Source organism: Marinobacter salexigens, assembly GCF_002806945.1.
Lineage (GTDB): Bacteria > Pseudomonadota > Gammaproteobacteria > Pseudomonadales > Oleiphilaceae > Marinobacter > Marinobacter salexigens.
The window spans coordinates 288,358-346,028 of the sequence record NZ_NIHC01000004.1; the positions used below are offsets into that span (position 1 = coordinate 288,358).

Sequence of the window (57,671 nt, forward strand, 5' to 3'; positions counted from 1 at the left end):
TTTTTTAAAAAGCTCTTAGGTGGCACCTTAGAGCTTTTTTTGTATTCGATTCGCCAGAGATTATCCTGGGTGTTGTGCCAAAAATTCCGAATCTTCATTTGCCCCCCCCTTTGTTTTTCAGATTTCGCCCCAAACTCCCGGTTACAAGCGCTGAAGACATCACGTTCTATGAAACTACCCGTTGCAGATGATTCTCTCGCCGGGGCAAACCGTGATAAACTATCTGCTTTTAATTTTGGGTCCTTTCCGGGGAGTTTCCCGGGAATCGACTTTTAGTCATAATTTCATTCACATACTGAACCTGAATTTTGAGGATCTTCCATGCAAGTGTCTGTAGAAACGACCTCCAACATCGAGCGTCGCATGACGATTGGTGTGCCCGCCCAGGAAATTGAACAGGCGGTTCAGAAACGCCTGCAAGAAACAGCACGTACAGTGCGTTTGAACGGTTTCCGCCCAGGTAAGGTGCCCATGAGCGTGGTCAAGCGTCGTTTCGGTGACAGCGTTCGCCAGGAAATTGTTGGCGAAATCATGCGCGATAACTACATCAAGGCACTGCAGGAGCAGGATATCAACCCCGCAGGCTGGCCAAAGCTTGAGCCGAAGACAATGAAAGAGGGCGAAGATCTCGAATTTGTCGCCATTTTTGAAGTTCTGCCAGAAATTGAGCTGGGCGACCTGAGCAAGGTTTCCATCGAAAAACTGACGTCTGAGGTCACCGACAAGGATATCGATACCATGATCGATAACCTGCGTCGTCAGCAGGCAACCATGAAGTCAGTCAAGCGTAAGTCCAAGAATAAGGACGTGCTGACCATCGATTTCAAGGGATTTGTTGACGGTGAAGAGTTTGAAGGCGGAGCTGCAGAAGGCCACAAGTTGACCTTGGGTTCCGATCAGATGATTCCGGGCTTCGAAAAAGCTATCGTTGGCGGTAAGGCTGGTGAAGAGCTGGAAATCGAAGTGACCTTCCCTGAGGATTACCACAACGAAGACCTCAAAGGTAAGCCAGCGAAGTTTGAAATCAAGATTCATGAGGTTGAAGAGCCTCAGTTGCCCGAGCTGAATGCCGAGTTCTTTACCAAATTCGGTATTGAGGCGGAAGATGAAGCCGCATTCCGTGAAGAAGTGAAAAAGAACATGGAGCGCGAGCTGAAGCAGGCGGTGTCTAACAAGGTCAAGAATGATGTTGTAGATGGCCTTCTTGAATCAACCGAGTTTGAAATCCCGGCCGCACTGGCAGATCAGGAAATTGATCGCCTGCGTCAGGATGCAGTCCAGCGTTTTGGTGGACAAGTTGATTTTCAGCAGCTACCCAAGGAGATTTTCCAGGAGCAGGCTGAGCGTCGCGTGAAGACCGGCTTGCTGTTCCAGGAAGTTGTAAAGGCGAACGACCTGAAAGTCGATGCGGCTATGGTTGACGAAAAGATCCAGGAGATCGCGTCAACGTATGAACAACCAGATGAGGTTATTGCGCACTTCAACGGTAACCCGGAGCAGAAGAGTCAGATTGAATCTTCGGTTCTGGAAGACCAGGTTGTTGATTATGTTCTCACTCAGGCCAAGGTCAAAGAGAAGAAGGTCAAGTACGAAGAAGCCATTCAGGCAGGGCAGCCTCAGCGCTGATATTGGCGGCGTGGCAGCACCAGAGACAGGTGTTTTTGCTCCCCGCCCGCCGAATAGAGTGAGCAGCCGGCATGTCCGGCTGTTTTCATCTAGGCTTGAGGCTGGCAAAGTAACAGATGCATCAAAACAGTAGATGCTGTGGTTTGAAACCACGCCCCATTTTTCCATAAGGAGTTCAGGCGCATCATGACGCAGAAACCAATCGATAGTCTCGCAATGGATGCCAGGTCAGCCTTGGTACCGATGGTTATCGAGCAGACCGCCCGTGGGGAGCGCTCGTTCGACATTTATTCCCGTTTGCTCAAGGAGCGGGTGATCTTCATGGTCGGGCAAGTGGAAGATCACATGGCAAACCTGATCGTGGCGCAACTTCTGTTCCTGGAGTCTGAAAACCCGGACAAAGATATTCACCTGTATATCAACAGCCCCGGTGGATCGGTAACCGCAGGTATGTCTATTTACGACACCATGCAGTTTATCAAGCCCGACGTGTCAACCCTGTGCGTAGGCCAGGCGGCCAGTATGGGCGCCTTCCTGCTGGCAGGCGGAGCCGAAGGCAAGCGAGCTTGCCTGCCTAACTCGCGAGTCATGATTCATCAGCCCCTGGGTGGATATCAGGGTCAGGCAACGGATATCGAGATACACACCCGGGAAATTCTAAAAATCCGGAACACGCTGAATTCCATACTGGCTCACCACACTGGCCAGGATCTGGAAACCATCGCCCGTGATACAGATCGCGATTATTTTATGGACCCGACCCAGGCCAAAGAGTATGGGTTGATTGACTCCATACTTGATAAGCGTGTGTCGAATAAATAATACTGGCAGTAATTGCATCACCCCTGGCCGGCCTCAACTTGACTGAGGCGCCGGCAAAACGAGATCAGAGGTATTTCAATGGCAGATGAAAGGAACGGCAGAGGCGACGATAACGGCAAGTTGCTCTACTGCTCGTTTTGTGGAAAGAGCCAGCATGAAGTCCGTAAGCTCATTGCAGGGCCTTCGGTGTTCATCTGCGACGAGTGTGTCGACCTGTGCAACGATATTATCCGTGAAGAGATTCAGGAAAATGCACAGGAGGAGACGAGTGATCGTCTTCCGACACCCGCCGAAATCCGCAATACGCTTGATGAATATGTCATTGGTCAGGATCGCGCCAAGGTTGTGCTCGCAGTAGCCGTTTATAACCACTACAAACGCCTTCGTTATGGTGAAGGTAAGGGCGATGTTGAGCTTGGCAAAAGTAACATTTTGCTGATTGGTCCAACGGGTAGCGGTAAAACGCTGCTTGCTGAAACTCTGGCACGCATGCTCAATGTTCCGTTTACCATTGCTGATGCCACAACGCTTACGGAAGCGGGCTATGTGGGTGAGGACGTTGAGAATATCATCCAGAAGTTGCTGCAGAAGTGCGACTACGATGTCGACAAAGCCCAGCGCGGCATTGTTTACATTGATGAAATCGACAAGATTTCACGCAAGTCTGACAACCCCTCGATCACCCGGGACGTTTCAGGTGAGGGTGTTCAGCAAGCTCTGTTGAAGCTGATAGAGGGCACTGTAGCCTCTGTGCCGCCCCAAGGCGGACGCAAGCATCCGCAGCAGGAATTTCTGCAGGTGGATACCGGCAATATGCTGTTTATCTGTGGTGGTGCGTTTGCCGGGCTGGATAAAGTTATCCGTGACCGCACAGAAAAGAGCAGTATCGGTTTCTCGGCAGCAGTCGCAAGTCGGGAAGAGGACAAAAATACTGGTGACGTGATCAAGAATGTTGAGACAGAAGATTTGGTTAAATACGGCCTGATTCCCGAGTTTGTCGGGCGTCTGCCGGTTATAGCCACATTGACTGAGCTTGATGAAGATGCTCTTGTCCAGATTCTCACCGAGCCCAAAAACTCCCTGACCAAGCAGTATCAGAAGCTGTTTGACATGGAAGGCGTGGAGCTGGACTTCAGGGACGACGCATTGCGTGCTGTTGCCGGAAAGGCTCTTGAGCGCAAAACCGGTGCTCGTGGACTTCGCTCCATTATGGAGGCTACGTTGCTGGATACCATGTACCAGATTCCTTCAGAGCACGAGATCTCCAAGGTGGTGATTGATGAAAGCGTAATCAAAGGCGATTCAGAACCGTTCAAGATTTACGCAAATAATGATCACGCGAAAGCCGTGCCTGATGACTGACCGGGCTCTCAAGGCAGAGTGATCAGGTATCCTGAAGAAATGAAAAAAGGGGCGGAAACGCCCCTTTTTTAATGGTTTGTATCAACAGGCTGTTGTGCCGTGTTGTTTGGTAAAAAGATTGCAATTTCAGAGGTCGCCCCAATGAAGGGTGGTATGCTGAATGAAAAACCGTCAGAGGATTCCTTATGACCCGGATACCCCAAGATATCGTGCAAGAGTACCCGCTACTTCCCTTGAGGGATGTTGTGGTGTTTCCGCACATGGTGGTCCCCCTGTTTGTGGGCCGCGAGAAATCCATACAGGCGTTAGAAGCCGCAATGGAAGGAAGCAAGGAGATCCTTCTGGTGGCCCAACGGGACGCTTCCACAGATGAGCCAGGTCCCGATGATGTATTTGAAATGGGTACGCTGGCCACAGTTTTACAAATGCTTCGGCTGCCGGATGGCACCGTAAAAGTGCTGGTTGAGGGCAATGCCCGGGCCAAGATCAGTAATATCACAGAGGCCGAATACCTGTCGGGTGGCGCTACCCTGATGGATGAAGAGAGCCTTCCGGAGCGCGAACAAGACGTGCTTATGAAGACTCTTACGGATGAGTTCGAAAAATACGTGAAGCTGTCCAGAAAAGTGCCCTCGGAAGTCTCCAATGCCTTGACGGGTATTGAAGAGCTTGAGCGCCTCGCGGACACCATGGCCGCTCATCTTGAGATGCGTATCCCTGAGAAGCAGGAACTGCTTGAAGCTCTCGATATCAATCAGCGCGTGGAGCTTTTGCTGGGCAAGCTGGATGGCGAAATTGACCTGATTGAGGTTGAAAAACGCATCCGTGGCCGCGTCAAAAAGCAAATGGAGCGTAGCCAGCGCGAGTATTACCTGAATGAGCAAATGAAGGCTATCCAGAAAGAAATGGGTAATCTGGGCGAGGGTAATAACGATTTTGAAGAGCTGGAGCAGAAGCTTGAGGAAGCGGGCCTGCCGGAAGAGGCTCGTAAAAAGACAGAGTCCGAGTTGAACAAACTCAAGATGATGTCGCCCATGTCCGCTGAAGCTACGGTTGTTCGTGGCTATATCGACTGGATGTTGGCTGTGCCCTGGAAAAAACGCAGCCGGGTGCGCCACGATATCGAAAAGGCACGTGAGATCCTGGATCAAGACCACTACGGCCTTGATGAGGTCAAAAAGCGCATTCTGGAGTACCTGGCAGTGCAGAGCCGGGTGAAGAAGGTGAAAGGCCCAGTGCTGTGTCTGGTGGGGCCTCCTGGCGTTGGTAAGACGTCTCTTGGGCAGTCTATTGCCAGGGCCACAAACCGTAAATATACGCGAATGGCACTGGGTGGTGTTCGCGATGAGGCGGAGATTCGTGGCCACCGCAAAACCTATATTGGGGCGCTGCCGGGGAAGTTGCTGCAGAAGCTGGCAAAGGCTGGTGTAAAAAACCCGCTGTTCCTGTTCGACGAGATCGACAAAATGGGTATGGATCACCGGGGCGACCCGGCATCTGCCTTGCTTGAGGTTCTTGATCCTGAGCAGAACCATACGTTTAACGATCATTATCTGGAGGTGGACTACGACCTCTCTGATGTGATGTTTGTATGTACCTCCAACTCCATGAATATCCCTTCTGCGTTGCTGGATCGAATGGAAGTTATCCGGATCCCGGGTTACACCGAAGATGAGAAGGTAAATATTGCCCTGCGCTATCTGCTGCCGAAGCAGATCAAGGCGAACGGTCTGCGCAAAGATGAACTGGCGCTTAGCGAAGACACGTTGCGCGATATCATTCGCTATTACACCCGGGAAGCGGGCGTTCGTGGTCTGGAGCGTGAAATTGCCAAGATATGCCGCAAGGTTGTGCGCGAGCATGTCGAGGCCAATAAAAAAGCATCCATCACCATAGAGCCGGATATGCTTGAGCACTATTCCGGTGTGCGCAAGTTCAATTACGGTTTGGCGGAGGAAACCAACCAGATTGGCCAGGTCACGGGGCTTGCCTGGACTCAGGTGGGTGGTGAGTTGCTCACCATCGAGTGTGCGCTCACTCCAGGTAAGGGCAGGGTTGTTAAAACCGGCTCGCTTGGCGATGTAATGCAGGAGTCAATCCAGACCGCACTCACGGTTGTCAGAAGTCGTGCTGCGGGTCTTGGTGTGGCCGACGATTTTCATGAAAAGCACGATTTACACGTGCATGTTCCTGAAGGTGCCACGCCAAAAGATGGCCCAAGTGCCGGTATTGGCATGTGTACGGCACTGGTTTCTGCACTAACCAAAATTCCGGTGCGGGCAGACGTTGCAATGACTGGCGAAATCACTCTTCGGGGCCGGGTTTTGCCCATCGGTGGGTTGAAGGAAAAGCTTCTCGCTGCTCATCGTGGAGGCATAAAGACTATTGTTATTCCTGATGAGAATGTGAGGGATCTCAAAGAGATACCTGACAACATCAAGGAGTCGCTGGAAATCATCCCGGTTAAGTGGATTGATGATGTTCTGGACATTGCGTTGGCTTATGCGCCTGAGCCCGGCAAAGCCAAGTCATCACCTGAAGCGGCTTCAGCTAAACCCCGGGATGACGACGGAGATAGTGCAGAGCGCATAAATACACATTAAACACCATATGAGTTGTTGACACGCCGGAGAACCCATTGGTATAACTGTTTCGCCGTGAAGCAGCCAATACCAAGGGCTCCCGCGCAGTATGTGCCTATTCCGAACACCGGTTGAATGCCGAAAGGAATAAGAAAACCGAAGAATGGAATTCTCCGACCGCTTATGCGATAGTCGAGAACGTCCTAGAAAAAACAATCCAACCGAGAACATCTTCAACCTGAAAGCGAAGGGGTTTAGTGTGAACAAGTCCGAACTAATTGATGCAATTGCAGAATCAGCAGATATTTCCAAAGCCGCCGCTGGCCGTGCTCTGGATGCAATGACAAATACTATCACCGGTGCCCTGAAAGAAGGCGATCAGGTTACCCTGATCGGTTTTGGTACTTTCTCTGTTAAAGATCGTGCAGCTCGCACTGGTCGTAACCCGCAGACAGGCGCTGAGATCAAGATTGCGGCCTCCAAAGTGCCTGGGTTCAAAGCAGGTAAAGCCCTGAAAGACGCCGTCAAGTAACGGTTCTTTCTCCGGCGATGTCCCTCGAAAGGCATCGCCAAGAAGAATTCAAGGCGCATTCCTACAGGGTGCGCCTTTTTACGTTCAGTTAACCGGCAAAGGGTTTGGGAGAAGCATGCTTCAAGATATACGGGAAAATTCCCAGGGAACGATAGCCAAGATCATAATCGGTCTGTTGGTTGTGTCCCTCTCCATCTGGGGAATGGATGCCATCGTTGGCGGTTTCTCTGGTGAGCCAGAAGTAGCAACAGTTAACGGTGAGGACATTACGGAGCGGGAGTTCCTGCGAGTTGTCCAGATGGAAAGCCAGCGTCGCCTGGCCGGGATGGAGCGTCCCGATCCTGCCTTGCTGAATGAAGACCAGATCCGCAAAGATGTACTTGATTCGCTGATCCAGGAGCAAGTGCTGATTCAGGATGCCAGCGCCCAAGGGCTCGCGCTGAGCGATGCGGATATTGATGCACTTATTACACAGATGCCGCAATTCCAGGTAGATGGACAATTCAATCGGGATCGTTTTGTAGCCTCAGTGCGCAATCTGGGTATGGGTGTTGGCGAGTTCCGGGAAGCCATGCGGAAGCAGTACGTGGTTAACCAGATTCGTGCGGGCATTATGCAGAGTGGGTTGGTCGCGGATGAGAATGCTGAACAGCTTCTGCGTATTCAGAATCAGACTCGCAGCTTCCGGATTCTTGAAGTTCCCGCAAGTGCGGTGAACGATGATGTTGAAGTCACAGATGCAGATATCGAAGCGTTTTATGAGGGCAATAGCGCGGCCTTCCGCCTGCCAGAGCAGGTAGATGCTGCATATATAACCTTGTCGCTGGGTGCCATGGCTGAGAAGATTGAGCTAAGCCAGGAAGAGTTGGAAGTCTACTACGAGCAAACGGCGGGTGATCTGGCCCGCGAAGAGCGGCGCGCCTCTCACATTCTGGTTGAGGGTGGTGCAGACTCCGAACAGCTTTTGGCGACTATCAGTGAGCGTCTGGATGCGGGCGAGAGTTTCGAGGATTTGGCAAAAGAGTTTTCAATAGACACTGTTTCCGCCAAAGAAGGTGGAGACCTTGGCTTTGCTGGCAAGGGCGTTTACGACGAGGCCTTTGAGGAGGCCCTGTTTGCGCTGAACGAAGGTCAGGTCTCAGATCCGGTAACAACCAGCTTTGGCGTGCACCTCATTCGCCTGGACGATATTCGTCGCTCCGACGTGCCGCCACTGGCTGAGATTGAAGGGCAGTTGCGTTCAGAGCTCGCACTTGAGCGTGCCCAAGAGAAATATTCAGAAGTTCGTGCAGAGTTGGCCGATTCAGCGTATGCAGCGGACGATCTGGCGGGCCCTGCAGAAGAGTTGGGGTTAGAAATTCGTGAGGCAAAGGCAGTTACCAGAAATGGAGGGCGGGCACCCTTTGATCACGCAGGCCTCGTTCGCCAATTGTTCTCAGAGGACGTTCTTGAGGATGGCTACAATACCGAACTGATTGATGTGGGCGACAATGTATCTGTTGTGGCTCGTGTCCGGGAGTACCGTGAAGCCCAGCAGCTAGCGCTGAGTGAGGTTCGGGACGACATTCGCAATACCCTTGAGGCGCGAAGGACTCGTGAGCTGCTTGAAGAACGTGCAATTGCTGTTATTGAGGCGCTGGAGAGCGGTGAAGCGTTGGACGCGTTTAATGTTGGCGATTGGGAGCAGTTCGATGAGCAAGAGCGCAATGCCGCGGGTGTCTCACCACAGGTAATGCAGGCAGCTTTCTCTTTGACTCGCCCTTCCGATAACGCGCCAACATATGGCAGTGCTATGGTGCAGGGTGGTGTTGCTGTTATTGCCCTCGATGCTGTAAATGAGGGCGCTGTAGAAGACGATAGTGGAGACCTGGATCAGCTGCGTAGTTTTCTGGCTTCACTGGAAGGCCAGCGTGAGTATGCTGCGTATCAGCAGTTCCTGAGAAATACGGCTGAGGTGTCGCGCCCCTAGGCGAAACTGAGGCACTAAAAAACCCGGGCAAATTGAAACGTGCCCGGGTTTTTTATTGCCTGTAACTAATTCATGCCCGAAGCCTTCAATCCGGGTCTGATGGAAGGCGAGTGGGCATCAGGCTGTCTTTTATCTTCTTGAGGTGTCCGAGAAAATCCTGGCCTCGCTTCAGAGTTACACCAGTGGCCAGGATGTCGATGACCGTCAGATGAATGATCCTGGATGACATGGGCATATATACTTCGATGTCTTCCGGGGCGGTAATTTCAAGCGTGGTGGTACACACCTCTGAGAGCGGAGAGTTGGGGGTTGTGATGCCAATAACGGTTGCGCCGTTATTCCGTCCGATGCGGGCAATATCAACCGTTTCCTTGGTGCGCCCCGTGTAGGAAATCATCACAATAACATCGCCCACGCTTGCGCCGGCCGCCACCATTCTTTGCATCAGTGCGTCGTCATAAGACATTACGGGAATGTTAAAGCGAAAAAACTTGTGTTGGGCATCCAGTGCAACAGAGGCAGAGCCTCCCATGCCAAAGAAATTGATTTGCTTGGCCTGGATCAGATAATCAATTGCGATAGCCAGAGCTTTAGGGTCCAAAGCCAGGCGAGCCTTGTCCAGGTTAGCCATGGTGCTAAGCATGATTTTATCGGCAAATTCTGACACTGTGTCGTCAGGTTCAATGTTTTGGCCGATGTAGGGCGTGCCTGTGGCAATGCTCTGCGCAAGACGGATTTTGAAATCCGGAAAGCCTGTAGCGGAGAAACCCCTGCAAAACCGGTTGACGGTTGGCTCGCTCACATTTGAGGCCCGGGCTAAAGCTGCAATACTGTAGCGGGTGGCTGCGCTGGGGTCGCGAAGAATAGCTTCGGCTACCTTGCGCTCTGATTTGTTCAGAGTCTCCAGTCGGGACTGGATGTCTTCCAGCAGATTGTCGTCGCGAGGCGCTTGGTGTGCGGCCATCAAAGCTGCTCCCTGAATTTCTGATGGTTTCGATTGTTGAGCTATGAGCTGATTATACCGGGTTTATATCGTTTTTTGTGTAGTAAACGTATCATGGTTCTGGTTGCCCCTTGGATTCGTTCTGGCCAGGTGCCATTATTTAGATAAAGTTACTACATATAGGCTAATAGTAGGCCGTGCTCAGTGTCTGATTCACCGGAGGAATGCATTTAGTGGCAAATAGAATGACGACCCGTTGCGATATTATGTTGTTTGGCGCCCTAGGTGATCTGGCACAGCGAAAGCTGTTTCCTGCTTTTTACCAACTTGAGAAAGCTGGTCTGTTGGCAGACGGTAGCAGGATTTTGGCACTTGCTCGCAGAGAGCTTGATACTGAAGGTGTTCGCCAACAGATACGGAAGAGATTGGAGCAGCACGTTAAGCCCGAAGAGTTCGACCCTTCGGTAGCAGACAAATTTCTTCAGCGGGTCGAGTATCAACTTCTGGATTTCAACAACCAGGACGGATTTGAAGCACTTAACACCTGGCGTGCCGGGCAGAGCAATCAGCTTATTGTTTACCTGGCCAGTCCTCCATCCATGTACGGCGTTGTCGCACGTAATCTTAGTGCGGTCAGCTGCTGCACTGAAAAAACCCGCGTTGTAGTCGAGAAGCCTATTGGCCATGACCTTGAGTCGTCTCGCGTAATAAATGATGAGCTTGGAGAAGTTTACAAAGAGAATCAGCTGTTCCGGATCGATCACTATCTGGGTAAGGAAACCGTACAGAATCTGATCGCACTGCGCTTCGCCAACAACCTGTTTGCTTCACAGTGGGACCAGAATCATATCTCCCACGTGGAAATAACAGTCGCTGAGAGTGTCGGCATCGAAGGCCGCTGGGGGTACTTTGATAAAGCGGGTCAGATTCGCGATATGGTTCAGAATCATATGTTGCAGCTGTTATGCCTGATTGCTATGGACCCCCCTTCAGATTTGTCTGCCGACAGTATCCGAGATGAAAAAGTGAAGGTGCTCAAAGCTTTGCGAACCATGACACCGGATATGATGGATACTTATGTGGTGCGCGGCCAATACACGGCGGGAGCCAGTAATGGGAAGCCGGTTCCGGGATACCTGGGGGAGGACGATGCCAATAAACGAAGTGACACGGAAACCTTTGTTGCGTTGAAAGTGGAAATCGATAACTGGCGTTGGTCGGGCGTGCCGTTTTATATCCGCACCGGCAAACGCCTTCCGGAAAAGTTGTCCCAGATAATTATCCACTTCAAGCCGGCTCCTCACTATATTTTCGATCCGGATCAGAGGCATTTGGCAAATAACAAGTTGATTATCCGATTGCAGCCTGACGAGGGTATGTCGCTCAAAATACTCACCAAGGACCAAGGCCTTCACAAAGGCATGCGGCTGCGGCAAGGGCCGCTCGAACTGACGTTTTCAGAAGCCTTCGAAACCGAGAGAATTCCCGATGCCTATGAGCGGCTGCTATGGGAAATCATGAAAGGCAATCAGTACCTGTTTGTTCGGCGTGATGAAGTGGAGCACGCTTGGCGCTGGGTTGATCGGATTGTTCAAAACTGGAATGACGGCGGTGATCCGCCAAAACGCTATGCTGCAGGATCCTGGGGGCCGGTAGCCTCCATAGCAATGATCACACGGGATGGAAGGAGCTGGTATGAAGATGCCTGAACTGGATTTACCCCAAGGTATAGAGGCACGCTTTGAAACGACGCCTCAGCTGGTTGCTCAGCAATTAGCCGATGCAGTCAGTGATTTCCTGAAGGATCGACTTGATAGTGCTCCGCGTGCAAGCCTGGCAGTTTCCGGGGGCTCCACGCCCTTGCCATTTTTGCAGGCCTTGTCCCGCAAGGAGATAGATTGGGGCAGGGTGGATGTTTTACTGGTGGATGAGCGCTGGGTTGCAGAAACGGATGAGGCCAGTAATACCCGGATGGTGAAAGAAAGCCTGTTGCAGCATAACGCAGCGGCTGCCCGATTCTTTTCTCTGAAGCAGGCGGGTGCTACACCGGAAGATGGTTTGGCAGCGGCTAATGCCGAACTTGCTGCGTTGACGCGCCCGCTGGATGTTCTGATTTTAGGAATGGGTAATGATGGCCATACGGCTTCTCTGTTCCCGGATGCCCCTGAGCTTGCCCATGCCATGAGCCCGGAAAACCGGGAAACGCTGGCAGCAATGAGACCGCCGTCTCAGGCGCATTCACGTATTACGCTTACCTATGCCTTTATGCGCAGGGCCCGTTTTGTCGCACTGCACCTGAAGGGTGAGGATAAGCTGGAGACGTTGAAGAAAGCCTTAAGCGAGCCAGGTGGTGTGTTTACCATGCCGGTCCGTGGATTCCTGAAATCGGGCCTTCAGATTTTCTGGAGCCCCTGAGCCTTCTTTGGTCTTCCTAAAGCCCGTATGGAGAGAACATGAACTACGTGTCGGACTTTCACCGCGAACGCATCAAATCTGTTCTGGAAGCGTCTCAGCTTATGCCCGTTATAACCATCACCCATCCTGATGATGCAGTGCCGCTTTGCCAGGCACTCTTTGACGGGGGGGTTCAGGTAATGGAAATAACCTTACGGACCGAGCATGGGATTGAGGCGATCAAACGGGTGCGTGAAGCCCTGCCGCAGGCTTGGATTGGCGCTGGCACCATTACCTGTGTAGCGCAGTACCGTCAGGCGGAAACAGCAGGTGCACATTTTATCGTCACGCCGGGTGTCACTGAAACGCTTCTGGATTTTGCTTTAACGTCTGAGGCGCCGCTTTTGCCCGGTGTTTCAACTGCGTCGGAGTTGCTGCTCGGGTACGGCCTGGGGTACAGGGAGTTCAAGTTTTTTCCCGCCGAAGTAGCAGGTGGGCCGCCGGCCTTGAAAGCGTTTAGCGGCCCCTTCCCGGATGCCGTTTTCTGCCCTACCGGCGGTATTCGTCGGGAAACGGCCAGGCAGTACCTGGCCTTGAGCAATGTGCAAACAGTAGGGGGCAGCTGGCTAACCCCTGACGATGTGGTGGCGGCGAAAGACTGGGCCCGCATAACAGAAATTGCTGCGGGCAGCCGCTCGGATATCAGCTGATATCCGAGCCAACCCGCACTATCTTCATGGTATTGGTACCACCTTGCGCGTTCACATAGTCGCCCTTGGTAATGACTACCAGGTCTCCCTCGTCAACCACACCCAGCGTGACCAACTCAGACACAGCTTGGGCGTTGGTGTGCTCGTTGGGAATCTTTGCAGAATCAAACGGGACGGTTTGCACGCCGCGATACATGGCTACCCGGTGCTGCGTTGAATGGTGCCGTGAATAGGCGAAGATGGGCAGGCTGGATTTGATGCGAGACATCAGGCGCGGTGTGGCCCCCGTTTCGGTCATGCAGATAATGGCGGTGACCCCGTTCAGGTGATTTGCAGCATACATGGCCGACAGAGCAATGGCTTCGTCCACCTGTTCCATGCTTTCGTGAATACGGTGATTCGATTGGTGCATTGTCGGGTGCTTTTCTGCACCAATGCAGATACGCACCATCGCCTCGACAGCTTCAATCGGGTAGTCGCCCACGGCCGTTTCCGCAGACAGCATAACCGCATCTGTGTAATCCATAACGGCGTTGGCCACATCAGACACTTCCGCGCGCGTGGGCATGGGATTGGTAATCATGGATTCCATCATCTGGGTGGCTGTAATAACCGCCCGGTCCAGCACCCGGGCGCGGGCGATAATGAGTTTCTGAACCCCCACAAGCTCGGCATCGCCTATCTCAACGGCCAGATCGCCTCTGGCCACCATCACCACATCGGACGCTTCGATGACTGCATCCAGTGCCTCCACATCGTGAGCCAGTTCTGCCCGCTCGATCTTTGCAACCAGGCCTGCATTTGAGCCGGCTTCTTTAAGTAGCCGGCGAGCTGTGTGCATGTCTTCCGCCGTGCGCACGAACGACACGGCCACGTAGTCTGCCCCAAGGCGAGCAGCTGTCACTATGTCTTGTTTGTCTTTTTCAGTCAGGGCGTCAGCAGACAGCCCGCCGCCCCTTTTATTGAGACCTTTGTTGTTGGAGAGTGGGCCGCCAATCAGCACCTTGGACGTTATGCAGTGGTCTTCAACAGACTGTACTTCCATTTCGATGCGGCCATCATCCAGAACAAGGATGTCGCCCGGCTCTACATCGTTAATCAGTTGTTCATAGTCAATGCCGACACGTTCTTCAGTGCCGGCCTCTTTATCCATGGCGGCGTCCAGAACAAAGGTTTGCCCGGCTTGCAACGTGACTTTGTTGTCGGTGAAGCGGGCAATCCGAAGTTTCGGGCCCTGAAGGTCTGCCAGTACGGCAACAAACCGGCCCTGTGCTACCGCTGCTTCCCGCACCCGGCGGGCACGTTCGATGTGTTCATCCGGGCTACCATGGGAAAAGTTGAGTCGGGTAACGTCGACTCCCGCATTGATGGTGGCAGTCAGGGACTCCGCAGAGTCTGTAGCAGGGCCTAAGGTGGCGACAATCTTGGTGCGCCTGAGCATAAATAGTGATCCTTGGTTGTTGGGGTATGATCCCATGTAAATTTCGGAATTGATGCGGGTAACAATGCTTATTGGCTGGCTTCCATCAGTGCAACTGCGTTATCCAGCATCCGGTTTGAGAATCCCCATTCATTATCGTACCAAGCCATGACTTTTACATGACAGCCAAGCACGCGGGTATGATTTGCATCGAAAATACTGGAAAGCGCATTGTGATTGAAGTCGATGCTCACCAGCTTCTCAAGGTTGTAGCCCAGTACCGGGTTTGATTCAGCAGCAGTTTTTACCGCAGCATTTACTTCCTCAACAGAGGTTTCCCGTTTTGCAATGAATCCGAAATCCACCAACGATACGTTGATGGTTGGTACGCGCACGGCCAGGCCGTCCAGCTTTCCATCCAGCTCAGGGATAATCTGCCCTATGGCTGCTGCGGCGCCTGTATTGGTGGGGATCATTGACTGGGTTGCAGAGCGTGAGCGGTATAGGTCCGAGTGGTAAACATCGCTCAGGTTCTGATCGTTTGTATAGGAGTGTATGGTTGTCATTAAACCACTTTCGATACCTATGGTCTTGTGCAGCACATCGGCAATCGGTGCCAGGCAGTTGGTGGTGCAGGAGGCGCTGGAAATAATAGTGTGCTGCGCCGAGAGTGTGTTGTGGTTTACGCCGTAAACAATCATGGCATCGGCATCCGGGCTTGGTGCCGAGATAATCACTTTGCGGGCACCGGCTTTGATATGTGCTTCAGCTTCGCTACGCTTGGTGAATAATCCGGAGCACTCAAGTACAAGGTCAACCTTCAGATCGCCCCAGGGTAAGTCTTCAGGGTTGCGAGTAGCAGTGATAGCTATCCGATCGCCATTTACGCTGAGAGATTCGGCATCGTGACTGATGTCTGCATCAAAGCGCCCGTGAACACTGTCATACTTGAGTAGGTGGGCGTTGGTTTCCGCGTCGCTCAGGTCGTTAATGGCGACCACGTGAAGCCGCTCGCGGTAGTTGTTTTCATAAAGTGCGCGGAGGATATTGCGACCAATCCGCCCAAAACCATTGATTGCGATACGAATTGTCATAGTTTGCTTCCTGTTCTGCATTGTTTTGTTCGAGTTTACTCGAATCTTGTTTGTGATGTAGTAAATATATCAAGATTTCGGTTGGTTATGAACTGCTATGCTGTAGTTCGCGCCAAAAGAACGTAAAATTACTAACATTTGCTTTTGATGAGTAACAGACAAATAGATGGAGCCCATCATGAATCCGACGATTCACTCAGTTACCCAGCGAATTATCGACCGCAGCCGCGCTTCCCGGCAGGATTATCTTGGTCGGATGAATGAGCTTGCAGCTCAGTCGCCGCAGCGGGGGGCGCTTTCCTGCAGCAATCTTGCCCATGGCTTTGCCGCTTGCGGCCAGGATGACAAAGACACGTTGAAACTGATGAACAAGGCCAATGTGGCCATGGTGTCGGCCTACAACGATATGCTTTCTGCCCACCAGCCTTATGCAGGCTTCCCGGATATCATTCGCGAGGCAGCCCATGGCATGGGTTCTGCGGCCCAGTTTGCCGGTGGTACCCCGGCCATGTGTGATGGCGTTACGCAGGGCCAGCCCGGCATGGAGCTCAGTCTGTTCTCACGGGACACCATCGCCATGAGCACGGCAGTGGCTCTGAGTCACAATATGTTTGATGCCACGCTGCTACTGGGAATATGCGATAAAATTGTGCCGGGCCTGTTGATTGGTGCCCTCAGCTTCGGGTATCTGCCCACTGTTCTGGTGCCAGCGGGGCCTATGCCATCCGGCCTGCCAAACAAGGAAAAACAGCGCATCCGGCAGCTGTATGCCGAAGGCAAGGTTGGCAAAGAGGAGTTGCTGGAAGCCGAGAGCAAGTCTTACCACAGTCCGGGTACCTGCACCTTCTATGGCACGGCTAATAGCAACCAGTTGCTGGTGGAAGTTATGGGGTTGCATCTGCCCGGTGCCGCATTTTTTCACCCGAACACACCTATGCGGGACCAGTTGACCCGAGCGGCAACTGAGCAGGTAATCCGGTTATCCAGGCCACAGGGAGGGGCGCTTGGGCTGGGCGATATGGTGGATGAGAAAAGTATCGTGAATGCGCTGGTGGCCCTGTTGGTAACTGGAGGGTCCACCAACCATACCTTGCATTGGGTAGCGATCGCCCGCGCCGCCGGGATTATCATTGATTGGAACGATTACGCCGAGTTGTCGTCCGTTGTACCCTCCATGACCCGCATTTATCCCAATGGCGAGGAGGATGTAAATGCATTTCACGAAGCGGGCGGTACCCCATTCATGATTGGCGAGTTGTTGAATAAAGGCCTCTTGCATAACGATGTGGAAACGGTTGTCGGGCATGGTCTGGAACGCTACACACAAATGCCGGCGCTTGAATCCGGCAAGCTGGTGTGGCGGCCTGCAACCACCAAAAGCCTGCGTCCGGATGTGCTCAGCAGTGCCGCCGAGCCGTTTGCTCCTGATGGCGGCCTGAAAGTGCTGGAGGGTAACCTGGGGCGCGGTGTCATCAAAGTGTCTGCCGTTGCGCAGGAGCACCACAGGGTTGAAGCACCTGCCGTGATTTTTAATGACCAGAATGAATTGAAGGCCGCGTTTGATGCGGGTGAGCTGAATAAAGACTGTGTTGTCATTGTGCGTTTTCAGGGGCCGCAATCCAATGGCATGCCGGAATTGCACAAACTCACCCCATATTTGGGTGTTTTGCAGGATAAGGGCTACAAGGTTGCACTGGTAACGGACGGTCGTATGTCGGGCGCATCCGGCAAGGTGCCAGCGGCTATTCATGTGTACCCGGAAGCCAGTGCGGGTGGTCCTCTTGCCAGGGTCCAGGATGGCGACAGGGTTTGTCTGGATGCAGACAAAGGCTCGTTATCAGTCGATATTGACGAAGCCGAGTTTGCAAGCCGGGAGCTGGCGCGGCCAGACTTGTCCGGCTATCAGCGTGGCTTTGGCAGAGAGCTGTTTGGCTGGATGCGGCATGCCGTCAGCACGCCGGAAGAGGGAGCCAGTATTTTCGGGAATCAGCCGCTGTGATCCCGGAGGCGGGAACCAGGCAGATAGTTTACAGGTAGTGAATCAGGTTCTGCGGGTCGAAGCGGTACTGGCGGTTGTAGACACCATTGTCGGCTCGCTCACCAGCGGCAAGAACCATGGTGACCAGCCCTTTGCGGGGCAGTTTCAGTAGCTTCTGCACGCGGCACTCATCAAAGCCCTCCATGGGGCAGGAGTCATACCCATGTGCTCGTAATGCCAACATCAGGTTCTGTGCCGCCAAAGCAGTGGATTTGGTGGCCCAAACTTTCATTTCATTTACGGAATAGGGCCCACGGGGAACCGGGCGAGCCAGGCCTACGGCCAGCCCCAGAGTCTTTTTCGCCACCCCCAGAACTCCGAACGGCCCTTGATTGTAGTGAATAGGGGCAATCTTTTTGTAGTACTTTTCCACAATGGAGGGAAGCTTTTCGTCCTTTGGCCAGTCTTCCAGAGCAAGTTGCGCATGCTTTCGCCAAGTGTCTGGCCGGGCAACAATCGCGATCAGAACCGGGGCCGTGGTTGCTGCATTCTGGCCCAGGCAGGCTTCAGCAAGTTTGCTCCGTAGCTCCGGTGTTTTGACCACATAGAATTCCCAGGGCTGCAGGTTGCTGGAGTTGGGCGCCAGGGTGGCCAGTTCCAGGCAATCCTCCAGAACCGCGTCCGGGACGGGTTTGTCTGTGAACCGCCTTACTGAGCGGCGGCTGCGAACAACCTTGCGGAATTCCTCAACATCAATGTCCGGTAAGGAAAGATGGCCAGCTTTTGCGTTCATGTTTTATCCCTGGTTTTTGGCGGCGCCACGAGCGTTAAGGCTGCTTGCCCCTGCGAATTTCGAGCTATATGGTTACGGGAAAACGCTTTATATGCAATTGCCCGAGTGACGATAAGCCTATGACAGACAACCTTGCACAGCTGCCCTTTGATGAATTGGTTCGCCGGGTACGTGCGTGCACGATCTGTGCGGATGTACTGCCCCTCGGGCCACGACCGGTTGTGCAGTTGTCCAGAGAGTCCCGAATTCTTGTGGTGGGCCAGGCGCCGGGGAGGCGTGTTCACGAAACCGGCTTACCGTTCAACGATCCCAGTGGAGACCGGCTGCGGCAATGGATGGGCATTTCACGAGAAGATTTTTACGATGACCAAAAGCTGGCGATACTGCCCATGGGCTTCTGTTACCCGGGTACCGGCAAGTCCGGTGATTTGCCGCCACGGCCCGAATGCGCCCCGGCATGGCGCGAAGCATTGCTGGAGCGCTTATCCAATATCGGGCTTACGTTGGTAATAGGTCAGTACGCCCACGCCTGGCACCTGCCAGATGCGAAAAAGTCCGTTACCGAAAACGTCACCAACTGGTGCAATTACTGGCCGGATGTGTTGCCAATGCCCCATCCTAGTCCGCGCAATAACCTTTGGTTGCGCCGGAATCCCTGGTTTGAGCAAGAGGTGGTTCCTGAGCTTCAGCAGCGGGTTGCCTCACTGCTATAGCATTTTTCAGGTAGTCATCAAGCGCTTGCACATCGCCTTCAGAGGCATAAAGCCCTTGCTTGGTTCGGCGCCAAAGAATGTCTTCCGAGGTCATGGCCCACTCATTTTCCACAAGGTACTGCACCTCTTTCTCGTACAGGGTTCCTGCAAAGTGCTGGCCCAGGTCTACCACAGAGTTGCATCCATCAAGAATGTCCCGTGAGCTTGTGCCATAGGTGCGAACATACCGACGGAGGGTGTTTTCAGGTAGCCATGGGAAGCTTTGATGGAGTTCTGCAAACAGATTCTCCTTATTGTCAAAGTCGCCACCCGGCAACACGGCCGTTTTCGTCCAACGGCCACCGGCTTTGGGGAAGAAATGGCAGAGTTTGTCCGTTGCAGCCTCCGCAAGCTTGCGATAAGTGGTTATTTTTCCGCCAAAAACGGAAATGAGCGGCGCCTTGCCGTTGCTCTGATCAATCTCGAAGGAGTAGTCACGGGAGGCTTTCTGGGCGTTTTCTTCTTCGCCGTCCATTAGTGGCCTTACGCCTGAGTAGGACCAAACCACATCGGAAGGTGTCAGTTGGCGGGTGAAATGAGCATTCACGATGTCCAGCAAATAGTCAGTCTCCTCCGGGGAAATCTTTGCGTCCTTCGGGTCGCCTTCGTACTCAACATCGGTAGTGCCTACCAGAGAGAATTGATCCTCATAGGGAATAACGAACACTATGCGCTCGTCTTCATTCTGCAGGATATAGGCTTCCTCTTCCTGGTTAAGCTTGGGCACAACGATATGGCTGCCTTTCACCATTCGAATGGCTTTGGGGGCAGGCATGGAAAGGGATTCGCCAAACAATTTGCTTACCCAGGGCCCGGATGCGTTCACAATAGTTTTCGCGGAAACCGTTTTCTCCTGGTTGCTGACCATGTCACGAAGAGTGACTGTCCAGTCAGCCTCGCCACGCACAGCATTCACGCATTTGGTTCGGGTCAGGATGGTTGCGCCCGCCTGCTCGGCTTTTTTGGCTGTCAATACCACCAGCCTGGCGTCATCCACCCAGCCATCTGAATATTCAAAGCCTTTGGTAATATCCGGCTTTAGCGGCCCGGACGTATCAAATCGAATTGAGCGTGAGCCCGGCAGCAGTTCGCGCTTGGCCAGGTGATCGTAGAGAAACAGGCCGGTGCGTATCATCCATGCCGGGCGCAAATGGGGGCGGTGGGGCAAACGAAAACGCATGGGCCACATTATGTGGGGGGAGTTCTTGAGCAGGGATTCCCGTTCGGCCAGGGCCTTTTGCACAAGCCGGAACTCATAATGCTCAAGATAGCGCAGCCCGCCGTGTATAAGCTTGCTGCTGTTGGAAGAGGTTGCGGATGCCAGGTCGTTCATTTCACAGAGCAGTACTTTGAGGTTGCGCCCGGCTGCGTCCATCGCAATTCCGGTTCCGTTGACGCCGCCGCCAACCACAACAACGTCATACTGCTCATTCCCCATAGCCATCGTTATTCATCTCCTGACGCCACGGTACATGCCTGTTTTGTTAAGCGAAGGTTGCCGCAGCCAAATATGTTATAGGAACAGTATGCGAAAGAGTTTGGTGTTCGTAAAGGAAAAGATCGAAAATAAACGAAGATTTCAGACTACATGGAGCTTGATGCTGTTCTCTTTCAGAATTCTGGAGATTTCGGCGGGTGGTTTCTGGTCGGTAAATACATGGTCCGCCTGGGCTATGTTGCCTAGCCTGACCATCGCATTGCGGCCAAACTTGGAATTGTCTGCAGCAAGTAATACCTGGTTGGAATTCTCAATAATGGCCTGGGCTACGCGAACTTCCCGATAGTCAAAGTCCAGCAGGGAGCCGTCGTTGTGGATGCCGCTGATGCCAATGATGCCAAAGTCCATTTTGAACTGATTGATAAAGTCGCGAGTGGCTTCGCCAACAATGCCGCCATCGCGGCTTCTGACCTCTCCTCCTGCAATAATCACATGGAAGTCCTCTTTCGCCGAGAGGATGGAGGCTACGTGCAGGTTGTTGGTCACAATGCGCAAGTTGTTTTTTTGCAGCAGGGCTTTGGCGATGGTTTCCGTAGTGGTGCCAATGTTGATAAACATGGAAGAGTTGTCAGGGATAAGCGCCACCATGGCCTCGGCAATGCGCTCCTTGGCTTCCAGATCCATGATCTTTCTGGCCTGGTAGGCGGTGTTGATTGTGCTGGAATCGATGCCGGCGCCACCGTGATGCCGGCGAAGCTTGTTCTCTTTGGCGAGGTCGTTCAGATCCCTGCGGATGGTTTGGGGGGTTACCTTGAATTGGTCTACCAGCTGCTCGGTGGTTACAAAGCCATTCTGTTGGATCAGCTCTAAAATCAGATCCTGTCGCCGCCGCTGTGCCATTCAAATAACCTCCACCCTGTGTTTGTTCTTATCCGAAATAAGGAGCAGTTTTAAACTCTGCTAGAATAAAGTTTAGTCTTTTTAGCTGATTTATGCAGCATTTAGAGTCACTTATCTGTTCTGTATGGGGTGATTTTTTCGAAAACCCTTGGCATTCACGTTCAAAAAAGTAAACATGCGAACAAATAAGAACACGAGGACGAAATTACAATGAGCCAGTACCTGCTATCCATTGACCAGGGAACCACCAGTTCCCGGGCCATACTTTTCGATCTGAAAGGTAATATCCAAGCGGTTCGCCAGCAGGAGTTTCCCCAACACTTTCCTGAGAGCGGTTGGGTTGAACACGATCCGGAAGATATCTGGTCAACCGTCACCGAGACGTGCAGTGGGGTGATGGCAGAAGAATGTGGAGGCGATGATCAGGTGATTGCTGTGGGCATCACCAATCAACGGGAAACCACCATTGTGTGGGACAGGAAAACAGGTAAGCCGGTTTATAACGCAATTGTATGGCAAGACCGGCGAACAGCGGCTTATTGCAAAACCCTCAAAAGCGAGAGTCGGGAGCCCGGGGTTCACAGTAAAACCGGTCTGCTCATCGATCCCTATTTTTCAGCCACCAAAATCCGCTGGATTCTCGAGAATGTTCCGGGCGCCCGCGAACGCGCAGATCGCGGAGACCTGGCTTTTGGGACAGTGGACACTTTCCTGCTTTGGCGGCTGACGGGCGGCCGGGTGCACAAAACCGACGCCACCAACGCAAGCCGTACCCTGCTGTTCAATATTCATACCCAGCAGTGGGACCCAGATCTGCTGGAGTTGTTTGACATACCGGAATCCCTGCTGCCGGAGGTTCTGGATTCGTCAGACGATTTTGGCGAAATCACAGAAGTTGGTGAACTTAACGGTGTATCCGTACTGGGTGTGGCGGGGGATCAGCAGGCAGCGTTGTTTGGCCAAACCTGCTTTGATGTGGGAATGGCAAAAAGCACCTACGGTACCGGGTGTTTTTTGATGCTTAACACAGGTGAGAAAGCGCTGACATCCGAACACCGGCTGTTAACAACGGTTGCTTATCGGCTTGACGGCAAACCCACCTATGCCATGGAAGGGAGTATTTTTGTGGCCGGGGCTGCGATTCAGTGGTTGCGGGATGGTCTGCAACTGATTGAAAACGCCTGCGATACAGAACCGTTGGCGAAGGGCACACCAATAGATCATGGGGTTTACCTTGTGCCTGCGTTTACGGGCCTGGGCGCCCCTTACTGGGATCCAAACGCACGAGGGGCTATTTTCGGGCTGACCCGGGATACAGGCATCAAGGAAATCGTAACTGCTGGGCTGCAGTCGGTGTGTTACCAAACCAAAGACTTGCAAAAGGCCATGGAAAAAGACGGTATGCGCCCGATCACCTTACGGGTGGATGGCGGCATGGTTTCAAATAATTGGGTGCTTCAGTTCCTGGCAGACATTCTGGGTGCGCGAGTCGACAGGCCGTCTGTAGTAGAAACAACGGCTTTGGGTGTGGCATATCTCGCAGGTCTTAAGGCAGGTGTGTACGAATCGCTCGATGAACTCTCGGATCTTTGGCGGTGTGACCGTAGCTTTGAGCCCATCATGACGAAGCAAAAGCGCGACCAGTTGTATGAAGGGTGGATACATGCAGTGCAGAAACTCTGAAATATTTCTAACCGAACATTTGTGTTTTCGCATATGAAACCGAGAGTAGAAAATAAATTTTCAGTAAAAACAGGTGTTTGATTCTTTTATGGTGTAATTTTTTAAAAAACTGGTATAGGATTCGGATTAATAACGTCGAAAATAGATGCCCGAATGTTCGTTTTGGGTTCGGGCGTGCTTTATAAGAATAACAAGGAAAGCTTGTATGTCCTTAATGCTGGAGAACCTCTCCCGCACGGTCGACGGTGTCGATTACGTTCGGGATGCCAACCTTACATTCGAGGCAGGCTCCTTCAATGTGCTGCTTGGCCGGACGCTGGCCGGAAAAACCTCGATGATGCGGCTGATGGCCGGCCTTGATAAGCCGACGGAAGGCCGTGTGTTATATAACGGTGAGGATGTTACCGGCCAAAGCGTGCAGCGCCGTAACATTTCGATGATTTATCAGCAGTTCATAAACTATCCCACGCTTAGCGTTTACGAAAATATTGCGTCACCTCTACGCTTGGCCAAAATGCCCCCGCCCGAGATTGATCGTCGGGTTCGGGAAACAGCATCCATGCTGCAAATCGAACCTTTGCTGAAACGCTACCCACTTGAACTTTCTGGCGGTCAACAACAGCGCACGGCCATGGCACGAGCGCTGGTGAAAGATGCAACTCTGATCCTGTTCGACGAACCTCTGGTAAACCTTGATTACAAGTTGCGGGAAGAGCTCAGGGCTGAGTTGCGGGATTTGTTTCGTGAGCGCCAGTGCATTGCCGTTTACGCAACAACCGAGGCGAATGAGGCGCTTGCTCTTGGTGGCACAACAACCCTGCTACACGAGGGCCGAGTGGTTCAGAATGGCCCGGTGATGGATGTTTACCGTGCTCCGGTTAATACCCTTGCGGCACAGTTATTCAGCGAACCTCCCATGAATATTATCCGTGGCCGTGTGACCGATACGGAAGTGACCTTCGACGAGCATACACACCACGAGCTGACTCAAGAACTGGCAAAGCTGCCCCCTGGCGACTACTGGTTCGGCATTCGCCCCAGCCATATCACCTTGGCACCCGGTGTTGGTGATGATCTTGAAATGTCCATGGAGGTTGCCCTCAGTGAGATCAGTGGCTCTGAAACCTTTATGCATGTTGAGAACAGCCATTTCGAGATGGTGCTGCAATTGATGGGGGTTCACCAGCACCACACAGGTGCGCCGCTGAAGATCTACTTGCCCATGAGCAAGCTGTTTGTTTTCGATGGCAATGAGCAACTGGTACACACCCCATCCCGAATTTCAGGAGGCGCTGGCTGATGGCGGAAATTCAATTGAAATCCCTGGCCCACAGTTACAGTGCCAGTCCGTCAGGGCCAGATGACTATGCCATCCGCCAGTTGGATCATGTTTGGCACAAGGGTGGGGCTTACGCACTGCTTGGGCCTTCGGGCTGTGGCAAAAGCACCATGCTGAACATTATTTCCGGCTTGGTTCAGCCTTCCGAAGGGGAGGTGCTGTTTGATGGTAAACGCGTTAACGAACTATCGCCCCGCGACAGGAATATTGCACAGGTGTTCCAGTTTCCGGTGGTCTACGATTCCATGACTGTATACGAAAACCTGGCTTTCCCGCTCAAGAACAACAAGGTGCCGGCTGCCAAGATCAAGACGCGGGTGCAGGAGATTGCCGAAGTTCTTGAGATTGAGGACAAGCTCGATAAAAAGGCCAGGAACCTGACCGCCGACGAAAAACAGAAGGTGTCCATGGGGCGCGGTTTGGTGCGGGAAGATGTGTCTGCAATTCTGTTTGATGAGCCTTTGACCGTGATCGATCCCCAGCTCAAATGGAAATTGCGCAGGAAGCTCAAACAGATTCACGAGCAGTTCGATATCACCATGGTGTATGTCACCCATGATCAGCTTGAAGCCTCTACCTTTGCCGACAAAATTGCCGTGATGTACGACGGGCAGGTGGTTCAGTTCGGTACGCCCACAGAGCTGTTTGAAGCGCCTAACCATACGTTTGTCGGTTATTTCATCGGCAGCCCGGGCATGAACATTGTCGAGGTGGAAAAATGCCAGGGCGCTGTGCGGTTCGGGTCTGTTGAGATTCGGTTAGCGCCTTGGCAGCTGGATCGCCTTGTCGATATGAAGTCCAACAATATAAAAATTGGCATTCGGCCGGAGTTTATTGAGATTGTTCCCGCAAAATCTGACGACACCTATGAAGCGGAAGTCCGGGATGTGGAGGACTTGGGCACCTATAAAATTGTGACGGTGCAGCTTGGCGATCAAACGATGAAGGTACGACAGGATGAAGAGTTTAATGCCAGCATTGGCAGCCAGGTAAATCTTCTGTTCCCTGGGCAGTGGCTGATGCTTTATGCAGATGAATACCTGGTACAGGAGCAACAGTGATGGACAAGATCCCCGATAACAGAGCCTGGTGGCTCGTCCTGCCGGTTTTCCTTCTCGTAGCCTTTTCGGCACTCATACCACTGATGACGGTGGTGAACTACTCGGTTCAGGATATTTTCGGGCCTGGCCAAGCCTACTATGTAGGGACCGAATGGTTCAAAGAAGTATTAACAGATGAGCGATTGCAGGCTTCGTTAATCCGACAGTTTGCATTCTCCGGAGCTGTGCTGCTGATTCAGATTCCCCTTGGCATTGGCGTTGCCCTGATGATGCCCAAATCTGGCATCAAGGGTTCACTTTGTCTGATTCTGGTTGCCATACCGCTGCTGATTCCCTGGAACGTTGTCGGAACCATCTGGCAGATATTTGCCCGCGGGGATATAGGTTTGTTTGGCTGGGCGATCAATGAGATCGGCATCGACTACAACTACACCGGCGATACAGTAGATGCCTGGTTGACGGTTTTGCTCATGGATGTATGGCACTGGACACCCCTGGTCGCTTTACTCTGTTACTCAGGCTTGCGCGCCATACCGGAGGCCTTCTATCAGGCGGCAGAAATTGACCGTGCTTCCAAGTGGGCCGTGTTCCGTTACATCCAGCTTCCACGTTTGAAAAGCGTCCTGATTATTGCCGTGCTTTTGCGTTTTATGGACAGCTTCATGATTTACATTGAGCCGTTCGTTCTCACGGGCGGCGGGCCGGGGAGCTCCACAACCTTCCTGAGTCAGACCCTGACCACCATGGCAATAGGGCAGTTTGATCTTGGGCGTGCAGCGGCTTTCTCATTGATCTACTTCCTGATCGTATTGCTGATCTCCTGGTTGTTCTTCACAGCCATTACTCACGCCGATAAAGAAAAATAAGGAGAGTGTGATGAGGCAAACAGGTTTCAAAAACATCGGGATTGTCGTTTACATCCTGCTCCTTCTTACGCCGGTTTACTGGCTGCTGAACATGTCGTTCAAAACCAACCGGGAGATTCTGGGTGGCCTCACGCTGTGGCCGCAGAATTTCACCTTTGATAATTACGCTGTGATCTTCACTGATCCCAGTTGGTATAACGGCTACCTCAATTCCATGGCCTATGTATCGATCAACGTGGTCATTACCTTGCTGGTGGCTTTGCCTGCGGCCTATGCCTTCAGCCGTTACAAGTTCCTGGGGGACAAGCATCTGTTCTTCTGGCTGCTCAGTAACCGGATGGCGCCGCCGGCGGTATTCCTGCTGCCTTTCTTTCAGCTCTATTCGTCGATTGGCCTGTTTGATACCCACATTGCAGTGGCCTTGGCGCACTGCTTGTTCAACGTGCCGCTGGCGGTGTGGATTCTCGAAGGGTTTATGAAGGGTGTTCCTCGCGAGTACGATGAGATGGCCTATATTGATGGCTACAGCTTCCCGAGATTTTTTATCAAAGTGTTTTTGCCAATGATTCGCTCGGGTATCGGTGTGACTGCTTTCTTCGCCTTCATGTTTTCCTGGGTTGAGCTGCTTCTGGCCAGAACCCTTACCTCTGTGGATGCTCAGCCCATTGGCGCAATCATGACTCGTACCATAGGGGCGAGTGGTATTGATTGGGGTGTGTTGGCCGCTGCCGGCGTTTTAACAATAATCCCGGGTTTGTTGGTTATCTGGTTCGTTCGCAACCATGTGACCAAAGGCTTCGCACTGGGTCGAGTATAAGGAGAGTTCAGATGATTGCCTGGATGAATTGGACCCCAACGGTCATGGTGTTTTTTGCCGTTATTGCAATGATCCTTGCGGTAATGACCGTATACGAAATTGTATCTCCCTGCACTGAGCGCAAAGGTTTCCTGCCCATAGAAACTACCCGTGGAGACAGGTTGTTTATTGGTTTGCTTTCGGCGGCCTATATACATCTTACCTTTCTTGCGGTCAGTGACATCACGCTATGGATTGCGCTGGCGGTCTCGGTTGCATGGCTTTTGGTTCTGCTGCGCTGGGGGTAGCCGTAAGCAGTGGAATAAACTCACTGGAATGGTTGTAAAGAATTCGATACCGAACTATTTTTCAAGCAATGATCGAAACCGATCACTGAATGTTTTTCGAAAGGGAAAAAGATGTTCCAAGTGCTGTAACAAGCCAAAGCAGAGCGAAGCTGTACTTCGCTCAATCCACAATAAGGAAAATGAGGTTGGGCATGTTCAAAAACAACAAATATCCCAGAACTCTTCTGCTCAGCGCTGCGATCGGTGCTGTCAGTATGGGCTTGAGCTTGCAGGTTAGTGCTGACCAGTACTCCGATGCGGCTGAAAAGTGGGTAAACGACTCGTTCAAGCGGTCGACCCTCACAAAAGAGCAGCAGTTGAAAGAGATGGCATGGTTCATCAAAGCTGCTGAACCATTCCGTGGTATGCAGATTAACGTCGTTTCTGAAACCATCGCGACCCACGAATACGAATCCAGCGTGTTGGCCAAGGCCTTCAGTGACATCACTGGCATCAATCTTACCCATACCCTGATCCAGGAAGGGGATGTCATCGAGAAGTTGCAAACCCAGATGCAGTCCGGGCGCAACATCTACGACGGCTACGTGAACGACTCGGATTTGATCGGCACCCACGTAAGGTACGGCAAGGTTGTGGCGGTTGAAGATATTATGAATGGAGAGGGCAAAGACCTTACCCTGCCAACTCTGGATCTGGATGATTTCATCGGCCTCGATTTCACCACCGGGCCTGATGGCAAGTTGTATCAATTGCCAACTCAGCAGTTTGCCAACCTGTATTGGTTCCGCGCTGACTGGTTTGAGCGTGACGATCTGAAAAAGCAGTTCAAGGATATATACGGCTATGACCTGGGCGTTCCGGTTAACTGGTCGGCCTACGAAGACATTGCCGAGTTCTTCTCGGTACACGTTAAAGAGATAGACGGCAAAAAAGTATACGGCCACATGGACTACGGCAAGAAGGACCCCTCTCTGGGGTGGCGCTTCACCGATGCCTGGTTCTCCATGGCTGGTGCGGGCGACAAAGGCCTGCCTAACGGTTTACCAGTAGATGAGTGGGGCGTTCGGGTAGAGGATTGCCACCCCGTTGGTTCTGATGTCTCCCGTGGTGGTGCTACCAACAGCCCGGCTGCTGTATATGCGACAGAGAAGTACGTTGACTGGATGGGCAAATATGCGCCACCAGAGGCCACAGGGATGACCTTCTCAGAGTCTGGCCCTGTGCCTGCGCAAGGCAATGTAGCTCAGCAGATTTTCTGGTACACAGCTTTTACTGCCAGCATGATCGAAGAGGGGTTGCCAGTTGTAAACGAGGAAGGTTTACCCAAGTGGCGCATGGCACCCTCACCACGTGGCCCATACTGGGAAGAAGGTATGAAACTGGGCTATCAGGACGTTGGTTCCTGGACATTCCTGAACTCAACTCCTGAAAAGCGCCGCTTGGCAGCATGGCTGTACGCACAGTTTACCGTGTCGAAAACTGTGTCTCTCGAGAAGCTTGTTGCAGGCCTGACCCCGATTCGCGATTCCGATATCAACTCGGACGTTATGACGGAAATGGCACCCAAACTGGGTGGTCTGGTTGAATTTTACCGCAGCCCGGCACGGGTTCAGTGGACGCCTACCGGCACTAACATTCCTGATTACCCGAAGATGGCTCAGCTGTGGTGGCAGTATGTTGCCCAGGCAGCCAGTGGCGAAGCTACAGCGCAAGAGGCGCTGGATGGTTTGGCCAAGGCTCAGGACAGAGTTATGGAGCGGCTTCAGCGAGCTAACGTTCTGGCCACCTGCGCTCCGAAGCTTAACGAACCCCGTGATCCTCAGTACTGGTTCGACCAGCCGGGCGCACCCAAGCCCAAGCTGGCCAATGAAAAGGTGCAGGGCCAAACCGTACCTTATGACGAGCTGGTCAAAACCTGGGAAGATGCTCGCGAGAGCTGAGCCCGGAGCAGTTTGAGTGCTTTTAAGTAGCACTTTGAAGCAAATCTTACCGGTCGCGTTGGTACTCAGCAGCGCGGACGGTAAGACCTTTTATCTCTCCTCACAGAAACAATTGCACGTTTGTTCACTCACTGACATTATCCGTAATGCGTCTGCGTGAATTCGCGAGTATCGCAATACCGGATGAACCCGTGAGGGGAGGAGAGTTTCATGACGGCCAAGAATGCTCAGGACGAAATCATCCTCTGGCAAACCGGCCACTGCTACCTCGGTGAGGTTCTGGTTGCATGCACGCCCCAAGGTATATGCGCTGTTTTGCTGGGGGAAACCGCCGATGAGTTGCTTGAAGATCTGTCCCGCCGATTCCCCCATGCTGAACTCACCCATTCAACCGACTGTCGGGCGAACTGGTTTCATGAAGTGATGAATTACCTGATCGACAGCCGAAGCCCGCCATCTGTCCCGCTTGATCTCCGAGGCACTGATTTTCAGCGTAAAGTCTGGCAGGCTCTGCGAGAGATACCTTCGGGAAACTCCTCCAGTTATGGCGACATTGCCCGCAAGATGGGAATGCCCACGGCATCCAGAGCTGTGGCAGGGGCCTGCGCGGCCAATCCGCTAGCCGTCGTTGTGCCATGCCATCGCGTGCTGCGTGGCGACGGCAGTCTCTCCGGCTATCGCTGGGGCGTTAAGCGTAAACAGGCGGTACTTACTCGCGAGCAAGGGTTATCTGACCGTTGATGCATCAAAATCGTTGTAATGCCTTCACTATCTGCCGGTTTATCGGCTTGAATCCTTCTGTGTTTCTCCTGTTTTTCGTGCTGTTGCCTTCGGTGGCTCAGGCCGACTGGTTTCAGTATACCGATACCGCCATGACCACACCGGTGGAGCTTGAATTCTGGGCAACGGATAAACGCGCTGCTGACAACATTGCGGAAAGCGTGCTGGCGGTGTTTCACCAGGTAGACACGGATATGAGCCGTTACAGAGAGGACTCTGAACTCTCCGGCCTTAACCAGTTGGCAGCGAACGGCCCCGTACATGTTAGCTCCGGGCTTTATCAGGTGCTTAAAAAAGCCGAGGAGGTGGCGGTTCTCAGTGAGGGAGCCTTTGATATCAGTTTCGGGTCTGTTGGCTACCTCTACGACTACCGGGAGCGGCAACAGCCCTCCGCTGAAGAAATTCAATCCAGGCTTGGCCATATCAATTTTCAGGACATTGTTCTGGATGATAGGGCGCAAACAGTCTTCTTTCGCCAGCAAGGTTTATTGATAGATCTGGGCGGCATTGCCAAAGGGTATGCGGTCGATCTGGGTATCGAACTCTTGAAAGCGGCAGGTGTAAGCCATGCCCGGCTCAGTGCGGGAGGTGATTTGCGTCTGTTGGGCGACAGGCGGGGGCGGCCCTGGCTTGTGGGTGTTCGTGACCCTCGTTCAAAGACCCGAAATGTGGTGATGTTGCCCCTTACCGATCTCGCCATTTCAACATCCGGCGATTATGAGCGGTTCTTTATTGATGACCAGGGTGAACGAGTGCACCACATACTTTCCCCTGGCACCGGGAAATCTGTGCGGGGAGTGCAGAGTGTGACCATTATTGGCAGCGATGCGCTGACAACTGATGGTTTATCCACCGCCGTTTTCGTGCTCGGCCCGGAGAAGGGGCTGGAAATGATCGAGAAACTGCCGGATATTGATGCGATCATTATTGATGATCAGCGGATGATGCACTTTACGGAGGGGTTGGCACCCCCGGAATCGTGAAGGGGATGCCGGGGGCGCAAGTGTTATAGTTGTGCTTAAAGGGGCTAGCGGAGTTGCTCCTTTTCTAGACTATGCTGGAAAAGGCCATCAGTCTGTCCTTGCTGGCAGTATTGCCGAGCCCATGACCCTTGAACGTATCATCGAAGAGCCCTTCATCACCATTCAGTGCCATGTAGTTCAACAAAACAGTCTGCACTAATTGGTTTACGTTGTTTGCAGCCGGGCTGGAAGCTGTTTCCACAGATGCATCGCCCCGCATGAAGCCAATCTGGTTACGGATTGCTTGCGGTTGTCCGTTTGGGTTGTAAACCAGGAAAAATGACGCAGCGGTCTGTTGGTTATCTCCGGTCCACACACCTTTGCCTCTGCCATCTTCTGAGTCGTCCAGGGTGCCATTACTGGATACCGAGCCGTCGCTGAATACGTACAGCATCAACGGTTTATTCATTCTCGCAGCGTACTCCAGGCAGGCGCCCATGCAGCGGCCAGCCAGTAGATCCCGGCGCTCGCCGGTTGCCCGTTCGCCTGTGTGATAGTCATAGCCACCCATGGTGATAGTACCAGCACCCGCGTATCCGTTTACCGCCAGCTTCATGACAGATGCGGTCTTTCGGAATTCCCGATTGGCATTGAACTCCGCCTCGGTAAAAATTCCCTTACTTCCGACAATCTCTTCGTCTTTAGCCGGGTCAAGAATGGCCGGGTCGCCGTAGGTATCAATAATATCGGCGCTTTTGGCATAACCGCACCGTACCAGTTTTCGGATGTCCTCCTCGGCGCTGCTGCTGAGGCCGGTGCTGACGCTGTTCATTTTTGCGTCACTGATACGTTGAACGGCTTCCATTACAGACACCGCATCGGCTTGATTCAATATTGAGGTCAGATTGCCAACATCCACCAGACCGACTGCGTCCGAAGGCCGATCGATTTTGGTGGGGCGCACTTCCGGGTTAATGAGGTTCATGGGCGCCATGGAATTACCCCCCGATTCGGTGCTTTGCGAGCCAATCAGGGAGAGCAGGGAGCCGTTGGCACCAGCCTTGTGGATGCCGTACATGGGGTTGTGGGGGTTGTTGCCGGTGTCGTTTTCCGAACGTGCCGCAATGATTGCACCGTTAGTCAGCATGCGGGTCGCCATGCTGGTGCTTTGTTGAATGCCTCTCAAAAAACCACTATCCGAGTGAAATGCCAGCCCCAGCTCGGTATTCACAAACGTGGGATCGTTCGGAAGCATGTCGCCGGGCACACCAAGCTTGCTGTAGCCTGCCGTACTGAGAAAATCCATTTGCCCACCGGATTTGCCCATTAACACGTTGGAACCAGCAATGCTGGCGCCGCCGGCCAGGTCAAAACAGATAAATGGGATTTTCCCGGCACCTTCAATGCCAATTCCACATTCAGCTTTGATTTTGTCAGACAGCTCTGCAGCAGCCAATCTGGGGTTAGCGAGCAGACCCAGCATTGAAGTGCCAACAACCGTTGCAGTGCCGGCCCTGAAGCCCTGGGCAATGAACTCCCTGCGAGTCCTCGGTCGCCCGTGGTCGTTATGGAAGAGGGGCTCACCATTGGCCAGAGGCCGTTTAAGGGGTTTGCGTATAAACATGAGCGTAGTCCTCTACTGAACCAGGGTGGTGGCGCTGCCAAGCACAGCGGCACAACTTGCTTTAACAATGGTTTCGGTGCGGTCAGCCGGGCAAGCGTCGCCACCACACAGGGCGAGCTGGTCTATCAGGCCGCCCACTTCAGTTTGAATGGTCGCAGTACTGGGCTGGGAACTCAGGTTGTCGCCCACGAACCGGGCTAACAAAGGCCCGGTAATCAGGCTTTTGCCGCTGTGATCAAAGGCAGTTGCCGCAGGCGCCGAGAAATCAAAGCCCGGGAAGAAGTCTTGCCTTCTTTGGGCATCAGACACCAGCACATCACAGTACTGAATCGCCACCTGGGTAATGGCCATCTGGTGGGAGGAAAGAAAGCCCTTGATGTTCTCCACCGTGGGCAATTGCTGCTTCACGGTGTTGAAGGTATTTGCAATCGCCGGGGTTGTGCCTGGAATGCCTGTCATACGAGCCATTGACTCATTGATTTCATCAAAGGTTTTCAAACCTATGTCGGATGAAGGATCCAAGATTGGCGGTGCCACGGTTCCCGGTATTGGCGGCTCAGACCGTGAGAAGGTACTGCTGCCAAGCTGGTCAAAGGTCAGGAAGAATTCGTCGCTTTCAGGGCCGTTCTCAAGAGCGATGATGGTACCCAGGCGTGATAATGGCTGGCCCTTGCCTGGCTCATAGGAGCCGCTATCCAGAGTCACATCAAGGTTGGCCCAGGCCTGGCCCACCGTTGCCTCTTTACCATTTATACCCAGGCGCATGCCCTTGAGTGGAATGCCCGATGGCTCAACGGTTTCATCAAGACTGATAAAGAAGGGCTCGGTGAAGCGATAGCTGTAGTTGTCGAATACGCTCACATCAAAAACGATAAAGCTTTCTGGCACATCGATCAGGTGAGAAACGCCGAACAGCAGATAGAACTTCTGGCCCACGCCTACATTGAAGTTGGCCTTGACCTGTTCCGGTGTCAGCGCCCGGTTGTGGAAGGCGACCATACGAATGGCTCCCTGCCAGGGGGATCGGCCATCGGTTTCATTGCCCAGTACCAGGGCGAAACTGTCATCCCAATCGGAAAACAGGCCCGGGTCGTCCGGGTCCAGATCGCCGGAGTGTTCGCCGTTAACAAATATTTGTCGCCCTGTGCCCGCGCTGTAGTTAATCACCACGTGTTGCAACGTTGCTTGCAGGAGCTTGTCTCCATCCTGTGTTGCGAAGGGGATATTCTCATCACTGGTGGTGGTGCGGTGGAGCACTTCATAGCGCTGCAGGGTCTGGCTAAGTGTGACGTTTCGGGCAGTGGAAGAGCCGGAATAGGTGATGATTCTGGCGTCTTCCTGGGTAATGTTGCCCGGTGCGACCCAGGCTTCGATGGCGTATTCCCCGGAACCAGTCAATAAAGCATGCAGTTTGCTGCTGCTGGCGGTAGAGCCTTGGGCTTTGCCAGCGGGGGTTAGAGGGCCGGTTTCCGGCTTAACTTCGGGGCCAATGTTAATGCCCCAGCCGAGCACCCAGTCCACGTTTCCGCTGAGTGTCAGGTCCACTGGTGTAGAAACGCCGCTGGTGTCGTAGGCGATCTGGCCCTGGCCGGCTTTGAACTCGTACAGCGCGATAATATTGTCTTCAAAGCGCCCGCCGGAATTGGCGAGAAGGCCATCGGCATCCAGCACCAGCGCCTTGCTGGCCACCAGTGTAGGGTCCACCGGTTCGGGGGATAATGGCTCGGCGAACTGCTCAATAGCCACTTGCATCATGGCGGCAGACCAAACGCAATCCGTCTCGCCCCCATTCGCCCAACAGTTGTGGAAGTCCCGTTTCAGGCGCACAACAAAGCGGGAGTTCGCCGGGGTGTTCAGGTCTATTCTGCTTTTGGATTGCTGATAGGCGATATCAAGGTTGTCGCTGGCAATATAAGGTGTTTGGCCGCCGTCGCCGTGACATTCGGAACAGTATGTTTGTAGCACTGGATAAACAGTCGTTTGAAAGGCGTTGTTGTCTTCCGGGAAAGCAATGGTGGACCCCGGTGATTTGAGTTCAGGCGCTTGCAGTTCGACCGTTTTCACAGAGCCCTCTGCACCGTCAGCCCACTTGGCAATATAGGTGGTGATAATATCCGCACAGACCGCATCACTGGCTGCCCAACAGTTATGGCCTCCGGCTACTTTGGTCACCATAAGAGATTGAGACGGTGCGGTGAGATCCACAACCGTGTTGGCTTGGGTATAGGCACTGTTGATGTTGAGCGCATCAACAAAGGTTGGGGACTGGTCGCCTGCGCCGTGGCAAGAACCGCATCGATTGTCCTGTACCAGCTTGTCCCAGACGTTAACTTTGAAGTCTTGCACATCGTTGGTGGCAGGCGCTGGCCCGTTGTAGTTCACCCCGCCTGAGTTGGACGTGGTGTTTGGCAGCGCCTCTGTGGACTCACCACCGCAGGCGCTGAGCAGGATACTTGCCAGTCCCAGCAGCAAAACGGAGGCGGCTTTGCGAAGCAGGTTTAACCGGGGGAAAGTCAGCGTTTTCATCAGGTGTTACTCCCCGGCGCAATAGACAGCAGATTCGGCAAACACCTGCTTGAGATTGAAGTTCTGACTCCTGAAGCTGGAAATCATTGTTTCGACCTGATTGTGGTCTGCACTGCTGGAGGGTGGTCTGAGACACACATTCCTGAACACTTTTTTCACCTGACACTCCGCGAAGGCTTTCGAGGAAGCCCATTCCATGCCCAGGGTTTTTGCACCAGTACCCGAGCCGGAAGGGGCTCCGGGTACCGGGCTCCAATCCCAGCCCAGTCGGCGATTGGCACCCTCGCGCCAGTAGTTGTCCCAATGGTCGTTTGGTGTGACATAGCCAGGAGCAAAGGTAGTGGAGTTAATGAGGTACTTGGCCTGAACCCGAGACTGAGTGCCGGGATCGTTGACTGTGTTGTATATGAGCTGGCCCAGAGCACCGTCCGGGTCTGTATCCGGGTTGTACTCATAATCGTAATAGGCGAAAGCCTGGGTCATCGGGTCCATGCCCGTGTGGCAGCCCACGCAGTTGTTCAGAAATACACGGCTGTCGCCACCCGGGCTGCGGGAAACGTCCTGGCGGATTCTGTCCGGGGGCAGGTTTACGTCGGCCACCTGTTCAAGATCGCGACACATGTGGTTGATCAAGGTGAACCGGAACATGGCGCGGTTGGTTCCGGCGCTGAAGAAGGCCCTGGCAGCTGCGCGTGAGGTTATTACGCCGGCGGTGGCGTCACTGGGCAGACCTGTAACAGATGACTGGTTTACGCCTCGGAAGTTCTTTTTGTCGGAAAGATCGTGGCCAAGTTCCTCGATCTTCTCGTAGTGATTGTTGTTCGAGTTGGAATAGTCCGGCAGGTCATTCCATGTGCCCACGTATAAAACGTCGTCGTACAGCACCCTGCGGAAGTCTGCATCATCTCTTACCAGGCCGATCACTGTAGCGGTGTAATCGTTCAGGGGCACAAAAGGCGTCATCGCCTCATTGGTCCAGGGCGCCGCAAAGTTTTTCAGCGTTACATTATAAAAGGCACGATCTTTCATTGCGGTAAAGGCAGCATTGAGCGCTCTGTTGGCCGCAATGTCCTGAGCCATGTCATCTAGCACAGAGGCAGACGGAGGGACGCCTGCTATTCTGTCGTGAATTCGTTTGGCTTGCTCCCGCGGTCCTGCGCTGGCTGTGCAGGCAAAAGCGCCGGTTAGCAAAATCAGCAGTGACATACTGCATGCCTTGAATGCGCTGGCGCGCATCCCTGTGTTGGCTTTCATGTCGCTGTCCTCGATGGTTTTGGCTCGGGCACAATAGGCCAGTTTGACAATTGTTAATAGTTTATCCTTGCAATTAACGTGGGAAGTGTGGGGTGGGCCACGTAATTACATTTCCTTACGCAAAGCCTCTGGAGATGCAGGGTTCCGCAGACTTAATTTATGTCACGAATTTACTTTCTCCAGTGCAGCGACACTGTTTTCAAGGGAACCAGGGCGCGTGGCTCAGAAATCGACCAAGATCATCAGCTTGCTGGCCTGCCTGGGCCTGCTGGCAGTGCTTTCAGGCTGCTTGCCCAGCGCTGATAGCCAGCGAGTTGACCCCGTAGTGGTCGAAAATCCCGTGGTCTTTGTAAAGCGCCCGCTGTTATTCGACACTAACAGCGGCGCACTGATCGAGGACAACTTGGCCGATCCTTCCGGGTTTCGCCCTGGCGCGCGCCTGTTTGTAAAGGCCAGTGCATCCATTGATGCCCGCGCTATCGATGTGTCCTCCCGGGCGTTTACCGGCCCGGAGTTTCTGGATGATGCGGGGCGCCTGCTTTACGACGTAAAAGATCTTCACGTTTCCCACGACGGCAATCGCGCGCTGTTCGCCATGCGGGCACCGGAAATTGAGGGTGCCGATGAAGAAGATCAGCCCACCTGGAATATCTGGGAATATGATCATGCAGCCAACCTTCTGCGTAGAGTATTAACGTCAGATCAAGCAGCTCGGCGTGGCCAGGATGTGGCTCCAGCCTATTTGCCTGATGGCAGGATCGTATTTTCATCGACTCGCCAGCGCACCTCCAAAGCTATTCTCCTGGATGAAAATAAGGGCCAGTTCGCCGGCCTTGATGAAAACCGGAACGTGCCTGCTTTCGTTCTCCATACCATGGATGACGATGGAGAAAACATTCAGCAAATTACCTTTAACCAGAGCCACGACCTGGATCCACTGGTTACCGATGAAGGGTTTATTGTATTCAGTCGCTGGGACAATGCAGGTCAGACCCGTAACAACGGGGTGAACCTGTACCGGGTTAATCCGGATGGAACGGGGCTCTCCTACCTTTACGGCCGGCATTCCCACGATTCCGTTCCGGGAACACGCAATGTTCAGTACCTGAAAGCCCGGAAAACCGACTCAAACTCTGTGCTGGTGCAATTGCGACCTTTTGAAACCAACGATTACGCCTCTGCACCGGCTGAGGTGGATGTTCATAACTACGTGGAAGCTGTCCTGCGCATTGACGGTGTTGCCAGTGATGGCGGTCAGCGCCCACTGATTCCCGGCATCAGGCTTGATGGCGAACTGTCACTGAAGGGGCGCTACGGTTCTGTTTCACCTCTTATGGATGGAACCCACAGATATCTGGTTAGCTGGACACCCTGCCGGCTCAGTGAGAGGGCATCCGGCCGTATTGTGAACTGCACTGAAGAGCGCCTGGAATCTGATGCCTATGTACCTGCGCCGCCGGTATACGGGCTATGGCTGCTGGATGTGGCAAATGGCACCCAGAGGCCTGTGGTAGAGCCTTCAGAAGGAGAGCAGTTTGATGAAGCGATGCTGATGCGTGAGCGGCCACTGGAGGGGTTTATTCCCGACGCCCAGCCCATGGGAGATGCTGCGCAGCTAGCTGAAGATGGCTACGGCATTCTGCATATTCGCAGTGTTTATGACATAGATGGTGTAGATAGATCACCAAACGGTATCGCAACAACTGCCAACCCCTTGCTCACGAACGCAGAACAGCGCCCGGCACGTTTCCTGCGGCTTGAAAAGCCCGTATCCATGCCTGATGACAATGTGAAGGATTTTGATAACAGTGCCTTTGGTCGCAGCCGTGGGCAACTGATGCGGGAAATTCTGGGCTATGTGCCCATCGAGCCCGATGGCTCGGTGAAGGTAGCCGTACCAGCCAACGTCGCCTTTGCGATCAGCGTGCTCGATGCCCAAGGCCGAAGAACAAGCGACCGCCACCAGAATTGGTTATCAGTTCGCCCCGGTGAAACCATGGGGTGCCAGGGTTGCCACGATCCGCGGTCACCTGCCTCTCATGGCCGCCCTGATGCCGGCCCAGCGCCTGTTTGGGGTGGTGCGAGTACCACCAGCCTGCCTTTTCCTGGCACGGATCCAACCCTGTATGCAGATATGGGCGAAACCATGGCCGAGGTCTATGCACGAACACAGGAAATACGTCGGCCATTGCCTGACCCGGTTTATAGAGATGATGAGTGGGCGGATCTTGCCAGCAGCGTAGAAGATCGATCACTGGCCTATGAAAACCTGCAGACACCACCGCCAGTTTCAGGTGCATGTGCAAATGCGGATGAAGGTGCTTGGACCGCAAACTGCCGCGTAGTGATCAATTATGAAACCCATATTCACCCACTTTGGGATTCGAATCGGGAAGTGGTCGACGGGGGCGGTGCGGTATTAGACGATCACACCTGCACCTCATGCCACACCAATTCAGATAATGCAGAATCGCCAGTTGTTGCGGCTGCCGATCTGGACCTGACCAATGGGCCTTCAGATGCTAACCCATCGCACTTCAAGTCCTACCGGGAATTGCTGTTTCCAGACAACAAACAGGAATTAAACCCAGAGGGTGTTCTGGTTGATGAAATGGTCGACTCAGGAGAAGTCCTCAGGGACGAAGAAGGCGAGCCTATTCTGGATGAGGATGGTTTCGAGCAACCAATATTTATTCCGGTACCCGTGCCTGCAAGCATGTCAGTAAATGGCGCCTTGGCCAGTACACGATTCCAAGAAGTCTTCAGGTCAGGAGGCACCCACAGCGGACGACTGTCACCAGCCGAATTGCGCCTAATAGCAGAGTGGCTCGACATGGGCGCCCAGTACTACAACAACCCGTTCGACGCCCCGGATAACTAATCAGGAACTGACGCCACAACCATGCCCATTGCCATTCTGTTACTGATGCTCTGCTTACCCGGGATGGCCTGGGCCGGCTGGCTGTGGGGTGACGATGAGCCCGAACAGCGGGTTCAGGTTGTCGAGCCTTTTGTAGTCTGGCGCACTGGCCCTGCGGTGGGTTACCCGGTGTTCCACAGCAGCGAAAAGGGGGAATGGCTAACCCTGCTGCAACGGAAAACCGGCTGGATGAAAGTGCGGGATGGGAAGGGGCGTGAAGGTTGGGTAGCTGTGGCTGCTATAGCGCAAACCCAAGACGCAACCGGCGAACGCGTCAATCTCAGCGTGCCGAATATGAATGCGTACAGTGAGCGCACCTTTGAAGCCGGAATTCTGATGGGGGAGTTTGAAGGCAACCCCGTAACCGCAGGCTACGGGGGATACTGGTTTACCCCCAATCTCGCGGCAGAATTGTCGGGCTCACAGGTGCTGGGTAGCGCCTCGGAGATACTCATGGTGAATGCCAATATAGTGCACCAGCCGTTTCCCCATTTAAGAGTGTCACCCTATTTTACCCTTGGCGTCGGGCATATCTGGGTAGATCCGAAAGCAACACTGGCAGTGCCGGAAGAACGAGACAACAGCGTAGGCCATGCCGGTTTAGGTGTGCGTGTGTACATCACTGAACGGTATTTTATCCGGGCCGAGTTCAAGGACTACAAAGTCTTTACCAGCCGATCAACCAACGAAGAAGCGACAGAATGGAAAATCGGACTAAGCATCTTTTTCTGACCGGGTTTTGCCTGGCACAGGTCATGGCATTCGCGCCTCAGGTATTCGCGCAGGAGAGCGCCGAACGCGATGATCGGCCTTTGATTGAGCCCGATGTAAAACCCGTGCCGGTCAATGAGGCGCTGATTGATACCGAGAACTTCGAGATCGGCGGCTTTCTGGGCGTGATCAATATTGAAGATTTCGAATCGTCGTTTGTCTATGGCGGCAAGCTTACCTATCACCTGAGCGAATCCTTCTTTTTTGAGGCAGGAATCGGCTTTGCGGAAGGTGGCGAGACCAGCTTTGAAAATCTGGCGGGTAATGTGCAGGTGCTGACCGATAGTGAACGTGAGTACCGCTATTACAACATCAACCTGGGCTATAACCTTCTGCCGGGCCAAGCGTTTTTTAGCGAGAACTACGCATTCAATACCAATTTCTATCTGATTGCCGGCGCGGGCGCCACGGATTTTGGCGGCGATACCCGCTTTACCGTCAACGCCGGAGCAGGTTATCAGGTTTTACTCACAGACAGCCTTGCCATAGATATCGGCGTGCGCCAGCACTACTACCGCATCGATGTGGTAGGGGCTGAGAAAACCTCCATGAACACTGAAATCCGTACCGGATTGTCAGTATTTTTCTGAACACAGGAGCCATTTAGATGAACAACCCGGTTATAGCCATAGCTCTGGCTCTCACATTGTCCGGCGCTGCAATGAGCGTTCAGGCAGACGCCATCAATGTCCCGGCTCCGGACTTCACGCTGGAAAGCCGAAGCGGAGACAACATTCGCCTGGAAGATCATCGTGGTGAAGTGGTCATGCTTAACTTCTGGGCCTCCTGGTGCGGCCCCTGCCGGCAGGAAATGCCCCTGATGGATGACATTTACAGTCGCTATCAGGATCTGGGCTTCACCATTCTTGCGGTGAATGTGGATGAGAACCGCGATGAGGCTTTGCGTTTTCTGGAAAAAGTGCCGGTGGATTATCCCATTTTGTACGATCCTGAAAGCTCAGTGAGCCAGCTTTACGAAGTGCCGGCCATGCCCACAACCGTGATGATCGATCGCGATGGCAACGCCCGCTACATTCATTACGGCTACAAGCCGGGCTACGAAGTTGAGTACGAAGCCCAGATCAGAGAACTGGTGCGAGAGTGATTCCCGAGCGGGTAAGCGTTATGCGCAAACTGACCATCATCGCGCCTTTGCTATTGGCGCTGCTGCTTTCAGCAACGGCCGGGTGCAGCTCTGTCGAACCATGGGTCAAGCCTTATGAGAGGGATCGCCTGGCGGATCCGATCATGAGCCTGAGCCGCCATGGCAAAGCAGATTCCTACATTAACCACGTGTACCAGGCGAGGGAGTCGGCTCGTGGGGCGGAAGGTGGCGCAGGAGGTGGCTGTGGTTGTAACTGAACGCGCTCCTGTGGCCTTGCTGTTTCTCGTATTGATGGCGGCGTCTTCGTTTGCCCAGGCAGCAACCCTGCCAGTGGATAACGTGGATCTGTTTTATCACCGGTACGACGGCGGCGGTATGGAGATTGATGGCCCCGTAGTGCTTGCGCGCAAAAGTGTAGGCCCTCAGGTGTCTGTGTCCGGCCAGTATTACGTGGACATGGTGTCGGCGGCCTCGATAGATGTTTTAGCCACCGCCAGCGCCTATAAAGAAGAGCGAACTGAATACACACTGGGCGTAGATTACTTGTACGACCGGGCCATTATGAGCCTGGGCTTTACCAACAGTTCAGAGAACGATTACGAAGCCAACACACTCTACTTCACCGTTAGCCAGGAGTTTTTTGGTGGCATGTCCACGGTCACCCTTGGCTATGCGGCCGGCTGGGATGAGGTTGGAAAGCGCGGTAACGACAGCTTCAGTGAAGAGGCAGATCGCCGTAACTATCAGTTGGGCTTTAGCCAAGTGCTGACCCGCAACCTGCTAGTCGGGCTTGATCTGGAAGTGGTCACAGATGAAGGTTTTCTGCAGAACCCCTACCGCCAGAACCGTTATCTCGACCCCAACGATGCCACTGCGTTCTTGTACCAACCTGAGCGTTACCCGGAAACCCGAACCAGTACCGCGGTGGCCGCGAGAGCCATGTACCACTTGCCGTATCGAGCCTCTATCCGGGGCGAATACCGATACTTCACAGACACCTGGGGTATAAACGCGCACACCATTGAGTTGGGTTATGTGCATGCCTTGAACCAGCATTGGTCACTGGAAGGATCAGTGCGCTACTACACCCAGGGCGAGGCGGATTTTTACAGTGATCTCTATGCCTATGAAAATTCACAGACTCATTTGGCAAGAGACAAGGAAATGAGCTCTTTTTCGGGCACAACCTTTGGCACCGGCGCAGTGTACGAGTGGAAGCAAACATCCCTGCCGGGCATCAAGCGGCTGCAGTTCAGCCTGTTACTGGATTGGTTGAATTTCGATTATGACAACTTCCGGGATGTCACTGCGGAAGGCAATTATCTACCGGGCCAAGAGCCGCTTTATTCATTCGATGCGCTGGTAACCCGGGCATCACTGATTCTCGAATACTGAGTTTGCAGGAAACCTGACTATGACGGATTCACTGAAGACAATGGTTGTCGGCCTTCTGGCTGCACTCATGGTGCTCACGAGTGGGAGCGTGTTGGCGCAAACAGCGCCGGCCGACGACAGCAAAGCAGTTGCAGAACAGGTTCAGGATCTCAAAAAGAAAGTGATTCGCCTGAACCGGGATCTTTTTATTCTGGAAGAAGACCTGCTGTTCCCCGCAAGCACACAGTTTGCGGTGTTTCTCAGTGTTGATGCGGGCAAGTTTCTGCAACTGGATGCGGTAAAGCTAAAGGTCAACGGCGATATTGTGGCGTCTCATCTTTACACCGAGCGCCAGGTTACAGCCCTTGAGCGGGGTGGCATGCAGCGCTTGTACATTGGCAACCTGAAAACCGGCACCCATGAAGTGACAGCCTTCGTGGAAGGCATCGGGCCGAACAACCGCGCTTACAAACAAGCAGCTACTTTCTCATTTGAAAAAGGCACGGATACCGCGGCCCTGGAAATTCGCATTGAGGATCGTTCGTCAGATTACCAACCCATGGTGTCCATAGTGGAGTGGGAGTGATAAAGAACCTGACACTCAGCTCAAAGTTAAAAAAGCCCGGAACAGGCATGCGTCTGGCTGCGGTCGCTGTCGGCTGCCTGGCGCTATTATTCAATGCGCCAATTGCCACTTCAGAGGAGTCACCAGAGCGGGCCAAAGATCTTGCCTATGGCTGGGTGCTTTACAACTACCACCAGGGCGAGGCGTTTGAAGCCCTCACTCTGCTGGATGTAGCCCGTGAACGGGGTGGAATCCGTGGCCACGGCGACTATCCGGAACTGGTGGAAGTTGGGCTGATGCTGTCTTACGGCATGACCCGTGAAGCCCGTGAGCTTTTCACGGGGTTGCTCGAAGATGAAAAAAATGACCCCGGTGTAAAGCTCACGCCTGAAGTGCGTAGCCAGGCCTGGTTTTATCTGGGCAAGGTGTTTTACCTCGAAGGTGATTACCCGCTGGCCTACGAAAACCTTCAGCGCGTTGATTCCGACGTTTTGGAAGAAGCGGACGCCGCGCTCTACGCAGAATGGCTATACCTCAGAGCACAGTTAGCCATGATGTCTGACAGCTTCCGTGGTGATTTGAATGACCAGGTTGGTGATGAACCCCTGATTGAACACCTGCGCCAACGACTGACAGATTCCAGCCCATGGGCTCATTACCTGAACTACAACCTCGCTATGGCTCAGGTCGACGCTAATGATTTCACGGCAGCCCAGCAGAGCCTGCGAGAGCTCACTGCGGCTATGGAAGGCGAGACCCCTGGCGGCGAACTGCTTTCGGAGCACCAGGCCTTACTGGATAAAACCCGGCTTTCCCTCGCCCGTTTGTACCTCAGGGATGGCGAGTTTGATAAGGCAGTGGCACTGCTGGGCACCATGCCTCTGGATGGCGTGTTCGCCGACCGGGCCTTGTTTGATTATGCCGTCGCAGCGGCAGGCCAGGGAGAGATGCAAAGCGCTCTGAATGCGTTGGGTGCACTCTCCCAACGTGCACTCTTTCTGCCCTGGAGACAGCAGATTCCCTATGCAAAGGGCTATGTGCTTGAACAGATGGGGCAGCACCCTGAGGCACTGGAAGCATTTGCTCAAGCGGCGGCGCACTACGAAGCCCGTGTGGATGAGCTGATGGCTTCCCGGCAAGCACTGACCGAAGAGAGCCTGATGTCGCGCTTGAGCTTTCTTAGGGACAGCGATGAAATAACTACCGATGCCTACGGTCGTCTTCGGGTAACACCTGCGGATTTCGGGCTTTCAGAAATTCTGGCAGCGGAGCCATTCCAGCAGGCACTGAAGGAGCTGAACGAACTCTACCGAATGCAGGCACTGTTGAACCAGCGAGAGCGCCAACTCAGCACGTTTGAAACCATGCTTGAAACCCGGCAGATGCAAAGGGAACGCCGAAGTGCCGAGGCGCGCCTGGAACTGGAACAGCAGCAACCGGACGAGTGGCTTCAACAGCTCAGCGCATTTCGAGTGGCCATTGACGCAGCCCTTGCACAAGAGAATGCCGAATTCTTCATGACCACAGAACAGAAGGCACTGAAAGCCCGTTTAGGCAAAGTTGCCGCCACCCTTGAGCAGTTACCAGACGATGAGCGCACTGCCAGCCAGCGAAGAAAGTATCTGAGAATGAAGGCCTACTTCGACTGGACAGTAGCCAATGATTACGGTGTGAACCGCTGGGCAGCACAGAAGGAACTGCGAGAGCTAACGGAAGAGATGGCGCGTTTTCAGGCCCAAAGATTCGGGGTGGAAACTCTGACAGCAGACGACAGCGAGCATAGCGAGCTGGCGGGCAGGCTGGCTAACAAGTCCTTGGAGCTGCAAGAGCTGAAAACCCAGGTGCAAACGGCGTTGGGCGAGGCCCGAGGCATATTGATGAACCGGTTGGATGATGCCTTGCAACAACAAAGTGATGAGGTTCGCCGTTACCTTGTGGCCTCACGCCATGCCCAGGCTCGGCTGGCTGACCAGTTGTTCCGGGCAGGACAGGGTGTGGAGGCCGCTAATGATTAGCCGGAACCTCAACACTCGTCGTGATGGCCGTGGTGCTTTTGCGGTGTTGGCCAAGGGGCTTGTGCCCGTATTGGTGGCTATGTTGTTAGCTGGCTGCCAAGCACTCGGGTTGGGGCAGGGCGATGGAGAAATGCCTGCAGCCCGGCCAGGAACCCTGGCTTCCTTGACCCCGATAAAGCTCGACCGGGAAACAGATCCGGCAGTGGTTGAGGCTCAGGCCGGGCAGATGCCAGCGGGCAGTGTTTCCCTTGAGTCGGTTATGCAGAGCTACCGGGATTTGTTGCCCCTGGTGGACGACCCCCTCAAGCAGGTCACTATCCGGCATCGCCTTGCGGATCTCGAGTTCGCCCGCGCAGAACGCATAATGACCGATACCGCCGAAGATGATCTGTCTGGCTCTATTGCAGCCTACACTGGCCTGCTGGCGGAATATCCGGATCGTGAAGGGAATGACCAGATCTACTACCAGTTGGCCCGAGCCTGGGAGCTACGCGGCATGACCGTTGAGCAGCTGGCCGCGCTGGATGCATTGGTCACACACTACCCGGATTCTGCTTACTGGGTTGAGGCCCAGTTCCGGCGCGGGGATATTCTGTTTATCAACGGTCGCTATGCGGAAGCGGAACAAGCGTTTGAAGAGGTCACTCTGGTGAGCGCTGACCGTAGTGAAGATCCTTCCTTTTTGCTGAATGGCTATTACATGAAAGGCTGGAGCCAGTTCAAGCAGGGCGACTATCAACAGGCCTTATACAGCTATGTTGAGGTGCTGGATTTGGTTATGCCGGTAGAACAGGGCGCAGAACCACCAGACCAACGTTATCAGACCCTCACGGAAGACCTGTTTCGGGTTGTGGGCCTGTCGCTGTCTTACCTCGATGGTGCGGAAACCCTGCAAGCACTGTTTCGACAAGTGGGCAGCCGGCCCTATGAAGTACTGGTTTACCATCGCTACAGTAACCTGCTGATTGAGCGGGAGCGCTACAGCGATGCGGTTGACGTGTTTGATGCCTATATCGACGAGCACCCGGAAAGCCCCTGGGCTCCGCGGTATCACATGCAGGCCATGAGTACCCTTGAGCTGGCAGGCTTCGACAAAGCCATTCCGGCTCGCAAAGCCGAGTTCATAGAAAACTATGGCATCTACAGCGATTACTGGCCAGAGACGGATATGGAAACGCTCGCCTATATCGAAACCCAGCTGGAAACTCTGTTACCAGAACTGGCCGATCGTCACTATCTGCTGGCTGGGGAAGCCGCGGCAGGCCAGGGCAAGTTGAACGATAACGCAGAACAGCACTATCGCCAGGCGGCGGCTTACTATTCTGAATTTGCCGCCACTTTCCCGAATCACCCGCGCACCCCTGAACGCTTGTTCCTCTTGGCTGAAACCTATGTGGAGCTGGAAGAGTGGCAAGATGCCATTCAGTCGTTTGAGCGGGTTGCCTATGATTTCCCGGCCGCAGGCAAGATGCCCGAGCGTGCTGCAGAAGCTGGCTACGCTTCCGTATTGGCCTTCCGTGAATACGCAGAGACCTGGCTGGACGAACCAACGCAAAACCTGTTTGCCCTGCAGGAAATGCAGCAGCTTAATCGCCTCAGATTTGTGAATGCCTACCCCGAAGACCCCCGTGCGCCGGGCGTGTACTACATTGCTTTGCAGCGGGAGTTTGATCAGCAACACCTTGAAGAGGTTATCCCCATGGCCGGTCGCCTGGCCACCTGGCAGCCGGCAGCTGATCCTGTTCTGGTAACCGAGGCGCTGTTGCTGGCAGGCCACAGCCTGTTTGAATTGGGCCGGTATGGGGAAGCTGAGCAGTCATACCGGGACGCGCTTTCCATGATGCCCCTTGAAGATGAAAGGCGACCTGGCATTCAGGAGAACATGGCGGCTTCTGTATTCCGGCAGGCAGAACAGTTAGCCGAGGCTGGCAGCCTGGATTTGGCGGTGAGCGAATACCTGCGTGTTGGGCAGGTTGCGCCCGCGTCTGTGTTGAATGCCAACGCACAATACGATGCGGCCTCTCTGCTTATAGGCGCAGCACGGTGGGACGAGGCAATAGGTGTGTTGACCGGTTTCCGCTCAGCGTTCCTGGAGCATGAACTGGCGGCTACAGTGCCTGCCAAACTGGCCTTTGCTTACCGGGAAACGGAGCAGTGGGAAAAGGCCGGCGACGAGTTAAACCTTATGGTGGCTATGGCAACCACGCCCCAGGAACGCCGGGAAAACCTGCAAATTGCGGCAGAGCTATACGACAAAGCCGGCAATGAATCCAAGGCAATCGACACCTGGCGCAGTTACGCAAATCGCTATCCGGAACCTGCAGACATGTATATGGAAGCCGCCAACCGGCTGGCAGAGCTCTATCAAGAGCGGGATGATCTTGATCGCCGGGATTACTGGCTCCAGAAGCAGATGGATAAAGTGGATGACAACCCTGGGGGTGCAGATGACCGAATGCGCTACCTGGCAGCCTCTGCCTCTGCCATTTTGGCGCGGGATGCTCTGGCGCGTTACGACAGCATTCGCCTGACCTTGCCTCTGAACAAGAGCATGGTGGCTAAAACCAATGCTCTGGAAGCGGCGGTGAACGCCTATCAGAAAACCGCCAGTTACGGCATTTCATCGTTTGCCACGGAAGCAGGCTATCAGATTGCCCATATATACAGCCGCCTGGGCGTAGATCTGATGGATTCAGAGCGCCCGGAAGGGCTTAGCCAACTGGAACTCGCCCAATACGAGTTACTGCTGGAAGAACAGGCCTATCCGTTCGAAGACAATGCCATTGATATCCATGAGCAGAACATCCGCCGGGCCCGCGAGGGCATCTTTGATGAATGGGTGAAGCGCAGTTATGAATCCTTGCGCCGCTTGCTTCCCGGTCGCTATAACAAACCCGAGGTTACCGCTGGAGTCGTCAATGATTTGGGGTAGCAAACTGGTCTCAGCGTTTGTCTTGTTCTTGCTGCTGGGTGGCTGCGCGCTGGCACCAGAGGGAGAGGTGGCGCCTGATGAGGCAGCAGCATCTGCTGTAGAAGCGGAAATACGATTGCAGGAGGCATTTTCACAAGCAGTAGTGCTAATGGAAAATGGAGATGTTGATGAGGCCAGAGTGCGGTTTGAGAAACTGGCAGCAGAACATCCCGACCGCAGCGGGCCCATAGCTAATCTGGGACTCCTGGCGATGCAGGCGGGTGATATGGAGTTGGCACAACTGAGGTTTGAGCAGGTTCTGGTTCTGGATCAATCGCATTTGGTTGCTCTCAACAACCTTGGTGTTATTGCCAGGCACTCAGGCGAATTCACCTTGGCTGACGCACGTTACCGCGAAGCTCTTGCGGTAGACCCAGACTACTTGCCAGCCGTACTTAATCTAGCATTTTTGCTCGATATATACCTGGGCAAGCCTGAACAGGCGCTGCCTTTGTATGAACAGTATAAAGAGCTTGCTGAAGAGCCGGATCCGCGGCTGAAGGATTGGATATTCGATGCGAAAAACAGAATCTGACGCAAGAGGCAAAGCATGAACAATATCTTCAGAAGCCTTCTGCTGCCAGTCCTGGCCATGTTGTGCATTTCGCCGGTTCAGGCTCAGGATTCCGGGGTAGTAACCATTGAAGGCACCCGAATTCGTGGTGACCAGGAGGTACCGACAGTGATGTATCTGGTGCCCTGGCAGCCACCGACGGTGGATGAACTCCGTGCGCCCGATGAGCAATTGCTGGTGGAGCAGGCATTTGCTCCCCTGAATCGCTACGAATTTCAACGCCTTGTCCGCTACCACGATGTATTCAAAATGGAAAACACTTCTGTAGACAATGTAGAGGCAACACCTTGAAGGCCCAGTGAAATCCGACCGGCAGTGAGAGGTGCGTCACAGTGTTTCTGTGTTCGAGTGCAAACTACAACAAACCGCAACACAGACCCCCGCAAACTTAACCCCTTTGCAGTACCGTAGCGCTTAGACTGTTCCAAAACCGAACCATGGAGTGCCTAAAAAATGATCGATACCGCCGTTCGCTTTTTCCAGGAAGGTGGCTTTTTTATGTTTCCGATAGCCGTTGTGCTGATTATCGGTCTCATTGTGGCCATTGAGCGATACGTATACCTGTCTGCCCAGAAGATCACTAATCGCCGGGATTTCAACCGACTGCACCAGATGATTGCGAAGAAAGATTTCAAGGGTGCACTCAATTACGCTCAGGAATCCGGCACGGGCATGTCTACCATGATTGGTTATGGCCTTCAGAGATTGGCACGCCGGCAGGGTCGTGAAGACATCGAGTACGCTATGGAAGAAGGGCTGCTGGATGTGATGCCGCGCCTTGAAAAGCGCACCCAGTACTTGGCAACACTGGCCAATATCGCAACACTGCTGGGCCTGTTGGGCACCATTATCGGCCTGATTGCCGCCTTTACAGCTGTGGCCGCTGCCGACCCCGCGCAAAAAGCCAGCCTGCTTTCCCAGAGTATCTCCGTGGCAATGAACACCACGGCGTTTGGCCTTATGTCGGCTATCCCCATGCTGCTGGTTCATTCCGTTCTGCAAACCAAGACCAACGAAATTGTAGATAGTTTTGAAATGGCCGGCATCAAGGTGCTCAATTTGCTCAGCGACGGCTCTGGTGTTCGCCCGACTGCCCAGCCTCAGGCTGCACCTTCTTCTGCCCCGGCGGCAGCGTCGGCCTGATAATCAGCTAAAGGATTTCAGGCTATGAGACGTAAGCATCGTCGATTACAAAGCGAACCGGATCTCGATATCACGCCATTCATGAATCTCATGATTGTGCTGGTGCCGGTATTGCTTTTGAACATGGTGTTTGCACACACCAGTGTGCTTGAGCTCAACTTTCCCACGGGTGAAAGCCTTGCGACAGAGCAGGTTGAAGAGCTGCAGATACAAGTGGTTATTCACTCCGATAGCCTGGTGGTTGCAGATAATCAGGGTGGAGTGATCAAAGCGATTGAGCAGAGTGAAGGTGAGTACGATTACGCCCTGCTTAAAGACGTCATGAAAGAGCTTAAGAGTCGTATTCCGGAGAAAAAGGACGTGATTATCATGCCTTCCCGGGAGACCTCGTATCAGGTGTTGGTCAGTGTTATGGATACCGTCCGCTCCTACGATGCGGTCGTTGCAGGCAACCTGGTAGAGGCAGAGCTGTTTCCGGAAATCTCGTTGGGCGATGCGCCTGAAGAGGGCACTGAAAACGCAGAACAGGCAGGGGGGCAGTCATGAAAGAATCAGCAAAAGCCCGCCGCCAGAAGCGTCACCACAGGCGCAACAAGAACCAGAGCAAGATGAACCTGGTGTCGTTGATGGATATCTTTACGATTCTGGTGTTCTTTCTGATGGTTAACTCCTCGTCTGATGTGCAAGTGCTTAACCAGAGCAGCACCATCAAATTGCCGGACTCGTCTGCTGTGCAGCCACCCGGTGATGTGCTGGCGCTGACCGTAACCGACCAGGATATTCTGGTAAACGGACGTGCTGTTATCAAACGTGAGGTACTGCAGGCACTTGAAGGGCAGGTTGAGCCCGGCCTGAAGCAAGAGCTGGATTACCAGGCCAGTCGTTCAACCCAGCCAGCACCAGAAGCTGGGCGGGCGATAACGATTCTGGCTGACCGCGAACTGCCTTACGATTTGCTCAAGAAGATCATGTCGACCTGTGTGGATGCAGGGTATGCCAGCATTTCTCTGGCAGTTAACCAGCGCACGAAAGAGGGAGCCGGAGCATGACCCAGCGTTCGACCCTGAGGATGTCAGAAAACCGGTACGGATTGCCGTGGAGCGGTGAGCGCGGAGAACGCCGGCGGCTGCTTTCCATTGCGCTGGTTGTAGCGCCCCTGTTCGTGGTTTTTGCAGGTTATGTGAGCTGGGTCGAACTGCCAGAGAAAGATCGACAAGAGCGTGAAGCCTTACCGCCTCAGTTGGCTAAGCTGCTTGTGGAGAAGAAAGAGCCTCCCAAGCCGGTTCTGCCCGAGCCAAAGCCGGAGCCAGAGCCAAAGGCTGAGGTGAAACCGGAAGAGAAGCCGGTTGAAGTGGCAAAACCGGAGCCCAAGCTTGAGCCAAAGCCCAAGTTGCTGCCGCCAAAGCCAGAGGTAAAGGAGAAGCCGAAGCCTGAAGCTGTGGCCAAGGCTCGCGAAAAAGCAAAGAACACGGGCATTCTCGCGATGGGCAACGAACTGACAAAGCTGAGTACCCTCGCCAGCTCCATAAAACTGGATGCGCCGGTTACGCGAACAGCTAAGCCGATCACCAGAAAAGCAGAAGACACGCTTGCAGCCCGAGCCACCGCCAGTACAAAGAGTGCTGGAGTGGCCGAGGTTGCGCTTGAGCGTGAAACTCGTGAGATTGCTTTGGCTGAGCGTAAGAGGGCGGAAGTGGCGGAGACGGCTCGTGTGGCGAAAGCCAAAGAAAATGCGCGGCGCGAAAAGCAAGAAGTTGCTTCCCGCACTCGTAGCAAAGAAGAGTTAAGGCGCACCATGGATGCTAACAAATCTGCTATCTATAGCATCTATAATCGCGAGCTTCGTCGTAAACCATCACTGCAGGGCAGTATTACACCTGAGTTGGTGATTGAGTCCAGCGGCAGTGTTTCCCGATGCTCTGTGGTTGAATCAACACTGGGCGAACCTGGGTTGGAGAATAAAATCTGCAACCGTTTACTGCTTGTGGATTTTGGATCCAAGCCTGGGGTAGACCGCACCACCATCCGCTACCCAATTGAACTGCTGTCCAGCTGACAGCTGAGGGCACTAAACTTGCCCTCAGCTCAGGTCGCTACTGTACTAACGGATTTCTACGAAGCGCGTTTTGCTGCAGCTTCTGCAGCCTTCACTCGAACATAGCTCCCAGGAGCGTCTTCAATCACTGCGAGTTTGCCATCTCCAGGCACTCTGGCAGCAACCGAATCGCCTGAGTAATCCTGTAACCACTCCAGCCAGTGAGGCCACCATGATCCCGGGTGTTGCTCTGCATTTTCGAGCCACTCATCAGCATCCTTGCTCAGGGTGTTGTTGGTCCAGTAGCCATATTTTTCTTTATATGGCGGATTGATAACTCCGGCGATATGGCCAGAGCCGGAGAGCACGAAGCGGACATCACCGCCATGAACCAAAGCACCTTTATACGTCGTTTTCCATTTGGCAATATGGTCCTGCCGGGCTGAAAGGAAAAATGACGGTACATCAATTTCACTCAGGTTGATGGTTTCCCCAGCCATGGTCAGTGAATCCGGCTCAACCAAACGGTTGTTCAGGTACATTTCCCGCAGATAAAAGCTGTGCATTTTTGCAGGCAGGTTCGTGCCATCAGTGTTCCAGTACAGCAGATCAAACGCTGCTGGCTTCTTTCCTTTGAGGTAGTTGTTCGTCCAGAACGACCAGAAAAGCTCATTTTCCCGTAGCAGATTGAACGTAAATGCCATGGCCCGGCCATCGAGATAGCCCTTTTGTTCAAGCATGCGCTCAATGCCACGGATAGAGTGCTCGTTGATGAATACACCAATACTGCCAGGATCGGAGAAATCCAGAATGCTGGTCAGATAGGTGGCACTGACAACGGGGTTTCTGCCTTTTTTCTTGAGCCAGGCCAGGGTTGAAGCCAGAAGTGTTCCACCAATGCAGTATCCGAGGAGGTTCATTTGTTCTTCGTCGGTGGCAGCTGTTACGGCATCCATGGCGGCTAATGCACCTTCCACCATATAGTCGTCCCAGCTTTTGTCTCTCATGTCTGGCCCAGGGTTGCGCCAGGAAACGACGAAAACCGTCTGGCCCTGGTTCACCAACCATTGAATAAAGGAATTCCGGGCCGAGAGGTCCAGAATGTAAAACTTGTTGATCCAGGGCGGCACAATAAGCAGAGGGCGCTTGCTTACGCTTTCCGTTGCCGCTGTATACTGGATGAGTTGAATCAGATCATTCTGAAACACTACTTTGCCTGGAGTCGTTGCAAGGTTCACTCCGACTTCAAAGGCAGAGCGATCCGTCATGCCAACGTTGAAAAGCGAGGGGTTCTGGCGGAAGTCGTCGATAAATTGCCGGCCTCCATCTACCAGGTTCATTCCCTTTTGTTCCCAGGTTATTTTCAGAACTTCCGGGTTTGTCAGCAAAAAGTTCGAAGGGGAAAGGGCGCTGGTGAGTTGGCGGGCATAAAACAGCATCTGGTCGCGGCTTTTGGACGGTACGCCTTCCATGTTTTCTACCCAGCTCAGAAACGCCTGGGAGTTGATCAGGTACAACTGGTGCAGGACATCAAACGGCAGCTGTTTGTGCCATTCCTCTGCATTGAAGCGGCGGTCATCTGGTTCTGCTGGGGCAACTTGTTTTGTTTCCTGCCCGGTTAGTCGGCCATAAGTATAGGCGCCCAAGGCTGCTTGCTTGCGGGCAAGATCCAGTTCTGCACTGGCAAAGCGCAGCGGGTTGAGCAGCAGGTCTTGTGCCATGGCTCTGTACGCATCAGACATTTGCGTCAGAGTGGAGAGTTTGGCAGCATCCATAACGCCAGAGCCTCCAAGCAGCTTCTCAAGTTGCTGTTGGCCTTCGCGTACCTTTGAGTCAAATGTGTTAACTAACCGAGCAGTCGTTTTTTCAAGCAGACCCAGCATAGTGCGCTCCTACTCTTTGGAATCGGGAGTTTCTTCGGTCTGCCCGGAGACAGCTTTCTGCATTGCTTCACGGGCTTCAGTGAGGTAGCTTTGCCACTCTTTCCAGTCCTGAGTCATCTGCTCACTCATGGTTTTCAAGGTATCTGCCTGGTCGCTTGTGACTGTCTTAAGTTCATCCAGGCTACGAACTTCCGATACTTTTTTTGCCTGCTGCATGGTCACGTCAGCGTATCGGCGGAAGGCGCTCATCTGCATTTCTGCAGCTTTGCTGAACTGGTCAAAAAGTGTTTGGTTTAGGCGTGTGGCTTTTTCAAATATGTCGTTATTCATTGGGACAGCTCCTTTGCATTCATTTTGACATCGGCTCTATTGTGTCCTGATAAGCATGCCATATTCATGACAAACATCAATCCAGTGTTCGTCCTATACTGTAGTTTTGCTTAGCAGTATGGGAAGGGCCGTTTTTGGACCCCGGGAGGTGTTATATGAGCAATCGCAAAGCGGAACTTGAAACTCTGATAGAGGATCTGACAGAGAGGTTGGGCCGCTATGAGGCCCATCAGCACCGTGAAAGTGGAGCACTCGACAAGGATTCTGTCGAGCAGGCCCAGCAAATCCAGAATGATGAAGTGGTGGATTCGCTGGAAACCGAAACCCGGGCTGAGCTTGCCCAGATAAAATCAGCACTCGAGCGCATCGACCACGGGCTGGGTGATGTTTGTGAGGTCTGCGACGAAACTATTGACCCCCGAAGGCTCCAGGTATTGCCTTACACCACGGTTTGCATCGCCTGCGCTGAAAACCAGGCTGATACGCAAGAGTAGGAACGAGGAATAGCAAAAGAATGAAGCGCATGGAATGTTTGCATGCTTGAACAACCGATAACGGAGGTTTCGCAAGGTTATCCTAAAAGCCGGCTGATTGGTCTGTTTCTGGGGGCCGGATTTCTTCTCGTGACAGTACTCTTGCCACCTCCGGAGTCCATGACACCAGAGGCCTGGTCTGCATTGGGCCTTATGTTGCTCATGGCAACCTGGTGGTCAACGGAAGCCATCCCGATCCCTGCCACGGCTCTGCTGCCCATTGTGCTGGTGCCAGGGCTTGGTTTGGGAAGCATTTCCCAGGCGACGTCGCCTTACGCCAATCCGATCATCTTTCTTTTCCTGGGTGGATTTACCCTGGGCCTGGCGATGCAGCGCTGGGAACTTCATCGCCGTATTGCCCTGATGACACTCAAGGCGGTTGGTAACGAGCCTAAACGCCAGATTGCAGGTTTTATGCTGGCCACCGCTTTCCTGAGCATGTGGGTCAGCAATACCGCAACTGCCATCATGATGCTCCCTATTGGTTTGTCGGTAATTGCCATGATGGGCAACGGCCAGCACGAAAATGTTCAGCGTTATGCCACGGCACTGCTGCTGGCCATAGCCTACTCGGCCAGTGTAGGCGGTATTGCCACGCTCATAGGGACGCCGCCCAATGCACTGCTGGCAGCCTATCTGAGTGAAACCCAGGGAGTCTCGGTCGGGTTCGCTCAGTGGATGCTGTTGGGTGTACCAGTTGCTGCGGTGATGCTGGTTTTGATCTGGTGGTGGCTGACACGCAGGGATTTTGGTCTGACCGCGCAGAACGGTGCGGGCCAGGCTATACGGGACGAGCTAAAGGCTTTGGGCCCCATGACTCGGGGCGAAAAAATGGTGGCTGTCGTGTTCGTGCTGACAGCCAGCGCCTGGATTTTCAGACCATTGCTTTCCGCGAATATCATGCCTTGGCTAAGCGATACAGGTATTGCCATCTCCGCCGCTATCGCCATGTTCATCATCCCGGTCAACGTGCGAACCCAGACGTTTGTGCTCGATTGGGATACGGCCAAAGCGATTCCGTGGGGTGTACTTCTGCTGTTTGGTGGCGGTCTTGCCATGGCCGGAGTAATCAGTAGCTCCGGGCTGGCAAGCTGGATAGCCGCCAGCATGGGTGTCGCAAGCGCGCTGCCGGTGATCGTTATGATCATTCTGGTTGTCGCAGTCATTATTTTTCTCACTGAGGTTACCAGTAACACGGCAACTGCCGCAGCGTTTCTGCCGCTTCTGGGGGCGTTGGCGGTTTCTCAGGAGTCATCGCCGCTCCTGCTCACTATTCCGGCTGCCATTGCCGCCAGTTGTGCGTTCATGATGCCAGTAGCCACTCCGCCCAACGCAATCGTGTTCTCCAGTGGCCATATGAGAATAGGCGATATGATTCGTGCCGGGTTTGCCCTGAATATCATCGGAATGATCGTGGTTACTCTTCTGTGCTACCTGCTTCTGGACTTCGTGTTCACCATTTGAGCTGAGTGCGGATGCGTGTTGTTTTGCGTACCCGTTACCGCCTAACCATATCAGTGGCAGCCTCAGCTTCCCCGTTTTGAGAACCGTCTTCAGTTAACGTGCCGTTGCAGCACCAGATTTGAGGCACAGTTATCTTTAAACTCGCAGCTATTTCGGTATCTTGCCGTAACAATATGTAATCCAAAAAATGTCATGGATAACAAAAACAGGGATTTCGTCTGACATGCTGCTTGTGCTCGCTGGATCCATTCTCACGTTCGCCATAGTGCAGGAAGCCACTATGGAGGTGCCTTATGAAAAGGGGGCCGTTGTAATCGAGCATAAGGTTGATTCCAGCCCCGTGGAACTGCTCACAGGTTTTCGTATTGAGCCTTTGGTTGAGCAGAAATTCCGCAATATAGTGCGTCAGGCCTACGACTACAGTTGTGGTAGTGCAGCTTTAACTACAATCCTGAACTTTTATCTTGGGCGCAACCTTTCAGAGCGCCAGGTGATGGAAGGCCTCCTGCATTACGGTGAAAGCGATCGTATCGTCTCCCGCCGAGCCTTTTCCATGCTCGATATGAAGCGGCTTGTAACAGCCTTGGGTTACCCCTCTGGCGGCTTCCGCGCCACGATTGACGACCTGATTGACCTGGACCACCCGGCCATTGTTCCTATCCACCATGCAGGCTTCAAGCATTTTGTTGTGCTCAGAACCATCCGTGATGATCGCGTATACCTGGCCGATCCTGCGGTAGGCAATCTGTCTTTTACATTGGCTCAGTTTGAGGAAAAGTGGGACGACAACGTACTTTTCATTGTTTTCCCCGGCAGTGATAAGCCACTGGATAACCTTGAGTTGAAGGAAGAGGATTTGCGCTTTGTAGACGATCAGACAATGACGCTGCTGGCATTGGAGCGTATGCCAGAATTTTATGAGTCTACCGCCAGGCGCATTCAGAATTTGCTGGAACGCCAGAAAAACAATCCGGACGGCAGTGTTGAGAATACAAGAAAGCAACTGCATTACCGTCGCAACTAACATTGGTTGGGCGGCATGCCCGGCTCAGAACCATTACCAATAAAAAATAAGGGAGTCAGGATGAATCGTTGGTTTATGCGAGGTCTTATCCTTGTTTCCGCGGCAGGTATGCTTCCGGGCACGGCCCTGGCGCAGGATGACAATGTAGGCCAGGCGAGGGACGCGCTCGCAAAGCAGGAGGGTGATGAGGATTCTTCGCGTCAGCTTGAAGAGGTGTTTCAGGCAGCGGAGAAAAACTACTCCTTGCAGAAAAAGGGCAGTCACTCCCTGAACTACTCGTTTGATTATTCTTACACTGCCGACCAACGTCTGGATCTTGCCATTACAAATGGCTCCGTCCGCAATCTCGATGTAGTACCTTCGGCAACTCACAACTTTACCAACTCGTTTTCTTACGACTATGGTTTGCTGGACAACTTCACCATTGGTACACGGATTCCTCTGGTCGTAAAGTACGATTCTCAGGATGAGCTGAACACCTACGATTTTGGTGATATTTCTTTCACCGGC

The 57,671-nt window shown here is 53.4% G+C and carries 50 protein-coding genes (1 of these 50 running past the window's edge); 39 read left to right on the forward strand and 11 right to left on the reverse strand.

Annotated elements, in window-relative coordinates; genetic code table 11:
* Positions 1 to 321: 321 nt before the first annotated feature.
* From tig to CDH47_RS09270, 6 genes are all read left to right on the forward strand, one after another.
* Complete coding sequence (tig, locus tag CDH47_RS09245; RefSeq protein ID WP_100639591.1) at positions 322 to 1,626, forward strand: trigger factor; 1,305 nt, start codon at positions 322 to 324, stop codon at positions 1,624 to 1,626.
* A 186-nt stretch (positions 1,627 to 1,812) separates the two neighbouring features.
* Positions 1,813 to 2,448 carry an ATP-dependent Clp endopeptidase proteolytic subunit ClpP gene (gene clpP, locus CDH47_RS09250; protein ID WP_100639592.1) on the forward strand — a complete coding sequence of 212 codons (636 nt, stop codon included), beginning with the start codon at positions 1,813 to 1,815 and terminating at the stop codon, positions 2,446 to 2,448.
* A gap of 78 nt (positions 2,449 to 2,526) precedes the next feature.
* Positions 2,527 to 3,810: an ATP-dependent Clp protease ATP-binding subunit ClpX gene (gene clpX, locus CDH47_RS09255; protein WP_100639593.1), complete on the forward strand. Its 1,284-nt coding sequence runs from the start codon at positions 2,527 to 2,529 to the stop codon at positions 3,808 to 3,810.
* A gap of 185 nt (positions 3,811 to 3,995) precedes the next feature.
* Complete coding sequence (gene lon, locus CDH47_RS09260; protein ID WP_100639594.1) at positions 3,996 to 6,413, forward strand: endopeptidase La; 2,418 nt, start codon at positions 3,996 to 3,998, stop codon at positions 6,411 to 6,413.
* Between the two features lie 142 nt (positions 6,414 to 6,555).
* On the forward strand, positions 6,556 to 6,924 hold the full coding sequence (locus CDH47_RS09265; RefSeq protein ID WP_476738577.1) for an HU family DNA-binding protein: 369 nt from the start codon (positions 6,556 to 6,558) through the stop codon (positions 6,922 to 6,924).
* A 115-nt stretch (positions 6,925 to 7,039) separates the two neighbouring features.
* Positions 7,040 to 8,893: a SurA N-terminal domain-containing protein gene (locus CDH47_RS09270; protein WP_100639596.1), complete on the forward strand. Its 1,854-nt coding sequence runs from the start codon at positions 7,040 to 7,042 to the stop codon at positions 8,891 to 8,893.
* Positions 8,894 to 8,978: 85 nt separating this feature from the next.
* Here the strand turns inward: CDH47_RS09270 and hexR are convergent, their stop codons facing one another.
* A complete protein-coding gene (hexR, locus tag CDH47_RS09275) occupies positions 8,979 to 9,857 on the reverse strand; it encodes a transcriptional regulator HexR (RefSeq protein ID WP_100639597.1) in 879 nt (292 codons plus the stop codon).
* A 224-nt stretch (positions 9,858 to 10,081) separates the two neighbouring features.
* On the opposite strand from hexR, the gene zwf reads away from it, so the two are divergent.
* The 3 genes from zwf to CDH47_RS09290 are packed head-to-tail and all read left to right on the forward strand — an operon-like array spanning position 10,082 to position 12,940.
* Positions 10,082 to 11,545 (forward strand): glucose-6-phosphate dehydrogenase, encoded by a 1,464-nt coding sequence (gene zwf / locus CDH47_RS09280; RefSeq protein WP_205077558.1) that lies wholly within the window; start codon positions 10,082 to 10,084, stop codon positions 11,543 to 11,545.
* Positions 11,532 to 12,251, forward strand: a complete 720-nt coding sequence (gene pgl, locus CDH47_RS09285) for a 6-phosphogluconolactonase (protein ID WP_338038007.1) — start codon at positions 11,532 to 11,534, stop codon at positions 12,249 to 12,251. The genes zwf and pgl overlap by 14 nt, the downstream gene beginning before the upstream one ends.
* 38 nt (positions 12,252 to 12,289) lie before the next feature.
* Positions 12,290 to 12,940 (forward strand): bifunctional 4-hydroxy-2-oxoglutarate aldolase/2-dehydro-3-deoxy-phosphogluconate aldolase, encoded by a 651-nt coding sequence (locus CDH47_RS09290; protein ID WP_100639599.1) that lies wholly within the window; start codon positions 12,290 to 12,292, stop codon positions 12,938 to 12,940.
* Here the strand turns inward: CDH47_RS09290 and pyk are convergent.
* A complete protein-coding gene (gene pyk, locus CDH47_RS09295) occupies positions 12,933 to 14,381 on the reverse strand; it encodes a pyruvate kinase (protein ID WP_100639600.1) in 1,449 nt (482 codons plus the stop codon). The two genes, CDH47_RS09290 and pyk, sit on opposite strands and share 8 nt — an antisense overlap.
* Positions 14,382 to 14,449: 68 nt before the next feature.
* The gene (gene gap, locus CDH47_RS09300) at positions 14,450 to 15,454 is read right to left on the reverse strand and encodes a type I glyceraldehyde-3-phosphate dehydrogenase (RefSeq protein WP_100639601.1); all 1,005 of its coding nucleotides are present in this window, start codon (positions 15,452 to 15,454) and stop codon (positions 14,450 to 14,452) included.
* Between the two features lie 178 nt (positions 15,455 to 15,632).
* Between gap and edd the strand changes: the two genes are divergently transcribed.
* Positions 15,633 to 17,453 (forward strand): phosphogluconate dehydratase, encoded by a 1,821-nt coding sequence (gene edd, locus CDH47_RS09305; RefSeq protein WP_100639602.1) that lies wholly within the window; start codon positions 15,633 to 15,635, stop codon positions 17,451 to 17,453.
* Positions 17,454 to 17,481: 28 nt separating this feature from the next.
* Here the strand turns inward: edd and CDH47_RS09310 are convergent, their stop codons facing one another.
* Positions 17,482 to 18,225 (reverse strand): nitroreductase family protein, encoded by a 744-nt coding sequence (locus CDH47_RS09310; RefSeq protein ID WP_100639603.1) that lies wholly within the window; start codon positions 18,223 to 18,225, stop codon positions 17,482 to 17,484.
* Positions 18,226 to 18,344: 119 nt separating this feature from the next.
* Between CDH47_RS09310 and CDH47_RS09315 the strand changes: the two genes are divergently transcribed.
* The gene (locus CDH47_RS09315; protein WP_100639604.1) at positions 18,345 to 18,938 is read left to right on the forward strand and encodes a uracil-DNA glycosylase family protein; all 594 of its coding nucleotides are present in this window, start codon (positions 18,345 to 18,347) and stop codon (positions 18,936 to 18,938) included.
* Here CDH47_RS09315 and glpD read toward each other — a convergent pair.
* Positions 18,844 to 20,421, reverse strand: a complete 1,578-nt coding sequence (glpD, locus tag CDH47_RS09320; protein WP_100639605.1) for a glycerol-3-phosphate dehydrogenase — start codon at positions 20,419 to 20,421, stop codon at positions 18,844 to 18,846. The genes CDH47_RS09315 and glpD overlap by 95 nt on opposite strands.
* Before the next feature lie 135 nt (positions 20,422 to 20,556).
* Positions 20,557 to 21,315 (reverse strand): DeoR/GlpR family transcriptional regulator, encoded by a 759-nt coding sequence (locus tag CDH47_RS09325; RefSeq protein ID WP_100639606.1) that lies wholly within the window; start codon positions 21,313 to 21,315, stop codon positions 20,557 to 20,559.
* 210 nt (positions 21,316 to 21,525) lie between these two features.
* On the opposite strand from CDH47_RS09325, the gene glpK reads away from it, so the two are divergent.
* The 9 genes from glpK to CDH47_RS09370 all read left to right on the forward strand — a co-directional run bounded on the left by glpK (position 21,526) and on the right by CDH47_RS09370 (position 31,071).
* Positions 21,526 to 22,998: a glycerol kinase GlpK gene (glpK, locus tag CDH47_RS09330; RefSeq protein ID WP_100639607.1), complete on the forward strand. Its 1,473-nt coding sequence runs from the start codon at positions 21,526 to 21,528 to the stop codon at positions 22,996 to 22,998.
* A gap of 205 nt (positions 22,999 to 23,203) precedes the next feature.
* On the forward strand, positions 23,204 to 24,298 hold the full coding sequence (locus tag CDH47_RS09335; RefSeq protein ID WP_100639608.1) for an ABC transporter ATP-binding protein: 1,095 nt from the start codon (positions 23,204 to 23,206) through the stop codon (positions 24,296 to 24,298).
* Positions 24,298 to 25,398 carry an ABC transporter ATP-binding protein gene (locus CDH47_RS09340; protein WP_100639609.1) on the forward strand — a complete coding sequence of 367 codons (1,101 nt, stop codon included), beginning with the start codon at positions 24,298 to 24,300 and terminating at the stop codon, positions 25,396 to 25,398. Before CDH47_RS09335 ends, CDH47_RS09340 begins: the two co-directional genes overlap by 1 nt.
* Complete coding sequence (locus CDH47_RS09345; protein ID WP_100639610.1) at positions 25,398 to 26,264, forward strand: carbohydrate ABC transporter permease; 867 nt, start codon at positions 25,398 to 25,400, stop codon at positions 26,262 to 26,264. Before CDH47_RS09340 ends, CDH47_RS09345 begins: the two co-directional genes overlap by 1 nt.
* 10 nt (positions 26,265 to 26,274) lie before the next feature.
* Entirely contained in the window at positions 26,275 to 27,081 is an 807-nt protein-coding gene (locus CDH47_RS09350; protein WP_100639611.1) for a carbohydrate ABC transporter permease, read from the forward strand.
* Between the two features lie 11 nt (positions 27,082 to 27,092).
* Positions 27,093 to 27,368, forward strand: a complete 276-nt coding sequence (locus CDH47_RS09355) for a DUF2160 domain-containing protein (protein WP_100639612.1) — start codon at positions 27,093 to 27,095, stop codon at positions 27,366 to 27,368.
* A 191-nt stretch (positions 27,369 to 27,559) separates the two neighbouring features.
* Positions 27,560 to 29,308: an ABC transporter substrate-binding protein gene (locus CDH47_RS09360; protein WP_100639613.1), complete on the forward strand. Its 1,749-nt coding sequence runs from the start codon at positions 27,560 to 27,562 to the stop codon at positions 29,306 to 29,308.
* A gap of 210 nt (positions 29,309 to 29,518) precedes the next feature.
* On the forward strand, positions 29,519 to 30,049 hold the full coding sequence (locus CDH47_RS09365) for a methylated-DNA--[protein]-cysteine S-methyltransferase (RefSeq protein ID WP_100639614.1): 531 nt from the start codon (positions 29,519 to 29,521) through the stop codon (positions 30,047 to 30,049).
* Positions 30,049 to 31,071, forward strand: coding sequence for an FAD:protein FMN transferase (locus CDH47_RS09370; protein ID WP_239985673.1), 1,023 nt, complete (start codon positions 30,049 to 30,051; stop codon positions 31,069 to 31,071). Before CDH47_RS09365 ends, CDH47_RS09370 begins: the two co-directional genes overlap by 1 nt.
* Positions 31,072 to 31,135: 64 nt before the next feature.
* Here the strand turns inward: CDH47_RS09370 and CDH47_RS09375 are convergent, their stop codons facing one another.
* From CDH47_RS09375 to CDH47_RS09385, 3 genes are read right to left on the reverse strand one after another with little or no spacing between them, the layout of a single operon-like run.
* Positions 31,136 to 32,674, reverse strand: a complete 1,539-nt coding sequence (locus CDH47_RS09375; protein ID WP_100639615.1) for a general secretion pathway protein GspF — start codon at positions 32,672 to 32,674, stop codon at positions 31,136 to 31,138.
* Between the two features lie 12 nt (positions 32,675 to 32,686).
* Positions 32,687 to 35,200 carry a LamG domain-containing protein gene (locus CDH47_RS09380; protein ID WP_100639616.1) on the reverse strand — a complete coding sequence of 838 codons (2,514 nt, stop codon included), beginning with the start codon at positions 35,198 to 35,200 and terminating at the stop codon, positions 32,687 to 32,689.
* 6 nt (positions 35,201 to 35,206) lie between these two features.
* Positions 35,207 to 36,454, reverse strand: a complete 1,248-nt coding sequence (locus tag CDH47_RS09385; protein ID WP_205077560.1) for a hypothetical protein — start codon at positions 36,452 to 36,454, stop codon at positions 35,207 to 35,209.
* 217 nt (positions 36,455 to 36,671) lie between these two features.
* Here CDH47_RS09385 and CDH47_RS09390 point away from each other — a divergent pair, with 217 nt between their 5' ends.
* The 15 genes from CDH47_RS09390 (at position 36,672) to CDH47_RS09460 (ending at position 51,948) form a co-directional block, all read left to right on the forward strand.
* Positions 36,672 to 39,335 carry an HzsA-related protein gene (locus CDH47_RS09390; RefSeq protein WP_161494485.1) on the forward strand — a complete coding sequence of 888 codons (2,664 nt, stop codon included), beginning with the start codon at positions 36,672 to 36,674 and terminating at the stop codon, positions 39,333 to 39,335.
* A gap of 21 nt (positions 39,336 to 39,356) precedes the next feature.
* Positions 39,357 to 40,106, forward strand: a complete 750-nt coding sequence (locus CDH47_RS09395; RefSeq protein ID WP_100639783.1) for an SH3 domain-containing protein — start codon at positions 39,357 to 39,359, stop codon at positions 40,104 to 40,106.
* Positions 40,076 to 40,735, forward strand: coding sequence for an outer membrane beta-barrel domain-containing protein (locus CDH47_RS09400; RefSeq protein WP_100639617.1), 660 nt, complete (start codon positions 40,076 to 40,078; stop codon positions 40,733 to 40,735). The genes CDH47_RS09395 and CDH47_RS09400 overlap by 31 nt, the downstream gene beginning before the upstream one ends.
* 17 nt (positions 40,736 to 40,752) lie before the next feature.
* The gene (locus CDH47_RS09405; protein ID WP_100639618.1) at positions 40,753 to 41,250 is read left to right on the forward strand and encodes a TlpA disulfide reductase family protein; all 498 of its coding nucleotides are present in this window, start codon (positions 40,753 to 40,755) and stop codon (positions 41,248 to 41,250) included.
* A 20-nt stretch (positions 41,251 to 41,270) separates the two neighbouring features.
* A complete protein-coding gene (locus tag CDH47_RS09410) occupies positions 41,271 to 41,507 on the forward strand; it encodes a DUF4266 domain-containing protein (protein WP_100639784.1) in 237 nt (78 codons plus the stop codon).
* A complete protein-coding gene (locus CDH47_RS09415) occupies positions 41,494 to 42,645 on the forward strand; it encodes a DUF3570 domain-containing protein (RefSeq protein ID WP_476738578.1) in 1,152 nt (383 codons plus the stop codon). Before CDH47_RS09410 ends, CDH47_RS09415 begins: the two co-directional genes overlap by 14 nt.
* A 19-nt stretch (positions 42,646 to 42,664) precedes the next feature.
* Entirely contained in the window at positions 42,665 to 43,210 is a 546-nt protein-coding gene (locus CDH47_RS09420; RefSeq protein WP_100639619.1) for an AraC family transcriptional regulator, read from the forward strand.
* A gap of 47 nt (positions 43,211 to 43,257) precedes the next feature.
* Complete coding sequence (locus CDH47_RS09425; protein WP_239985675.1) at positions 43,258 to 45,204, forward strand: YfgM family protein; 1,947 nt, start codon at positions 43,258 to 43,260, stop codon at positions 45,202 to 45,204.
* Entirely contained in the window at positions 45,197 to 48,136 is a 2,940-nt protein-coding gene (locus CDH47_RS09430; protein WP_193601628.1) for a tetratricopeptide repeat protein, read from the forward strand. Before CDH47_RS09425 ends, CDH47_RS09430 begins: the two co-directional genes overlap by 8 nt.
* Positions 48,123 to 48,710 carry a tetratricopeptide repeat protein gene (locus CDH47_RS09435; RefSeq protein ID WP_100639620.1) on the forward strand — a complete coding sequence of 196 codons (588 nt, stop codon included), beginning with the start codon at positions 48,123 to 48,125 and terminating at the stop codon, positions 48,708 to 48,710. The genes CDH47_RS09430 and CDH47_RS09435 overlap by 14 nt, the downstream gene beginning before the upstream one ends.
* A 15-nt stretch (positions 48,711 to 48,725) precedes the next feature.
* Positions 48,726 to 49,040, forward strand: a complete 315-nt coding sequence (locus CDH47_RS09440) for a hypothetical protein (protein ID WP_100639621.1) — start codon at positions 48,726 to 48,728, stop codon at positions 49,038 to 49,040.
* A gap of 162 nt (positions 49,041 to 49,202) precedes the next feature.
* Positions 49,203 to 49,892, forward strand: a complete 690-nt coding sequence (locus tag CDH47_RS09445) for a MotA/TolQ/ExbB proton channel family protein (protein ID WP_100639622.1) — start codon at positions 49,203 to 49,205, stop codon at positions 49,890 to 49,892.
* 24 nt (positions 49,893 to 49,916) lie between these two features.
* Positions 49,917 to 50,438 (forward strand): ExbD/TolR family protein, encoded by a 522-nt coding sequence (locus tag CDH47_RS09450; protein ID WP_100639623.1) that lies wholly within the window; start codon positions 49,917 to 49,919, stop codon positions 50,436 to 50,438.
* Positions 50,435 to 50,941 (forward strand): ExbD/TolR family protein, encoded by a 507-nt coding sequence (locus CDH47_RS09455; protein WP_100639624.1) that lies wholly within the window; start codon positions 50,435 to 50,437, stop codon positions 50,939 to 50,941. The genes CDH47_RS09450 and CDH47_RS09455 overlap by 4 nt, the downstream gene beginning before the upstream one ends.
* On the forward strand, positions 50,938 to 51,948 hold the full coding sequence (locus CDH47_RS09460; RefSeq protein WP_239985683.1) for an AgmX/PglI C-terminal domain-containing protein: 1,011 nt from the start codon (positions 50,938 to 50,940) through the stop codon (positions 51,946 to 51,948). Before CDH47_RS09455 ends, CDH47_RS09460 begins: the two co-directional genes overlap by 4 nt.
* 56 nt (positions 51,949 to 52,004) lie before the next feature.
* On the opposite strand, the gene CDH47_RS09465 is transcribed toward CDH47_RS09460, so the two are convergent.
* Positions 52,005 to 53,810, reverse strand: coding sequence for a class I poly(R)-hydroxyalkanoic acid synthase (locus CDH47_RS09465; RefSeq protein ID WP_100639625.1), 1,806 nt, complete (start codon positions 53,808 to 53,810; stop codon positions 52,005 to 52,007).
* Positions 53,811 to 53,819: 9 nt separating this feature from the next.
* On the reverse strand, positions 53,820 to 54,140 hold the full coding sequence (locus CDH47_RS09470) for a phasin family protein (RefSeq protein ID WP_100639626.1): 321 nt from the start codon (positions 54,138 to 54,140) through the stop codon (positions 53,820 to 53,822).
* A 155-nt stretch (positions 54,141 to 54,295) separates the two neighbouring features.
* Between CDH47_RS09470 and CDH47_RS09475 the strand changes: the two genes are divergently transcribed.
* The 4 genes from CDH47_RS09475 to CDH47_RS09490 all read left to right on the forward strand — a co-directional run.
* Positions 54,296 to 54,634: a TraR/DksA family transcriptional regulator gene (locus tag CDH47_RS09475; protein ID WP_100639627.1), complete on the forward strand. Its 339-nt coding sequence runs from the start codon at positions 54,296 to 54,298 to the stop codon at positions 54,632 to 54,634.
* A 42-nt stretch (positions 54,635 to 54,676) separates the two neighbouring features.
* On the forward strand, positions 54,677 to 56,137 hold the full coding sequence (locus CDH47_RS09480; protein WP_100639628.1) for an SLC13 family permease: 1,461 nt from the start codon (positions 54,677 to 54,679) through the stop codon (positions 56,135 to 56,137).
* Between the two features lie 223 nt (positions 56,138 to 56,360).
* Complete coding sequence (locus CDH47_RS09485; protein WP_100639629.1) at positions 56,361 to 57,161, forward strand: C39 family peptidase; 801 nt, start codon at positions 56,361 to 56,363, stop codon at positions 57,159 to 57,161.
* 60 nt (positions 57,162 to 57,221) lie between these two features.
* Positions 57,222 to 57,671 carry the beginning of a flagellar protein FilC gene (locus CDH47_RS09490; RefSeq protein WP_100639630.1) on the forward strand. It continues 561 nt past the right edge of the window, so the window shows 450 of its 1,011 coding nt (coding positions 1-450); its start codon is at positions 57,222 to 57,224; its stop codon lies off the right edge, out of view.

Excerpts from the sequence above, each read along its gene's own strand:
- tig (WP_100639591.1), top strand. The coding sequence starts at position 322 with ATGCAAGTGTCTGTAGAAACGACCTCCAACATCGAGCGTCGCATGACG.
- clpP (WP_100639592.1), top strand. The coding sequence starts at position 1,813 with ATGACGCAGAAACCAATCGATAGTCTCGCAATGGATGCCAGGTCAGCC.
- clpX (WP_100639593.1), top strand. The coding sequence starts at position 2,527 with ATGGCAGATGAAAGGAACGGCAGAGGCGACGATAACGGCAAGTTGCTC.
- lon (WP_100639594.1), top strand. The coding sequence starts at position 3,996 with ATGACCCGGATACCCCAAGATATCGTGCAAGAGTACCCGCTACTTCCC.
- CDH47_RS09265 (WP_476738577.1), top strand. The coding sequence starts at position 6,556 with ATGGAATTCTCCGACCGCTTATGCGATAGTCGAGAACGTCCTAGAAAA.
- CDH47_RS09270 (WP_100639596.1), top strand. The coding sequence starts at position 7,040 with ATGCTTCAAGATATACGGGAAAATTCCCAGGGAACGATAGCCAAGATC.
- hexR (WP_100639597.1), bottom strand. The coding sequence starts at position 9,857 with ATGGCCGCACACCAAGCGCCTCGCGACGACAATCTGCTGGAAGACATC.
- zwf (WP_205077558.1), top strand. The coding sequence starts at position 10,082 with ATGACGACCCGTTGCGATATTATGTTGTTTGGCGCCCTAGGTGATCTG.
- pgl (WP_338038007.1), top strand. The coding sequence starts at position 11,532 with ATGAAGATGCCTGAACTGGATTTACCCCAAGGTATAGAGGCACGCTTT.
- CDH47_RS09290 (WP_100639599.1), top strand. The coding sequence starts at position 12,290 with ATGAACTACGTGTCGGACTTTCACCGCGAACGCATCAAATCTGTTCTG.
- pyk (WP_100639600.1), bottom strand. The coding sequence starts at position 14,381 with ATGCTCAGGCGCACCAAGATTGTCGCCACCTTAGGCCCTGCTACAGAC.
- gap (WP_100639601.1), bottom strand. The coding sequence starts at position 15,454 with ATGACAATTCGTATCGCAATCAATGGTTTTGGGCGGATTGGTCGCAAT.
- edd (WP_100639602.1), top strand. The coding sequence starts at position 15,633 with ATGAATCCGACGATTCACTCAGTTACCCAGCGAATTATCGACCGCAGC.
- CDH47_RS09310 (WP_100639603.1), bottom strand. The coding sequence starts at position 18,225 with ATGAACGCAAAAGCTGGCCATCTTTCCTTACCGGACATTGATGTTGAG.
- CDH47_RS09315 (WP_100639604.1), top strand. The coding sequence starts at position 18,345 with ATGACAGACAACCTTGCACAGCTGCCCTTTGATGAATTGGTTCGCCGG.
- glpD (WP_100639605.1), bottom strand. The coding sequence starts at position 20,421 with ATGGCTATGGGGAATGAGCAGTATGACGTTGTTGTGGTTGGCGGCGGC.
- CDH47_RS09325 (WP_100639606.1), bottom strand. The coding sequence starts at position 21,315 with ATGGCACAGCGGCGGCGACAGGATCTGATTTTAGAGCTGATCCAACAG.
- glpK (WP_100639607.1), top strand. The coding sequence starts at position 21,526 with ATGAGCCAGTACCTGCTATCCATTGACCAGGGAACCACCAGTTCCCGG.
- CDH47_RS09335 (WP_100639608.1), top strand. The coding sequence starts at position 23,204 with ATGTCCTTAATGCTGGAGAACCTCTCCCGCACGGTCGACGGTGTCGAT.
- CDH47_RS09340 (WP_100639609.1), top strand. The coding sequence starts at position 24,298 with ATGGCGGAAATTCAATTGAAATCCCTGGCCCACAGTTACAGTGCCAGT.
- CDH47_RS09345 (WP_100639610.1), top strand. The coding sequence starts at position 25,398 with ATGGACAAGATCCCCGATAACAGAGCCTGGTGGCTCGTCCTGCCGGTT.
- CDH47_RS09350 (WP_100639611.1), top strand. The coding sequence starts at position 26,275 with ATGAGGCAAACAGGTTTCAAAAACATCGGGATTGTCGTTTACATCCTG.
- CDH47_RS09355 (WP_100639612.1), top strand. The coding sequence starts at position 27,093 with ATGATTGCCTGGATGAATTGGACCCCAACGGTCATGGTGTTTTTTGCC.
- CDH47_RS09360 (WP_100639613.1), top strand. The coding sequence starts at position 27,560 with ATGTTCAAAAACAACAAATATCCCAGAACTCTTCTGCTCAGCGCTGCG.
- CDH47_RS09365 (WP_100639614.1), top strand. The coding sequence starts at position 29,519 with ATGACGGCCAAGAATGCTCAGGACGAAATCATCCTCTGGCAAACCGGC.
- CDH47_RS09370 (WP_239985673.1), top strand. The coding sequence starts at position 30,049 with ATGCATCAAAATCGTTGTAATGCCTTCACTATCTGCCGGTTTATCGGC.
- CDH47_RS09375 (WP_100639615.1), bottom strand. The coding sequence starts at position 32,674 with ATGTTTATACGCAAACCCCTTAAACGGCCTCTGGCCAATGGTGAGCCC.
- CDH47_RS09380 (WP_100639616.1), bottom strand. The coding sequence starts at position 35,200 with ATGAAAACGCTGACTTTCCCCCGGTTAAACCTGCTTCGCAAAGCCGCC.
- CDH47_RS09385 (WP_205077560.1), bottom strand. The coding sequence starts at position 36,454 with ATGAAAGCCAACACAGGGATGCGCGCCAGCGCATTCAAGGCATGCAGT.
- CDH47_RS09395 (WP_100639783.1), top strand. The coding sequence starts at position 39,357 with ATGCCCATTGCCATTCTGTTACTGATGCTCTGCTTACCCGGGATGGCC.
- CDH47_RS09400 (WP_100639617.1), top strand. The coding sequence starts at position 40,076 with ATGGAAAATCGGACTAAGCATCTTTTTCTGACCGGGTTTTGCCTGGCA.
- CDH47_RS09405 (WP_100639618.1), top strand. The coding sequence starts at position 40,753 with ATGAACAACCCGGTTATAGCCATAGCTCTGGCTCTCACATTGTCCGGC.
- CDH47_RS09410 (WP_100639784.1), top strand. The coding sequence starts at position 41,271 with ATGCGCAAACTGACCATCATCGCGCCTTTGCTATTGGCGCTGCTGCTT.
- CDH47_RS09420 (WP_100639619.1), top strand. The coding sequence starts at position 42,665 with ATGACGGATTCACTGAAGACAATGGTTGTCGGCCTTCTGGCTGCACTC.
- CDH47_RS09425 (WP_239985675.1), top strand. The coding sequence starts at position 43,258 with ATGCGTCTGGCTGCGGTCGCTGTCGGCTGCCTGGCGCTATTATTCAAT.
- CDH47_RS09430 (WP_193601628.1), top strand. The coding sequence starts at position 45,197 with ATGATTAGCCGGAACCTCAACACTCGTCGTGATGGCCGTGGTGCTTTT.
- CDH47_RS09435 (WP_100639620.1), top strand. The coding sequence starts at position 48,123 with ATGATTTGGGGTAGCAAACTGGTCTCAGCGTTTGTCTTGTTCTTGCTG.
- CDH47_RS09440 (WP_100639621.1), top strand. The coding sequence starts at position 48,726 with ATGAACAATATCTTCAGAAGCCTTCTGCTGCCAGTCCTGGCCATGTTG.
- CDH47_RS09445 (WP_100639622.1), top strand. The coding sequence starts at position 49,203 with ATGATCGATACCGCCGTTCGCTTTTTCCAGGAAGGTGGCTTTTTTATG.
- CDH47_RS09450 (WP_100639623.1), top strand. The coding sequence starts at position 49,917 with ATGAGACGTAAGCATCGTCGATTACAAAGCGAACCGGATCTCGATATC.
- CDH47_RS09455 (WP_100639624.1), top strand. The coding sequence starts at position 50,435 with ATGAAAGAATCAGCAAAAGCCCGCCGCCAGAAGCGTCACCACAGGCGC.
- CDH47_RS09460 (WP_239985683.1), top strand. The coding sequence starts at position 50,938 with ATGACCCAGCGTTCGACCCTGAGGATGTCAGAAAACCGGTACGGATTG.
- CDH47_RS09465 (WP_100639625.1), bottom strand. The coding sequence starts at position 53,810 with ATGCTGGGTCTGCTTGAAAAAACGACTGCTCGGTTAGTTAACACATTT.
- CDH47_RS09470 (WP_100639626.1), bottom strand. The coding sequence starts at position 54,140 with ATGAATAACGACATATTTGAAAAAGCCACACGCCTAAACCAAACACTT.
- CDH47_RS09475 (WP_100639627.1), top strand. The coding sequence starts at position 54,296 with ATGAGCAATCGCAAAGCGGAACTTGAAACTCTGATAGAGGATCTGACA.
- CDH47_RS09480 (WP_100639628.1), top strand. The coding sequence starts at position 54,677 with ATGCTTGAACAACCGATAACGGAGGTTTCGCAAGGTTATCCTAAAAGC.
- CDH47_RS09485 (WP_100639629.1), top strand. The coding sequence starts at position 56,361 with ATGCTGCTTGTGCTCGCTGGATCCATTCTCACGTTCGCCATAGTGCAG.